This window comes from Acinetobacter sp. Swhac1 (genome assembly GCF_013390985.1).
In the GTDB taxonomy this organism is placed as follows: domain Bacteria; phylum Pseudomonadota; class Gammaproteobacteria; order Pseudomonadales; family Moraxellaceae; genus Acinetobacter; species Acinetobacter towneri.
Genome location: NZ_JACASN010000025.1, coordinates 1 through 49,057 on the forward strand (window position 1 = coordinate 1; position 49,057 = coordinate 49,057).

49 protein-coding genes and 3 pseudogenes are annotated in these 49,057 nt (G+C 39.5%); 31 read left to right on the forward strand and 21 right to left on the reverse strand.

Annotated elements, in window-relative coordinates:
- Positions 1-353 (reverse strand): annotated as a pseudogene (locus HX743_RS12010) (IS5-like element ISAba31 family transposase); the annotation flags it as partial.
- A gap of 663 nt (positions 354-1,016) precedes the next feature.
- On the opposite strand from HX743_RS12010, the gene HX743_RS12015 reads away from it, so the two are divergent.
- From HX743_RS12015 to HX743_RS12030, 4 genes and pseudogenes are all read left to right on the forward strand, one after another.
- On the forward strand, positions 1,017-1,196 hold the full coding sequence (locus tag HX743_RS12015; RefSeq protein WP_004976682.1) for a hypothetical protein: 180 nt from the start codon (positions 1,017-1,019) through the stop codon (positions 1,194-1,196).
- 182 nt (positions 1,197-1,378) lie between these two features.
- Positions 1,379-2,236, forward strand: coding sequence for a 3'(2'),5'-bisphosphate nucleotidase CysQ (locus HX743_RS12020; protein WP_131261461.1), 858 nt, complete (start codon positions 1,379-1,381; stop codon positions 2,234-2,236).
- Positions 2,237-2,293: 57 nt separating this feature from the next.
- Positions 2,294-3,028: a histidine phosphatase family protein gene (locus tag HX743_RS12025; RefSeq protein ID WP_004976677.1), complete on the forward strand. Its 735-nt coding sequence runs from the start codon at positions 2,294-2,296 to the stop codon at positions 3,026-3,028.
- Positions 3,029-3,378: 350 nt separating this feature from the next.
- A pseudogene (locus tag HX743_RS12030) lies at positions 3,379-6,082 on the forward strand (M66 family metalloprotease).
- A 198-nt stretch (positions 6,083-6,280) separates the two neighbouring features.
- On the opposite strand, the gene rpsT reads toward HX743_RS12030, so the two are convergent.
- A complete protein-coding gene (gene rpsT / locus HX743_RS12035) occupies positions 6,281-6,550 on the reverse strand; it encodes a 30S ribosomal protein S20 (protein ID WP_004976669.1) in 270 nt (89 codons plus the stop codon).
- Positions 6,551-6,765: 215 nt separating this feature from the next.
- Between rpsT and HX743_RS12040 the strand changes: the two genes are divergently transcribed.
- The 7 genes from HX743_RS12040 to HX743_RS12070 all read left to right on the forward strand — a co-directional run bounded on the left by HX743_RS12040 (position 6,766) and on the right by HX743_RS12070 (position 15,178).
- Entirely contained in the window at positions 6,766-7,431 is a 666-nt protein-coding gene (locus HX743_RS12040; RefSeq protein ID WP_004976668.1) for an NAD(P)H-binding protein, read from the forward strand.
- A gap of 12 nt (positions 7,432-7,443) precedes the next feature.
- Positions 7,444-7,956, forward strand: a complete 513-nt coding sequence (gene rraA, locus HX743_RS12045) for a ribonuclease E activity regulator RraA (protein WP_004976667.1) — start codon at positions 7,444-7,446, stop codon at positions 7,954-7,956.
- Positions 7,957-8,009: 53 nt separating this feature from the next.
- Complete coding sequence (locus tag HX743_RS12050; protein WP_004976665.1) at positions 8,010-8,789, forward strand: glutathione S-transferase N-terminal domain-containing protein; 780 nt, start codon at positions 8,010-8,012, stop codon at positions 8,787-8,789.
- 226 nt (positions 8,790-9,015) lie between these two features.
- Complete coding sequence (locus HX743_RS12055; RefSeq protein WP_004976663.1) at positions 9,016-9,375, forward strand: hypothetical protein; 360 nt, start codon at positions 9,016-9,018, stop codon at positions 9,373-9,375.
- A 150-nt stretch (positions 9,376-9,525) separates the two neighbouring features.
- Positions 9,526-12,987: a transcription-repair coupling factor gene (gene mfd / locus HX743_RS12060; protein ID WP_178319341.1), complete on the forward strand. Its 3,462-nt coding sequence runs from the start codon at positions 9,526-9,528 to the stop codon at positions 12,985-12,987.
- 208 nt (positions 12,988-13,195) lie between these two features.
- Positions 13,196-13,630 (forward strand): HIT domain-containing protein, encoded by a 435-nt coding sequence (locus HX743_RS12065; RefSeq protein WP_004976660.1) that lies wholly within the window; start codon positions 13,196-13,198, stop codon positions 13,628-13,630.
- Positions 13,631-13,696: 66 nt separating this feature from the next.
- The gene (locus HX743_RS12070; protein WP_004976658.1) at positions 13,697-15,178 is read left to right on the forward strand and encodes an adenylate/guanylate cyclase domain-containing protein; all 1,482 of its coding nucleotides are present in this window, start codon (positions 13,697-13,699) and stop codon (positions 15,176-15,178) included.
- 121 nt (positions 15,179-15,299) lie between these two features.
- On the opposite strand, the gene fdx is transcribed toward HX743_RS12070, so the two are convergent.
- The 8 genes from fdx to HX743_RS12110 all read right to left on the reverse strand — a co-directional run bounded on the left by fdx (position 15,300) and on the right by HX743_RS12110 (position 21,486).
- Positions 15,300-15,638, reverse strand: coding sequence for an ISC system 2Fe-2S type ferredoxin (fdx, locus tag HX743_RS12075; RefSeq protein ID WP_178319342.1), 339 nt, complete (start codon positions 15,636-15,638; stop codon positions 15,300-15,302).
- A 15-nt stretch (positions 15,639-15,653) separates the two neighbouring features.
- Positions 15,654-17,513, reverse strand: coding sequence for a Fe-S protein assembly chaperone HscA (hscA, locus tag HX743_RS12080; protein ID WP_178319343.1), 1,860 nt, complete (start codon positions 17,511-17,513; stop codon positions 15,654-15,656).
- A gap of 45 nt (positions 17,514-17,558) precedes the next feature.
- Positions 17,559-18,074 (reverse strand): Fe-S protein assembly co-chaperone HscB, encoded by a 516-nt coding sequence (gene hscB / locus HX743_RS12085; RefSeq protein ID WP_178319344.1) that lies wholly within the window; start codon positions 18,072-18,074, stop codon positions 17,559-17,561.
- A gap of 100 nt (positions 18,075-18,174) precedes the next feature.
- Positions 18,175-18,495, reverse strand: a complete 321-nt coding sequence (gene iscA, locus HX743_RS12090) for an iron-sulfur cluster assembly protein IscA (protein WP_004976650.1) — start codon at positions 18,493-18,495, stop codon at positions 18,175-18,177.
- A gap of 36 nt (positions 18,496-18,531) precedes the next feature.
- Positions 18,532-18,918 (reverse strand): Fe-S cluster assembly scaffold IscU, encoded by a 387-nt coding sequence (gene iscU, locus HX743_RS12095; protein ID WP_004976649.1) that lies wholly within the window; start codon positions 18,916-18,918, stop codon positions 18,532-18,534.
- Positions 18,919-19,022: 104 nt separating this feature from the next.
- On the reverse strand, positions 19,023-20,240 hold the full coding sequence (locus tag HX743_RS12100; RefSeq protein WP_004976647.1) for an IscS subfamily cysteine desulfurase: 1,218 nt from the start codon (positions 20,238-20,240) through the stop codon (positions 19,023-19,025).
- A 1-nt stretch (position 20,241) separates the two neighbouring features.
- Positions 20,242-20,715 (reverse strand): Rrf2 family transcriptional regulator, encoded by a 474-nt coding sequence (locus tag HX743_RS12105; RefSeq protein WP_004976645.1) that lies wholly within the window; start codon positions 20,713-20,715, stop codon positions 20,242-20,244.
- A gap of 123 nt (positions 20,716-20,838) precedes the next feature.
- Positions 20,839-21,486 (reverse strand): hypothetical protein, encoded by a 648-nt coding sequence (locus tag HX743_RS12110; protein WP_004976643.1) that lies wholly within the window; start codon positions 21,484-21,486, stop codon positions 20,839-20,841.
- 195 nt (positions 21,487-21,681) lie between these two features.
- On the opposite strand from HX743_RS12110, the gene HX743_RS12115 reads away from it, so the two are divergent.
- From HX743_RS12115 to HX743_RS12125, 3 genes are all read left to right on the forward strand, one after another.
- Positions 21,682-22,149: a phasin family protein gene (locus HX743_RS12115; protein ID WP_136143973.1), complete on the forward strand. Its 468-nt coding sequence runs from the start codon at positions 21,682-21,684 to the stop codon at positions 22,147-22,149.
- A gap of 224 nt (positions 22,150-22,373) precedes the next feature.
- A complete protein-coding gene (locus HX743_RS12120; protein ID WP_004976639.1) occupies positions 22,374-22,646 on the forward strand; it encodes an HU family DNA-binding protein in 273 nt (90 codons plus the stop codon).
- Between the two features lie 131 nt (positions 22,647-22,777).
- The gene (locus HX743_RS12125; RefSeq protein ID WP_178319345.1) at positions 22,778-24,649 is read left to right on the forward strand and encodes a SurA N-terminal domain-containing protein; all 1,872 of its coding nucleotides are present in this window, start codon (positions 22,778-22,780) and stop codon (positions 24,647-24,649) included.
- 81 nt (positions 24,650-24,730) lie between these two features.
- Here the strand turns inward: HX743_RS12125 and HX743_RS12130 are convergent, their stop codons facing one another.
- On the reverse strand, positions 24,731-25,603 hold the full coding sequence (locus tag HX743_RS12130) for a DUF2797 domain-containing protein (RefSeq protein ID WP_178319346.1): 873 nt from the start codon (positions 25,601-25,603) through the stop codon (positions 24,731-24,733).
- A 34-nt stretch (positions 25,604-25,637) separates the two neighbouring features.
- Between HX743_RS12130 and HX743_RS12135 the strand changes: the two genes are divergently transcribed.
- Together HX743_RS12135 and HX743_RS12140 are read left to right on the forward strand one after the other, a co-directional pair.
- A complete protein-coding gene (locus tag HX743_RS12135; RefSeq protein WP_178319347.1) occupies positions 25,638-26,132 on the forward strand; it encodes a DUF6231 family protein in 495 nt (164 codons plus the stop codon).
- A 141-nt stretch (positions 26,133-26,273) separates the two neighbouring features.
- Entirely contained in the window at positions 26,274-26,876 is a 603-nt protein-coding gene (locus HX743_RS12140) for a YidB family protein (RefSeq protein ID WP_104851928.1), read from the forward strand.
- A 62-nt stretch (positions 26,877-26,938) separates the two neighbouring features.
- On the opposite strand, the gene HX743_RS12145 is transcribed toward HX743_RS12140, so the two are convergent.
- The 5 genes from HX743_RS12145 to HX743_RS12165 all read right to left on the reverse strand — a co-directional run bounded on the left by HX743_RS12145 (position 26,939) and on the right by HX743_RS12165 (position 31,176).
- Positions 26,939-28,012, reverse strand: coding sequence for a porin (locus HX743_RS12145; RefSeq protein WP_136144525.1), 1,074 nt, complete (start codon positions 28,010-28,012; stop codon positions 26,939-26,941).
- A gap of 371 nt (positions 28,013-28,383) precedes the next feature.
- Complete coding sequence (locus HX743_RS12150; protein ID WP_096901443.1) at positions 28,384-28,797, reverse strand: HIT family protein; 414 nt, start codon at positions 28,795-28,797, stop codon at positions 28,384-28,386.
- 43 nt (positions 28,798-28,840) lie between these two features.
- Entirely contained in the window at positions 28,841-29,110 is a 270-nt protein-coding gene (locus tag HX743_RS12155) for a YARHG domain-containing protein (protein ID WP_136144526.1), read from the reverse strand.
- 85 nt (positions 29,111-29,195) lie between these two features.
- Positions 29,196-30,068, reverse strand: coding sequence for an NAD(P)-dependent oxidoreductase (locus tag HX743_RS12160; protein ID WP_096901444.1), 873 nt, complete (start codon positions 30,066-30,068; stop codon positions 29,196-29,198).
- Between the two features lie 13 nt (positions 30,069-30,081).
- Positions 30,082-31,176, reverse strand: a complete 1,095-nt coding sequence (locus HX743_RS12165) for an alpha/beta fold hydrolase (RefSeq protein WP_131261453.1) — start codon at positions 31,174-31,176, stop codon at positions 30,082-30,084.
- Positions 31,177-31,327: 151 nt separating this feature from the next.
- Between HX743_RS12165 and HX743_RS12170 the strand changes: the two genes are divergently transcribed.
- The 9 genes from HX743_RS12170 (at position 31,328) to trpB (ending at position 39,171) form a co-directional block, all read left to right on the forward strand.
- Entirely contained in the window at positions 31,328-32,515 is a 1,188-nt protein-coding gene (locus tag HX743_RS12170; protein WP_096901446.1) for an O-succinylhomoserine sulfhydrylase, read from the forward strand.
- Between the two features lie 31 nt (positions 32,516-32,546).
- On the forward strand, positions 32,547-32,876 hold the full coding sequence (locus tag HX743_RS12175; protein ID WP_167845987.1) for a YbaB/EbfC family nucleoid-associated protein: 330 nt from the start codon (positions 32,547-32,549) through the stop codon (positions 32,874-32,876).
- A 10-nt stretch (positions 32,877-32,886) separates the two neighbouring features.
- Positions 32,887-33,483 carry a recombination mediator RecR gene (gene recR, locus HX743_RS12180; RefSeq protein WP_019837914.1) on the forward strand — a complete coding sequence of 199 codons (597 nt, stop codon included), beginning with the start codon at positions 32,887-32,889 and terminating at the stop codon, positions 33,481-33,483.
- A 272-nt stretch (positions 33,484-33,755) separates the two neighbouring features.
- Positions 33,756-34,898, forward strand: a complete 1,143-nt coding sequence (locus tag HX743_RS12185) for an HRDC domain-containing protein (protein WP_178319348.1) — start codon at positions 33,756-33,758, stop codon at positions 34,896-34,898.
- Between the two features lie 169 nt (positions 34,899-35,067).
- Complete coding sequence (locus HX743_RS12190) at positions 35,068-35,376, forward strand: YcgL domain-containing protein (RefSeq protein ID WP_004976615.1); 309 nt, start codon at positions 35,068-35,070, stop codon at positions 35,374-35,376.
- Positions 35,377-35,397: 21 nt separating this feature from the next.
- Positions 35,398-35,781 carry a hypothetical protein gene (locus HX743_RS12195; RefSeq protein WP_096901448.1) on the forward strand — a complete coding sequence of 128 codons (384 nt, stop codon included), beginning with the start codon at positions 35,398-35,400 and terminating at the stop codon, positions 35,779-35,781.
- A 22-nt stretch (positions 35,782-35,803) separates the two neighbouring features.
- Positions 35,804-36,655, forward strand: coding sequence for a MoxR family ATPase (locus tag HX743_RS12200; protein WP_178319349.1), 852 nt, complete (start codon positions 35,804-35,806; stop codon positions 36,653-36,655).
- A 14-nt stretch (positions 36,656-36,669) separates the two neighbouring features.
- The gene (locus tag HX743_RS12205; protein ID WP_178319350.1) at positions 36,670-37,857 is read left to right on the forward strand and encodes a VWA domain-containing protein; all 1,188 of its coding nucleotides are present in this window, start codon (positions 36,670-36,672) and stop codon (positions 37,855-37,857) included.
- A gap of 105 nt (positions 37,858-37,962) precedes the next feature.
- Positions 37,963-39,171, forward strand: coding sequence for a tryptophan synthase subunit beta (gene trpB, locus HX743_RS12210; RefSeq protein WP_131261452.1), 1,209 nt, complete (start codon positions 37,963-37,965; stop codon positions 39,169-39,171).
- Positions 39,172-39,263: 92 nt separating this feature from the next.
- Here the strand turns inward: trpB and HX743_RS12215 are convergent, their stop codons facing one another.
- The 3 genes from HX743_RS12215 to HX743_RS12225 form a co-directional block, all read right to left on the reverse strand.
- The gene (locus HX743_RS12215; RefSeq protein ID WP_096901450.1) at positions 39,264-39,698 is read right to left on the reverse strand and encodes a CBS domain-containing protein; all 435 of its coding nucleotides are present in this window, start codon (positions 39,696-39,698) and stop codon (positions 39,264-39,266) included.
- A gap of 119 nt (positions 39,699-39,817) precedes the next feature.
- Complete coding sequence (locus HX743_RS12220; protein ID WP_004976601.1) at positions 39,818-40,192, reverse strand: DUF2750 domain-containing protein; 375 nt, start codon at positions 40,190-40,192, stop codon at positions 39,818-39,820.
- A 151-nt stretch (positions 40,193-40,343) separates the two neighbouring features.
- Entirely contained in the window at positions 40,344-40,577 is a 234-nt protein-coding gene (locus HX743_RS12225) for a hypothetical protein (protein ID WP_178319351.1), read from the reverse strand.
- A gap of 219 nt (positions 40,578-40,796) precedes the next feature.
- On the opposite strand from HX743_RS12225, the gene HX743_RS12230 reads away from it, so the two are divergent.
- Positions 40,797-41,156, forward strand: coding sequence for a hypothetical protein (locus HX743_RS12230; RefSeq protein ID WP_004976597.1), 360 nt, complete (start codon positions 40,797-40,799; stop codon positions 41,154-41,156).
- 126 nt (positions 41,157-41,282) lie between these two features.
- The gene (locus HX743_RS12235; RefSeq protein WP_004976594.1) at positions 41,283-41,600 is read left to right on the forward strand and encodes a hypothetical protein; all 318 of its coding nucleotides are present in this window, start codon (positions 41,283-41,285) and stop codon (positions 41,598-41,600) included.
- Here HX743_RS12235 and HX743_RS12240 read toward each other — a convergent pair.
- Both HX743_RS12240 and HX743_RS12245 read right to left on the reverse strand, forming a co-directional pair.
- On the reverse strand, positions 41,497-43,137 hold the full coding sequence (locus HX743_RS12240) for a pitrilysin family protein (RefSeq protein ID WP_178319352.1): 1,641 nt from the start codon (positions 43,135-43,137) through the stop codon (positions 41,497-41,499). The two genes, HX743_RS12235 and HX743_RS12240, sit on opposite strands and share 104 nt — an antisense overlap.
- A gap of 12 nt (positions 43,138-43,149) precedes the next feature.
- Positions 43,150-44,484 (reverse strand): pitrilysin family protein, encoded by a 1,335-nt coding sequence (locus tag HX743_RS12245; protein ID WP_250316240.1) that lies wholly within the window; start codon positions 44,482-44,484, stop codon positions 43,150-43,152.
- Positions 44,485-44,670: 186 nt separating this feature from the next.
- On the opposite strand from HX743_RS12245, the gene ftsY reads away from it, so the two are divergent.
- From ftsY to HX743_RS12265, 4 genes and pseudogenes are all read left to right on the forward strand, one after another.
- Positions 44,671-45,777, forward strand: coding sequence for a signal recognition particle-docking protein FtsY (ftsY, locus tag HX743_RS12250; protein ID WP_019837903.1), 1,107 nt, complete (start codon positions 44,671-44,673; stop codon positions 45,775-45,777).
- A 166-nt stretch (positions 45,778-45,943) separates the two neighbouring features.
- Positions 45,944-46,619, forward strand: a pseudogene (locus tag HX743_RS12255) (nitroreductase family protein).
- 574 nt (positions 46,620-47,193) lie between these two features.
- Positions 47,194-47,787 carry a nitroreductase family protein gene (locus HX743_RS12260; RefSeq protein ID WP_178319353.1) on the forward strand — a complete coding sequence of 198 codons (594 nt, stop codon included), beginning with the start codon at positions 47,194-47,196 and terminating at the stop codon, positions 47,785-47,787.
- Positions 47,788-47,988: 201 nt separating this feature from the next.
- Positions 47,989-48,654, forward strand: a complete 666-nt coding sequence (locus HX743_RS12265; protein WP_178319354.1) for a DUF2057 family protein — start codon at positions 47,989-47,991, stop codon at positions 48,652-48,654.
- Positions 48,655-49,057: the final 403 nt, after the last annotated feature.

Sequence of the window (49,057 nt, forward strand, 5' to 3'; positions counted from 1 at the left end):
GAGGAGTTTCCTCCTACACTTTTAGAAATAGATTGATTCGCTATGCCGGCAGAATGTTGATGAGCACGTACATGAGAGCCATCAATAAAAATCCATTCCATATCGGGGCATGAGGCTAGTAATTTGAATAATCTAAGTAACTTACCGCTACTTGACCAACGATTAAAACGTTTGAAAATAGAGTTTGAATGACCAAAACAAGAAGGAATATCTCGCCACGGACAGCCTGTTCTAATTCTATAGAGACTAGCTTCAATAAAATTGCGTAAATTTGAGTTGTGGTGAATGGATAAATTACGCAGAATAACTTTCAACTTTTGCCAGTGTTGATCTGTCAGCATGGTACGAGGCATAGCGAATAGTAAAATTGGGTTTGGTGATTTAATTTTACTACTTCGCTATTTATTTAAGCTAAAAGTGTCAACATACCCTAATTTTTTGATTTAAAATTCTAGTGATTTTGATTATGTATACAAATTTGTGTACCTTTAAATCTGGCCCGATTGATGTAGATCGGGCTTTTTTATACCTTAATTCTATGAATGGTTCAACCTGAATTAGAATCCTTTTATAAGTCGAAATTTGATCATAAATGATCAGTAAAATTAGTATTGAAAGTGTCCCTTCTTTTACGCCATGTATTGCTCAGGATGAGGAGTATATTCCGCAAGTGGATGAGGGGATTCTTATAAAAAACCTCTCCCTGAGGAGCATGCTCCGCAAGTCTCCTAAAAGGAAAGGGAATTTCCTTTGCAGTGATTCAAAAATGATTTAAGAAAGAATCTTTTTAAATAAAATGCATCAAGTTGTCATAATCTGCACTTAAGCTATTCAGCAAACTCAGTGAAATGTAATAGGTCGTGTTTAGTCTATTTCAGTATAAGTTCTGTGTATAAATGTGGCAAGGTGCGCTCAAATGTTACGCTTTAACTATCAAAAGAGGCATGAATATGACAGAACGATACCTGAGAATATTGACAATTTTTCATGATTAAATAAATTTAAAAGGAATTGTGATGTCTATTTTAGGAATTGCCATTACCACTATTTTGGGTTTATTGGGTATTGCTGCAATTATTATTGGTTTTTTTGGTGGTGAAACTTATTTGGTGATTGTGGGTATTTTATTATTGGTTAGTGGTGCACTCACTTTATCGATGTTTAAAAAAAGATTATCCAATCCATTTAAAGATTAATTAACTAAGCACTCAATAAATAAAAAACTCAAGTAAAAAGGAATTGCCTTGACACATAAAGTCTTGATTTAGCATATCTAGCCACTAAATTTTATCTACGCATCAGCCGTAAATTTTATTACAATGTTTTTATGAAAGTAATGAAAAATTAGACCTTTAGATACAGTCTAAAAAGGATAGTTATGTTTATAAAAACAAAGGCGCCAACGCATACTTTAATTTTACAGTTATTGCCAATCGTGCAGCAGGCGTGTGAAATTTTAAATCAGGAATTTCAAGATTATTGTTCAGGTGCTGCTTTTGATGTAGAAAAGAAAACTGATGATTCTCCTGTTACGCAAGCCGATTATCGAGTCAATTATTATTTAATGCAGGCTTTGGCAAAAATCTCCAATTTACCTGTGTTGTCCGAAGAAGGTGAGCAAGACCAACGTCAGCAATGGCAGCAATTTTGGTTGCTTGATCCTTTAGATGGCACGAAAGAGTTTTTACATCAACGTCCTGAATTTACCATTAATTTAAGTTTAATTTGTGGTGTGCAAACAACTTTTGCAGTACTTGCAGTACCAGGCGAGCAAACTATTTATTTTTGTCCTGAACAGGGTATGCCATTGAAATATCATATTTTAACTCAGCAATGGTATCTCTATCAGTCTGAACCCACGGTAACATCTTCAGTTCTAAAAATTGGATTAAGCCACAGTAGTCAAAAAAAATCACACTATGCAGACTATTTAAAAAGCTTGGCGCAGTTGACCAATTTTGAAGAACTAAAAGCAGGTAGTGCTTATAAATTCTGCATGATTTTGGAAGATCGTGTCGATATTTACCCACGTTTTCATCCGACTTCTGAGTGGGACACCAGTGCAGGACAATGTTTATTGGAACGAATAGGTGGTGGATTGGTCGATTTTCAGGGGCGGGCATTTTTATATAATCAGCGCGATACATTGTTAAATGGTGGTTTTATCGCCTATAAAAATACGCAGATGAAACAGATTGCCTTACAAGCACTTGGACTTATGGCGAAGTCAGATTGAGCAAAGTGCTGAACATGGTATAGTGTCAAGCAACCAAGTTAAAATTTTGGCTAGATCATGGCATTAGAACTACTCCCTGCAAGTATGCTTAAAGCAATTGATTTATTGCCTGATGCTCAGACGCCTGTGACTTTGTTTACCCGTCATTCTATTCGTGAAATTGTCGTTGGTCAGGGTTTGGCTGGCTATAATTTACAATTGACCGAACAAGGTCGCGATTTAGCCGAAGCATGGGGAGGCTACTTGGTTGGAAATACAGATCGGGTGATTCAACACTGTATTTCAAGTCCTATTCAGCGTTGTGTCGATACGGCTGCTTTAATGATTCGTGGGGCAGATGGCATTACCCTCGAACCCAATACCCATCACATTGAAATTATAGAACAAGGTTTATTGGTGGAACCAGGAAGCTTTGTACTTGATATCAAACAGGCAGGCCCATATTTTCAGAAACAGGGTGCTTTAGGCTTTATTAATAGTTTTGTGAATAATGCCTTGCCCGGCATGAAACATCCGATTCATGGTGTCGTGGATGTCCTTGAGCTGATTTATAACACCCATCCAACCAACCAATACGGACTGAGTTTGGCTGTGAGTCATGATACGATTTTAGCTGCAATTATCGCGGTGATTTCTGGACGTAATGAAGTCACGCAAGCCGATTGGCCAGACATGATGGAAGGTTTATTCGTTTGGTTTGAAGGTGATGAGTTTTTAGAATCCAAGCTAAAATGGATTTGGCGCGGTCAGATTCACACTTTAGATATCTCGCAATTTCGTCAGAAAGTTTAAGCAGAACATTGAACGCATATTCTAGTGCTATCCATTCAGTACGATAGAATACCGTCTGTCAGAAATTAAAAAAAATAATTCAAATTTTATTCTCTTTTTTTCCTTCAATTTATGCAGTTGTGAGTGCAAACTCGATCAAATATTGTCTAACAATCTGTGTGCTGTTTTAAGGATTCGCTGATTTTTATAAAGAAAAATTAATAAAACTGTGTTGAAAATATAAAGTGATATGAAACTTGAGAATTGCATAATTTTATTCATCTATTTAATATGAAAATACAAACCATTGAAAAATATGTGTTTATTTTTATATTTTTTTGTCATAAATTGACATTGGGGTGGAATAAATAATGAAAAGTGTGACTCGGTTTTCGCTTAGTCTATTAAGTGTATGTATATTATCATCCATGCTTGCCGCATGTGGTGGTGGTGGTGGCGAGGGAGATACCGCTGGGAATTCAAATCAAGAAAATCCAATACCACCGGAAAATCCTCAGCAACCACCTGTGGGTAATGTGGCTAATCCTTACCCTGAACCTAAACAAGATGTCATCAATCAATCGGCACTTGGGTTTTATGATTACAACGCTAATTCTGAATCACGTGAAGTGCGTAATGATTTAGAAGGTGATTTTCAGGCAATGATTCAATTTGCTCAAGGGCATGTGGTTGATCCGAATGGTAACGAGGCGAAAAAAATGCCACGTTTGACCGCAAAAAAAAGAAGCATTATTATTGGTTACACCAAATCAGGGCATGGACAATATCGACACTTTGCAGCTTGAAGTGTATCAAAATGAACGCTTGTTACGTCGTGTTGCTTTACTTGATCCAACCCAGATTCCTGCTTCAGACCAGAGCAATCAAGATGGTCGTGCTGAGGTGTTGTATAGTAAGCGTGCGTGGTCGGCTAAATTAAATTGGGATGAAGTACGTCCCGGTTTAAAGCTGCGTTTGGTCGATTCTAAAAACCGTACTGGTGCACTCGAAGCAGAAAAAATTGATTTTGCCGCACCGGGTGAATTGGTACTCAATAATATTCGTATCGGTCTACTAACTGCACCACCGAAATCGGGCGGGCATTATATGTTATTAGAGCCTGAAAAAGCGGGTACCGATTATTTCCAAACCATTCCTGCGGCACAAATGACCGTGGCAAAATATGATGACATTCAGCTAGATCGAGTGATGGTCGCCAACGGCACGATTTACGATACCCAAAGTGCGGGTGAAGGTGGTGACTATTCGGGGGACATGCGGGAAAATACTGCAAAATCGACCTTTAGTGTAGGAATTAACTTGGCCAACTGGGGGGTGACCAGTGCCTCGATGTTGAGTCATCAACAGCCACAACTTACACAAACTGTAATTGCCCATCATGCACGAGGTAAATATACAAATGGTGATCAAACGCATGGTTTAAGTGGCGGTAATGGTATGTTGACCCTGTATGATTCTGTGGGCAACGAGTTTAGCCATGAAATTGGGCATCATTATGGTCTTGGGCATTATCCGGGTTCACAAGGTGAAAATATGTTCTGGGCTGCACACCATGCAGACAGCGGTTGGGGCTATATTGCGTATCGTAATAAAATGCGTGGCAACTTGGCGTGGCATACTCGAAACTTGGGTGATGGCAAAAATGGTGTGCCTAACTTCCTGAAACAATATGCTTATGGTTGGGATGCGATGTCAGGTGGTGCAACCAACAGTAGCATTTCGCGTTATACCCATTACACGGGTTACAGTACCCATATTCGGATTCAACCCCACTTTGGGGCGCGACATGTTTGGGATGAAAGCTCACCAAGTGGTTATAAAATCTGGAATAAAGACACACGCCAAATGGAAGTGGTTTATCCAAAAGTACCAAGCTCCAATCAGGTTTGGTACAACAGTGCCGATGGATATTATTTAAAACCGCGCTTATTTGGTGTGCCTGTAATTACTATTATTGGCGGATATGATCCTGAAACTCAGCAAGGTGTGTTGTATCCTGCTGCACGCAGTAACTGGGGTAATGTTTATAATTTACCTGTGGCAAATCGTGCTGCTGAAAATGCCGCATGTTGGTTAGATGTTCAATATGCCAATCGTAATCAGAACGTGGCATTGGCACCTAACCGTATGACCAGCAATGCCAATAAACTGCATGTCAATTTAGCACTTGCTGAGCAGCCAAAACAGGTGAATTTATACTGTAAAAAAGCCAATCATGCCGAGAAGTTATTATCGACACTGAATATTCCGCAATATAGCGATAGTATTCAACCTGCGGTAAAAATTGGTCGTACACATGGCTATGAAGCTTTAAGAAAAGTTGAAATGCCTGATTTTCAGAAGCAGTTGGAAGCGCAAGCCAGTCAAGCTGTGGTGGCTTTAAAACCTGCTGCACAACTATTGTATGATTCTTATGCAGATTATCGTCAAGAGCTAAGTGCAACTGCACAGCAACAATTACAGCGTTATGAACAACAGCAAAATACGATTTATCGTTTAAACCGCTGGATGAATGTTTATCGTGCCGATTTAGAAAAGACTAAGCCTGAAGCGGAAACAGCATTGCACAATTTTGTGGAGCGATTGGGTTTAGGCAATGAAAATATTGTGGCTGAAGCAACACTAATGAAAAACAGAAATAACTGTTTGAAAGTTGAAACTTTGGCGAGTGGTCAGAAAAATGCTTACATTAGTGGAGCAAGTGGCTGTACAGGCGATGCAACTGAGCAGTGGATTTATGATGGTTTGGGGCGTATTCACAGCAAAGCAGAAATGGATCAGTGCTTAACTAACAACGGCAATGTGGTCTCACTTGCAAGCTGCAGTACATCTAAAGACAGTCAGGTCTGGGAAATGCACACAGCTTCGGGAACGATTCGTCAGGGGAGTCAGTGTTTTGATTTAGAGCATGGCTACCTAAAAGAAAACCGCGCGCGTTTAATTCGTTATGGTTGCACAGGTGGTGCGAATCAGCAATGGACGCAATTAAAGGCTAATAACAGTTTGCAACTGGCTTATTTAAGTCCACAAAATTTACGACTGATGCTGAAATAATTCTTCGTCTGAATTATTCATCTTCATTAATTTAAAACACCTTTTGACCAGTTCAGGAGGTGTTTTTTATTTTATGGTGGCAGGTGTATTTGAAGTGATGTAATTGGCGTGCAGAAACTAAAGATTGCTTAATTTGATAAATTATCGAAACAGCAGGCACAAAAAAAAAGCCCTTAACGGGCTTCTTTTGTTTAACACTTAGTTAGAAGCTAAAGCTTTAACTTGAGCGTTTAAACGGCTCTTATGACGAGCTGCTTTGTTCTTATGGATGATGCCTTTATCAGCCATACGGTCAATTACTGGAACAGCTTTTTTGTAAGCTTCAGTAGCAACCGCATAATCACCTGCAGCAATAGCAGCGATTGTGCGTTTTAAATAAGTACGAACCATAGAACGTAAGCTTGCGTTGTGTTTACGTGCTTTAACGTTTTGACGAGCACGTTTTCTAGCTTGAGCAGAGTTTGCCACTCGTGCACTCCTTGAAATAGATTGGTCTGGGCGGGCTGCAATTACTTCCGAAAACCAACATCAGAAGAATTATCACCAGCCCGTAAACAAGTGCCATATTTTGATGAAACTAGACAGTTAAGTCAAGTCTTGACATGCTTTGACAACATTTTAGCTGCAGAAAAATCAGAAAGAAACAGGTAGATTAGCTTTAAGCCTCAGAGATTGTTTAAAAAATGACAAATTCTATTCAAAATGCAATTGTAATTGGTGGGAATGGTTTAGTTGGGCAGCAATTGGTCAAACAGCTTAATCAGCTGCCTGAATGTAAAAATATCACCGTTGTTTTGCGTAGACCTTGCTCGGAATTAAATCGCTTAGAAAAAGTCCAGACGTTACTCCTCGAAGACTTTTTATTGCTCAATGATGAAGATGTGAGCGGTTATAGTCATGCATTCAGTTGTTTAGGCACAACCTTAAAAAAGGCAGGCTCAAAGCAGGGATTTTATGCTGTGGACTATACCATCAATGCACATTTTGCCGAATTATTGCAGGCGAAGGGTACGCATTACATATTGGTCAGTGCTTTGGGAGCAGAAGCCAAATCAGCCGTATTTTATAATCGTGTCAAAGGTGAGCTAGAACAATATATTGAAAGTTTGGATTTAGACAAAGTATCAATTTTGCGTCCATCTTTATTATTGGGTGAGCGCAACGAACAACGGCGTTTAGAAGATTTAGGACAAAAGCTGTATCTTAAAATATCACGATTTATTCCCGATCATTTTACATATAAGCCAGTAAGTGCTACGCAAGTGGCTCATACTATGGTCGAGGCAGCGCAATCGCAAATTCATAAATTTCAAATTTATGATAATTTACAAATACAAAAAACCAAGTAAAAGGGGAACAACGTGTCTACAGTACCATTCGTAACTTGTGACTTATTAGATGACCATCCAGAACATGACCTTCAAGTGGTGATTCCATCTTTGGATGGTAAATTTTTCAAAAGTTACGGTGCACGTAAAACTTTTGGTGGTCAAATTGTGACTGTAAAATGCTTTGAAGATAACTCACGTGTAAAAGAGTTATTGGCAACCGATGGCACAGGCAAAGTTTTGGTGGTAGATGGTGGGGCATCTATGCGCTGTGCCTTAATGGGTGACTTGATTGCTGAATCCGCAGTGAAAAATCACTGGAATGGCGTGATTATTTACGGCTGTGTACGTGATGTCGATGCAATTGCAGCACTTGATTTAGGCGTACATGCTTTGGCTTCAATTCCACAAAAAAGTAACCGCAAAGGCGTGGGTGAAGTGGATGTGAGTTTGCATTTCGGACAAGTCACTTTTAATTCGGGCGATTATGTCTATGCTGATAACAACGGTATTATTGTGGCAAAAGAAAAGTTGGTCGATTTATAAGCGGTTTGATGGCGCAGTCATCAAATTGCTGAGCACATCACAAGGAAAACAAAATGGTGCATCATCAAATTAAAGTCATTCAGGCAGTGGCATCTATGCTTACCGAAGGTGGACGTGGAGTGAATGGGACAGCATTTCCCAAGCAACCCGAAAAAGCCTTAAAGTTATATGAGTTTGAAGGTTCACCATTTTGCCGTCGTGTACGCGAAGTCATGACCTTGTTAAATTTGGATTATGAGGTTTATCCATGCCCCAAAGGTGGCACAAAATATCGACCTTTGGTGAAACAACTGGGTGGTAAAACTCAGTTTCCATTTTTAATTGATGAAAATACAGGTGATCAGCTCTATGAATCACAGCAGATCATTCATCATTTATTCAAACATTATGGCAAAAGTGGAAAAACGCCAAAAAAATACGCGCATTTTCCTAAAATTCCTTATGTTGCACTTGCAGGCACATTATTGAATGGTGCACGTGGTGTGTGGATTAACCAGAAAATTGTAGAGCGCGCTGCACCTGAACAACTGATTGAACTGTGGGGTTTTGAGGGAAGTCCTTATACACGTGTAGTACGTGGTGTATTGACTGAACTGGAGTTGCCATTTAAATTTCATAATGTAGCCAAAGAGCGTTGGCAAGATCAAGGCTTGGCAAAATTACGTTTAAAACCGGGTAAATATGTGCCACTGGCAGGTGGTAAGCGTGAGCAGGTATTAAAAGTTATGGGTGATAATATTCAAGTCCCATTTTTAATCGATCCAAATACCCAGACTCAGCTTTTTGAATCGGCCAAGATTGTGAAGTATTTACAGCAAACTTATGGCAAATAAGCTTTAAGTCATTTTTTGATTGTTATAAAAGCATCTTCAAGATGCTTTTTTGCATTTGGCAGGATGCAAAATATGCATCATTATAAATAGCCTAAGCAAAGTGGGGTTGAAACACTGACTTATAACATCAGGGGAGCATAAATCACCCTGATCAGTTGCATCTATTTTAGTGAAGCATTTAAACTCTGCAGCATTCACTTTGATTTCGCCAATTTATAGGTTCAAAATGTTCAGCAAACTTACAGGGTTGTTTAAAAATAAAGCCAATCTCGAAGAAATTGCCTATTTAGAAGCACAGAATATTCAATGGGATGCGGAACAAGGCTATATTGTCGATGGTATTTTGCTTAACGATGTTTTGGCAGAGCGTTTAAATTATTTATCCAACCGCCGTATGCAGCAGTTTGATGATTTGGCACAGCTGTATTCTACAGCTATGATTATCAATGAAAAAATTGATCTGGAAATTGCGCAACAGCGTTTTAACACAATGCTTGGTAATACCGAAGAAAACTTACTGGAATTTAAAGCGATTGTTAAAAAATTGAATGATTATTATCGACAGTTTTTACGTGATCAAAAGTAAAGAGGCGTGTGTATCAAACTTTAAAGCTCGCTGTTTTATAAAATTTTGCAATTAAATACGCTGTAATGGTGGATGAAAAAAATTACGTAAAACCGTCAATTCATCGTGCTAGTATAAGCCCCATGTTGTTTAGACCCTAAAGCTATATACATGTTCCAACACGAAATTTCCCAACTCAATTTAGCACAACTGAAAGCTGGCGAAAAACGCTGGATTGGTAATCTACAAGGTTCCGCCGCAGCATTATTATTTAAAGAAATTGGTCAGCAGAATCAGCATTTATTTGTGATTGTCGCGCGCAATCAACAACATTTGGCGCAGTTAGAAAGCGAATTAGAATTTTACGGGGTAAAACCGACTATTTTCCCCGATTGGGAAATTTTGCCTTATGACCGCTTGTCACCGCATCAAGATATTGTGTCGGAGCGTTTGGCGATTTTATCCAATATGCCGCAGCAAGGTGTATTGTTGGTTGCTGCAAGCACTTTGGCACAACGTGTTGCACCAACCTCATGGGTGTTAGGCGAGCATTTCGATATTCGTGTTGGGCAAAAGTTTGCTTTGGAACAACAAAAACAGCGTTTGGTACAAGCAGGCTATCATCTGGTCGATACAGTCTATGATCATGGTGAGTTTGCTGTGCGTGGCAGTATTATGGATATTTATGCTTCGGGACAGGAAGCACCCATCCGTATTGATTTATTTGATGATGAAGTTGAAACCTTAAAGTTTTTTGATCCAGAAACGCAGCGTACCACCCAAAGTTTGCAGAATTTTACGGTTTTACCCGCCAAAGAATTTCCATTAAAAGAAGGTCGTGCGATTTTCCGTGACCGCTATGCAGAAAGTTTCCCAACGGCAAACCCGAAAAAGAACCCTGTGTATCAGGATGTGTTAGAAGGCATTGCATCGCCTGGTTTAGAGTTTTATTTTCCGTTATTCTTCACTCAAGCACAGCTTGAAGGTCAAAATACATTACTTTCATACTTACCAAAGCATTGCATTGTCATTACAGATAAGGCGGTGGATGACTGTTTAACTCAATTTTGGAAAGATGTGCTGTATCGTTATGAGGACAGACGTCATAACATCGACCAGCCGATTTTGCCGCCTGAGCAATTATTCCTACAACCAAATCAATTATTAGAACAACTGAATCAATTTGGACGTGTGATTGCATCGCCCGAAGCTTTTGAGCAAAAAGCAGGTGTAGTGAACTTAAGCACACTTGTACCACCACGTTTGGCGGTTGATCCTAAACAAGAACAACCCTTTCATGCCGTTAAGCAATATATTGATGCGGCCAATCATCCTGTTTTATTGGTGGCAGAAAGTGCAGGTCGTCGTGAAACCTTAAAAGATGCGTTGCGTGCCGCTTTGGGTGAAATTCCACAAGTGGAGAGTTTTGAGGCATTTCAGCAGTCTTTACAAGCCATTGCGATTACCAATGCACCTTTAGATCGCGGCTTGGTCATTCAAGATCAATTGAGTGTAATCTCAGAAAATCAGTTGTATGAACATCGTGTGGTGCAGCGCCGTCGTAAACGTCAGCAGGAAGTTTCTGAAGAGTTTTTAATTCGCAGTTTGACCGAGTTAAGCATTGGTGCACCTGTGGTACATATTGATTATGGCGTAGGGCGTTATGCAGGTTTAATTACTTTAAATATTGATGAGCAAGAGCATGAGTTTTTACAACTTGATTATGCCGATGCTGCAAAAGTGTATGTACCTGTTACCAATTTGCATTTAATCAGCCGTTATAGCGGTGGTGATCCAGACCTTGCGCCTTTGCATAAATTAGGCACAGATGCATGGAATAAAGCCAAACGCAAAGCGTTGGAACAAATTCACGATGTGGCAGCAGAATTACTGCATATTCAGGCACGTCGTCAATCTAAACCGGGTTTTGCTTTTGAGTTGGATCATAGTCTTTATATGCAATTTGCCAGTGGCTTTGCTTATGAAGAAACCCTAGACCAAGCCAATGCAATTGAAGCGACTTTACATGACATGCAACTGGCAAAACCAATGGATCGTTTGGTCTGTGGTGATGTTGGTTTTGGTAAAACCGAAGTCGCCATGCGGGCTGCATTTGTCGCGGTACAGAATAATAAACAAGTCGCGGTATTGGTTCCGACCACATTGTTGGCACAACAGCATTATGAATCTTTTAAAGACCGTTTTGCCGACTGGCCTGTGCGTATTGAAGTCTTATCGCGTTTTGGTTCAAGCAAATCTCATCAAAAAACCATTGAAGATTTAGCTGAAGGCAAAGTCGATATTGTGATTGGGACGCACAAAATTCTGCAAGAAAATATTCAGTTCAAGCAGTTGGGTTTAATGATTGTCGATGAAGAACATCGTTTTGGGGTGCGTGACAAAGAACGTATTAAAGCGCTGCGCGCCGATGTGGATATGCTGACTTTAACCGCAACGCCAATTCCACGTACCTTAAATATGGCATTTAGCGGTATGCGCGATTTATCCATTATTGCTACACCACCTGCACGCCGTTTAGCGGTCAAAACCTTTGTGCAAGAGCATACAGGCGATACGGTGAAAGAAGCCATTTTACGTGAATTGTTACGTGGTGGTCAGGTGTATTTCCTGCATAATGAAGTGGAAACCATTGAGCGTAGTGCTGAAACCATTCGTGAATTGGTACCAGAAGCGCGGGTTGCAGTTGCGCATGGGCAAATGCGCGAGCGTGAATTAGAGCAAGTCATGCAGCAGTTTTATCATAAAGAATATAACGTGTTGGTTTGCTCAACCATTATTGAAACAGGGATTGATGTTCCAAATGCCAATACCATTTTAATTGAACGTGCAGATAAACTCGGATTGGCGCAGTTGCACCAACTACGTGGTCGTGTTGGACGTTCGCATCACCAAGCTTATGCGTATTTGCTGGTACCTTCCATTAAGGGCTTAAAAGGCGATGCTGAAAAACGCTTGGATGCGATTCAGCGTGCCTCAACTTTGGGTGCAGGTTTTATGCTGGCAACCGAAGACTTGGAAATTCGTGGTGCGGGCGAATTACTGGGTGAGCAACAAAGCGGTTCAATGCAAGCTATTGGTTATAGCCTGTATATGGAAATGCTGGAAAAAGCCACCAAAGCCATTCAAAAGGGTAAAACTCCTAACTTCGATGCGCCATTGTCTTTAACTGCAGAAATTAACCTACACATGCCTGCTTTAATACCAGATGATTATTTGGGCGATGTGCATCAGCGCTTATTGTTCTACAAACGCATTAGTAATACCGATACTCAAGAAAAGCTTGATCATATCCGTATGGAGTTGATTGACCGTTTTGGTATTCCACCACAAGCGGTGAAACAATTATTTGCTGTACATCAACTGCGTTTAAAAGCAGAGCAGTTGGGCATCACTAAAATTGATATTGGTACAAATGGCGGTCATATCGAATTTTCACCAGATACACCTGTGCAAGCCATGAGCATCATTCAAATGATGCAAAAACATCCGACCTATTTCCGTATGGATGGTGGACAGCGTTTAAAAGTGATGGTGATGTTGGAGGAAGCTGAAAAGCGGATTCAATTTATTGCCGATCTATTAAACAGCCTGCTAAAAACTTTGCACAGCTGAGTTTAAAAATGCAAATTGATCCAAATATCATATCGGTAAATTTATGAATATTTGCTAAGAAACCTCTGATTCTATAATGAATATTATTCATGATGAATTTGGTTAAAATTGCACTTTATTTACATCGAAACATGATGGGAATCATACTCAGTTCACTAGGGATGTGATAGTATTACCCATCATTACAATTTGCGTCATTTATAAAGATATGTTTAGTTTGCATCCACAACTTGCTCAAGATACTTTTTTTGTAGGCGACTTTCCTCTGTCAACATGTCGTTTAATGAATGATATGCAATTCCCTTGGTTAATTCTAATTCCACGTGTGCCAGGGGTTACAGAACTATACGAATTAAGCCAGGCAGACCAAGAACAATTTTTACGCGAATCTAGCTGGTTATCTAGCCAATTATCACGTGTATTCCGTGCCGATAAAATGAATGTGGCGGCTTTAGGTAATATGGTTCCACAATTGCATTTTCATCACGTCGTGCGTTATCAAAATGATGTGGCTTGGCCTAAACCAGTTTGGGGTACGCCAGCTGTACCATACAGCAATGAAGTTTTGGCTCACATGCGTCAAACCTTGATGCTTGCTCTGCGTGGTCAAGGCGATATGCCATTTGACTGGCGAATGGATTAATTGAAATGAATTGCCACGCAGGATGCGTGGCTTTTTAATCCTAGATTGGAGTAGGCCGCGGTGTTCATGTACAATTGGATGGAAAGAGATCCCAAACAATTCGAATTTCTGCATCGTTTAGTCGGGTATGCAAGTTTATCCCTGATTATGGTGGTCTATCACTACACCTACGCCGATACCAATTATCAAATTTACCTTCCGTTTTTTCTTACTTTTTTATTACTGATAATTCCTAAATTTTCGCGTTGGCTGCAATATAAATATAGTCATCAAGCCAAGCGTAATATCCTGTTTATTATTGATATTGTGGTAGTCGCAGTATGTTTGTCTGCGGTACATCTGAATTTGGTACTTACTTTTGCCGCTTTATTTGCGCTGCTATATACCGCCATTTATATTAAAGTTTCTTTCTTTTTGGTGGCATTGGCATCCTTATTGGCGGTCACAGTTTTTTATTTTTGTAATATTTTTATTTTTGGTTTTAACGAATATTTTGAACAAAGCAGTACCGAACTTACGATTTTAGCCTTTTTATGTATGATCTTTTACTTTGGCATGGGCAGTGCCTATCAGGCACGTCGTATCCGCTATACCACGGCAAAGAAAGACCATTACTACACACAAATGAACCGCTATATGGAATTTGCGAATCAGCTTAGTCGCTATGCACCTTTGCAGTTGTGGCAATCGATTATGAAAGGTGAGTCGGAAGCGAAAATTGAATATAAACGTAAAAAAATGACGATTTTCTTTTCTGATATTCAAGGCTTTACTGAACTTTCTGAAACACTAATTCCAGATGATTTAGCATTCCTGCTCAATGATTATTTAAGCCACATGACCGAAATTGCCAAGCAATATGAAGCGACGGTGGATAAGTTTATGGGTGATGCGATTTTAATTTTCTTTGGTGATCCAAATACGCAAGGTGTTGAACAAGATGCTAAAACTTGTGTAGAGATGGCTATTGCGATGCGTCAGCAAATGAAATTGTTACGCGAACGTTGGGTCAAAATGGGCTATCCGCCTTTACATATTCGTATGGGTATCAGTACAGGATATTGCCACGTTGGGAACTACGGTGCAGCACATCGGATGGCATATACCATTGTTGGGCGTGATGCTAACTTAGCTGCGCGTTTGCAAAGTGCGGCCGAAGTTGATGAAATTTTACTTTCAGATGACACTTATAAACTGATTAAAAATGATTATTTGTGTGCTCCGAAAGCACCGATCTTTTTAAAGGGGATTCAAGGTCCTGTAAAAACTTGGCAAGTGATGGAAAAATATGCGGCCAGCAAGTCGGATTATCAGCGTTGGTTTGACTACGAATATAAAGGTTTTCATTTGTTGCTTAATTTGGATGAAGTGCAGAATTTTGAATATCCTGAGCTAATTACCGTATTAGAAAAAATGATTAAAAGAATTCAAACGCAGCAAAAGCTGACCAACTCACAGGGCATTGTAAAACTTAATCTTGAAGATGAAGTGATTGAACATCCACCTGTTGAAGAAATTGCCAAAACTCATATTCCTGAAAAACACTAAAATTTTTCTTATAATGTAGATCTCGTTTAACTTTTAAATCCTCAAAAATTTTAAATCTAAAGTTGTGCAATAAAAAAACTGCGCCGTAGCGCAGTTTTTTAGAATTAGCATCATTTTATGATTAATGATTTTCTGAAGCATGGTTAATGGTGTATTTTGGAATTTCGACTTCCAAGTCTTCATTGACCACTTTAACCTGACAAGATAAGCGTGAATCAGGCTCTAAACCCCAAGCACGGTCTAATAAGTCAGCTTCAACATCATCCATTTCTTCTAGGCTGTTAAAGCCTTTACGAACAACAACGTGGCAAGTGGTACATGCACAAGACATATCGCAAGCATGTTCAATTTTAATGCCATTTTCAAGTAAGCTTTCGCATAAGTTGGCATTTTGTTCGACTTCAAACTCAGCACCTTCTGGGCAGAATTGCGCATGTGGAAGTACTTTAATACGTGGCATAATCTTTACCTTAAATTAGTTTGAGTTTGACCAGTCGTCGAGTTTAGTGCCTTTAAGTGCTGCATCAATATGTTGATTCATACGAATTGCAGCAAAAGCATCACTGTGTATTTTAAGCTGTTCAACAGCATGTTCAATGGCTTTAATGTCTTGTCCAGTCAATTCGGCTTCCAACTGCGCTTTGGCAGTATTTAAAGCTTCTAATTGTTCTGGGCTTAATAGTTGTGCATCTACTTTTAAGGCTTGTTGTAAAGCTTCAAGTTCACGTTGTGCTTCAACTTTGGTTTCATGCAAATGACGCAATTGCTTGTCTTCTTCTGCATATTTGAAACCATCTAGCAGCAAACGCTCGGTATCTGCTTCAGATAAACCATAAGATGGCTTGATGTCGATATTTGCAGTCACACCAGAAGTGGTTTCTTTAGCAGAAACACTGAGCAAGCCATCAGCATCGACTTGGAACGTAACTTCAATGCGTGCCTGACCCGCAGTCATTGGTGGAATACCGTGTAGCACAAAACGACCTAAGCTACGACAATGTTCTACCAAATCACGCTCACCTTGTACCACATGAATCAACATGGCAGTTTGGCCATCTTGATAAGTGGTAAATTCTTGGCGACGTGCTACAGGAATTGCAGTATTGCGTGAAATTAAGCGTTCCACCAAACCGCCCATGGTTTCTAAACCCAAAGACAGTGGGGTAACGTCTAATAGCAACGAACCATCTTTGCTGTTACCAATTAGTTGATTGGCGGTAATTGATGCACCAATTGCAACCACTTCATCTGGGTTAATTGTGCATAATGGTTCTTGATTAAATACTTCACGAACAGCTTTTTGCACGGCATAAGAACGTGTTGAACCACCAACTAAAACTACATTTTGAATGTCATCTAGGTCAAGTTTGGCATCGCGTAATACACGTTTGCATACACTAATGGTTTTATCTAAAGCAACCTGAATAATACTTTCAAAGTTTGCACGGTCTAATTGTAGCGTATGCTCTAACAGTTTTAATTCAACACTTTCTGCATTGCTGAGCGCTTCTTTGGCTTTACGTGCAGACACAATAAAGTGTGCATATTCTGCATCATCTAAACTTTCAATATTCAGCTGTTTTTTTGCCCATTTTACAATCAGGCGATCTAAGTCATCCCCACCTAAAGCAGTGTGACCGCCTGTAGCTAAAACTTCAAAAACACCCTGAGAGAAACGTAAAATAGAAACGTCAAAAGTACCACCACCCAAGTCGTAAATCACATAGTTACGGTCTTGTGCTAAGTTGGTGTCTTGATCTAAACCGTAAGCTACAGCAGCTGCTGTTGGTTCGTTCAATAAGCGCAATACGTTTAAACCTGCAAGCTCGGCAGCATCACGTGTAGCTTGACGTTGCGCTTCATCAAAATATGCAGGTACAGTAATTACGGCACCATTTACAGGGTTTTGTAAGCTGGCTTCTGCACGGTCTTTGAGTTGTTTAAGCAATTCTGCAGAAATTTCAACAGGCGTTTTACGTCCTTGAGCTGTTTCGAACGCAGGCATTTGATTGTTTTCACCCACTAACGTATATGGATGTTGAAATTTGATGTCAGCTTTAGAACGACCCATAAAACGCTTGACTGAAACAATGGTGTTTTTAGGATCTGTAGTGATAAATGGCACAGCAGCATTGCCATAATGTGTATTTTGCGCTGCATAATGGACGATAGAAGGCAGTAGCACGCGACCTTGCTCATCATGCAAGACTTTAGCTTTACCAGAAAGAACTGTGGCAACTAATGAATGAGTGGTGCCTAAGTCAATGCCAATCGCAATGCGATGTTCATGCGGTGCACTTGATTGACCTGGTTCTGCAATTTGCAAGAGCGCCATTATGTAAAATCCTTTGCCCGTTAAATATTAAAATACAAACTAAAATTAAAAATCATCGTCTAAATCAAAACTGTCATCATCAAGAAAACGATCTTCAGCTTTGTCTAGGTCAGCCATAACTTTCATGAAAAAGCGTAATTTACGCACAGTGTCACGCGCTTCTGCCCAATCTTCTTCGGCATAGTCAATTTTAAATTCACGGACTAAACCATCAACCCATTGTTGTACTTCAATTTTTAAAGACTTTAAGTCTTCAGCACAACTAGCATCATCCAATTGCTCACGAATTTCTAAGGCGTCTTGTAAAAATTCAAAGTCATGGATGGATTGATCAAGATGATAATCTTGCTTTTTCAATGAGAGTAAATATGCAGCACGACTATCTACCGCAGAAAGTTGTTTAAATGCCTGATTAATTTCACTAGATTTAATCAATGCCTGATCTTTGTCTTCGGCTTTGTCGGGGTGATATTGCTGCTGTAGCTTTAAAAATTCAGCTTTTAAAGTAGCGAAATCAATATCGAGTGCAACAGGAAGATTAAACAACTCAAAATGATTCATGGGAGATGGAATCCGCGATTAGTGTGCAAAATTGACTGCATAAATGCAATTAAAACAGTGTGTTGTACACTGTTTTAAGCAAAAAAGAGGGAAATGGCTGTTATACCGTGAACGATTCACCGCAGCCACATTCACCTTTTTTATTAGGGTTGTTAAACTCGAAACCTTCGTTTAAACCATTTTTGACATAGTCCATTTCCATGCCATCTAGGTAAACTAGGCTTTTCGGATCAACGAAAACTTTAACACCAAACTGTTCAAACATTTGGTCGTGCGTATCGACTTCATCTACAAATTCGAGTACATAAGCCAAACCAGAACAGCCTGAAGTTTTCACACCAACGCGAATACCTTGACCCTTACCGCGATTCTTTAAATAATTGCTGATATGAGTTGCAGCATTTTCAGTTAAATTGATCATGAAAACTCCGTTTGTTTTTCCACAAAACTTAGTAAATTAAGCTTTGGTCTTTTTGCTGCGATAGTCTTCTACAGCAGCTTTAATTGCATCTTCTGCCAATACAGAGCAGTGTACTTTCACTGGTGGAAGGGCAAGTTCAGTTGCAATATCAATGTTCTTGATGGCTTGTGCTTCATCTAAAGTTTTGCCTTTAAGCCACTCGGTAACCAAAGAACTTGAAGCAATGGCAGAACCACAGCCATAAGTTTTGAAACGTGCTTCTTCAATCACGCCTTCGTCATTGACTTGAATTTGCAGGCGCATTACATCGCCACATGCAGGTGCGCCCACCATACCTGTACCAACGTTTTCAGCATTTTTGTCTAAAACGCCAACATTACGAGGGTTTTCGTAATGATCAATTACTTTATCGCTATAAGCCATGTCGCTTCTCCAAACCTCGGGGTCAGCCTTAATATAAATATGGGGGTGAAATTACCTTTATCAATCTAATGGCTTCCTGTCAAAGCCATTAGATTTGGGATGAATTAGTGTTCAGTCCATTCTACTTTAGAAAGGTCAATCCCTTCTTTATACATATCCCAAAGCGGTGAAAGTTCACGTAACTTTTCAACAGCAGCTTTAGTCACAGTTAGGACATGATCAATATCTTCTTCAGTGGTGTATTTACCAAAACTGAAACGAATTGAGCTGTGTGCAAGTTCGTCTGAAAGACCTAGTGCACGTAATACATAAGATGGCTCTAAAGTCGCTGAAGTACACGCAGAACCTGAAGATACCGCAGCATCTTTAAGAGACATCATTAAAGATTCACCTTCAACAAAGTTGAAGCTGACGTTTAAATAGTTGGCTACGTTTAGTGTTGGGTGACCATTCAGGAAAACTTGTTCCATGGTGTTCAAGCCATTCCAAAGTTTGTCGCGCAATACACGTAAACGGGCTTGTTCAGAAGCCAAGTTTTTGCCTGCAAGTTCAAATGCTTCGCCCATACCTACAATTTGGTGGGTTGCAAGTGTGCCTGAACGCATGCCACGCTCATGACCGCCACCATGCATTTGTGCTTTTAAGCGTACGCGTGGACTGCGGCGTACAAATAGCGCACCAATACCTTTAGGGCCATAGATTTTGTGTGCAGAGAAGCTCATTAAGTCTACTTTTAAGGTAGATAAATCAATTTCTACCTTACCTGCAGCTTGCGCAGCATCAACGTGGAAGAAGATTTTTTTGGCACGGGTGATTTCGCCAATTGCAGCGACATCGGTAATCGTACCAATTTCGTTATTGACCATCATCAATGATACTAAAATGGTGTCTGGACGAATTGCCGCTTCAACCATTTCAGGTGTAATTAAACCTGTTTGTGGTTGTGGCTCTAAGTACGTGATTTCAAAACCTTCAGATTCAAGCTCACGGCAGGTATCTAAAATGGCTTTGTGTTCAATTTTAGAGGTAATAATGTGTTTGCCTTTAGACGAATAGAATTGTGCTACGCCTTTTAGTGCAAGGTTATCTGATTCTGTTGCACCAGAAGTCCACACGATTTCACGTGGGTCTGCTTTGATCAAGTTCGCAACTTGTTCACGTGCATATTCAACTTTTTCTTCTGCTTGCCAGCCATAAGCGTGCGAACGAGAAGCGGCATTACCGAAAGTCCCATCAAAAGTCAGGCACTCCATCATGCGTTCTGCAACTTGAGGATCTACAGGAGTGGTTGCTGCGTAGTCAAGATAAATTGGACGTTTCATGTCAAATACCTGTAACCGATAACAGAGCTGAATCAAACGGTGCTGTGTTCTGGCGAATGGCAACAGTTTGTACGTTGTCACGCGCAACTAAATCAGCAAGTGAGATTTTAGCGAGATAGTCGGCAATATGATGGGAGAGTTCCTGCCATAAGTCGTGAGTCAAGCACATTGCACCATTTTGACAGTTGCCTTTATGGTCGCAACGCGTTGCATCAACAGTTTCGTTTACGGCTTCAATGATTTCTAGCACAGTGATTTCATTTGCACTACGTGCTAAATGGTAACCACCGTTAGCACCGCGAACACTAGACACTAAGCCGTGGCGCTTAAGTTTTGCGAATAACTGCTCAAGATAAGCAACAGAAATAGTTTGACGGGCTGCAATTTCAGCAAGCGTGATCGTTTGTTCAGTTGGCTGCAAAGCTAAATCAAGTAGAGCAGTCACTGCGTAGCGACCGCGAGTTGTTAAGCGCATGATTCGATACACATGATTAGACTAGATATGGGTATTCTATGAATCCCGACTAAATTAGTCAAGTATTTTATTGTGATATTGTGCGCGAGGATTTACGCTGTTTTTCTTGATATTTTAATGCGTTTAAACGATCCATAAATTATACACTAATAACGTAATTAATAGTACTGTTATTACACCAAAGACGATGTTAATGCGCTTTTGACGACGTTCAATCCGACGAATACGGTTTTTATGCTGTTTAAGCTCAACTTGTAGGGTGTTGATCTTAGAGCGTTGTTCATCAATTTTGTCTAAAAGTGGGGCAATGCGCTTTTTAGAACCAATCACTTCTTGTTCTTGCGGTGCTTCTTTCAGCCATTGTTTCCAGTCAGCTAAAACTTTGGGTGCACTAAAATGCAAAATTAGATCACGAAACTCATCTTTAAGGGTAATGTCACCATCTATACGCATGTGTTTAATACTGCGACGATTACCTAAAATAAAGATTTTAAATAAATCTATGAGGGTGGTGCGCACATCTAAATCGACAGCTTGTTCAGGTGCTTTGCTGTCAAATAAGATGCCGTTTGGATTGAATTCCACGTAAATGTCGAAATAAGGAATATAGCTATTAATTTTAATGGTGATTTTCTGGTCGACAAACTTTTTAGCCTGCAAAGCGACCACACGATCATGTTTTAGAATAAAGCTAAAAATTGTTTCCAGCACAATCATGAGCATGGTCAGCAACAAATGTGGATTACTTTGTCTTTGTTGCGAATCACTCATAAAATCAAGTCCCTAAATCTAAAGTTGAATTCCTTGTTTTGCGCTTCGTTGAGAATACATTCTAAGAAGCGCAGCGAATAATCTTGCTTTGTAGAACAGTTTAGCAAAACGATCAAGTATTTAATTTGCTATTATGAAAGCATTTTGTAGGTTTATTACATTCACGTGCGCATAAAATAAGCAGGAGAGAGGTTCATGGAAAAAACGACGGATAGCGTAGAAAAGCATTTGGTTGAACCAGAAACCACATTGAAAAATAAAGATAAATTACGCTCAGGACGTAAATCATCACTCGATTTTCGTAAATATACCAAGCAAATTTGGCTAGCAGGTTTAGGTGCATTTTCACGCGCAGAAGAAGAAGGCAATAAATTGTTTGACTCTCTGGTCAAGGTGGGTGAGGAATTAGAATCTAAAACTACAGAAATTGCCGATCAAACAGTTGAAAAAGTGTCTGAAAAAGCCAAAGAGTCGGTCATTGATACTAAAGATAAAGTTGAGCGTTTAATTGACCATAGCGTCAATCATTCTTTAAATAGAATTGGCTTGGTGACAGCAAAAGACCTACAACATTTGGAGCAATTGGTACTGCAATTACATGCCAAAGTCGATGCGTTGATTGAAGAAAATAAACAATTAAAAGAAGATGTTGCGAAAAAGTAATTCTGTGGAAAGGGGGCTTAAAGGATGTTGCTTTATTATACATCGGGTATTTTAGGGCAAAACTGAATAGAGGCTAACAGTTCCATCGTTTTTACCATTTATTTTGCATAAAAGCGTGCAGGGAGTATTGCTTTTACCCTCAAAGCATTGCTATAAAGGCGTTACGGTAATTTAAATTAAATCTCTGGACCTTAAATAAACGATATTAAGAGGACGTAATTTTCATGAATAAATCAGAATTAATCGATGCAATTGCAGAGAAAGGGGGATTGTCTAAGACTGATGCAGGTAAGGCCTTAGACGCAACAATTGCTTCTATTACTGAAGCGCTTAAAGCGGGTGATACTGTAACCCTCGTTGGTTTTGGTACATTTAATGTGAAAGAGCGTGCTGCTCGCACAGGTCGTAACCCACAAACAGGTGCTACACTTGAAATTAAAGCAAGCAAAGTACCAAGCTTTAAAGCGGGTAAAGGTTTAAAAGATTCAGTAGCATAATCTTTTAAAATGCCAAGAAAGCGCGCCAATTGGCGCGTTTTTTATTAATAATGTCAATAAACGGCTTCAACGCATTCATTCGTTGAGGGTTTTCAGTTAAAATCTCGCACAAATAAAATATTGGAATACTTATGGAATCTTTTCGTAAAGTTATTAAGGGTTGGTTGGGCAAAGTTTTGCTCGTCTTGTTCTTGACCCCTTTAGCACTTGTAGGTATTGAAGGATATTTTAGTGGAGGTCAGTCTGAAGACACTGCACAAACAGTCAATGGTCAGCAAATTTCAAAACGAGAATTAGATAATCTGACCAATTCCTTGAAAGAACAATACTTGGCCTATACCAATGGTGATGAAACACTATTGAATCAAAATTATATTCAAAACAAAGCCAAAGATACGTTGGTTGCACGTACCTTGTTATTACAACAAGCTGAGAAATTAGGGATTTCTTTGAGCGATGCACAAATTGAACAAATGATTGCACAGCAACCGAATTTCCAACAAGATGGCAAGTTTTCTGAAAGCTTGTATGCGAACTATCTGCAATCTGTAGGCATGACCAATCAGGCGCTTGTGGCAAATTTACGCCAAGACCATGCGTTAAAAATGCTGAGTGCTAGCTTTACCGATTATGCTTTAGTTAGCCCGTCTGATATTCAGCAAATTGCCAATTTACAAACCCAGCAACGTACTTTGCATTTATCTAGCATTAAGTTAGATGACTACAAGAAAAACATCATCACAAATGCACAAGAGATTGCTGCGTATTATGAACAGCACGCCAATGCCTTTAAACAGGTTGCTAGCGTTGATGTCGATTACATTGTGGTGACTCCAGCCAATATTGCACCTGCAAATACGGCTGTCACTGACGCAGAGTTACAACAGGCTTATCAAAAGTTTGTCGAAACTCAAAAAGGTGCTGCTGTACCGACAGTGAAACATATTTTAATCACCACCGATGCGCGTGATGATGCCGCAGCTAAAAAACTTGCAGAGCAAGCCGCAGCTGAAATTAAGCAAGGTACAAGCTTTACTGCAGCTGCACAAAAGTATTCGGATGATCCTGAGTCTAAAGCCAAAGGTGGTGAGGTTGCAGGTTATGAAGCAGGCGTATTTGGCGATGCCTTTGACAAAGCCGTGGGTAGCTTAAAATCTGGTGAAGTATCACAGCCGATTAAAACTCAATATGGCTATCATGTGATTCAAACAGAAGGTGCTACAGTTCAAGTCCCTGCGTTTGAAACTCAAAAAGCACGTTTAATGGCAGAGTTGCAAAAAGCCAAAACTGAAAATGCGTATACCGATACCATCAACAGCTTAAATGAATTGGTGGTGAGTAGTGATGCTTTAGATGTTGTGGCAGAAGAAGTGAAAACGGCCAAAGTCGAATCTGTTAATGGTTTAACTTTGGCGGCGCAGCATCCTGTTTTAAGCCAGCCATCTGTCAAAGTTAAATTGTTTAATGATGATGTGAAAAATGGCGATCGCAACGCATCGAGTAACATTACTTTAGCCAATGGCGATGTGGTATGGGTGAAAGTGCGTAATTACCATGCCGCAGGTGTGCAAACTTTAGAAGAAGCAACACCCCGCGTAAAAGCTAAACTGATTGAGAAAAAAGCCTTTGATGCAGCGAAAAAAGATATTCAAGCTGCGTTGGATGCCTTTAAAACTCAACCTGCAGCGACCGTTTTGGCGAAAAACCAAATCCGTTTTGAAAATGCAGGCACATTCACCCGTGCAGATGGTTTGTTAAAGCGTGAAATTGAACGTGCTGCATTTAGTGTGCTTGCGCCTAAAGATGGTATGTGGTCAGTAACAACAGCATCTATACCAAATGAATTGGTGGTGGTAGCTGTATCAAATGTAAACGATACTACATCGAATGCTTTAACGCCTGAGCAACTGAAAGAGTTAGCGCAGTTGTATCAACAATTACGTGCTCAACAAGAGCTAGATGACTATACGCAATATTTGAAATCGAAAGCGAAAATCAAATAAGTGATGAACATCTACAAAAAAACCAGCAAATTTGCTGGTTTTTTTGTGCATTTAAAATGATTAGACAAGCAGTTTCAAGATTTATTCAGCGCGAATTTTTAGCTCATAACCTGTGTATTTACGAATGTTGATGACACCTGTATCCAAGATTAAATATTGCCCTTTAATTCCTTGCAGTTTGCCGCGAATGATTGGGGTTTTATCTAAGTTATGCGATTTAATTTTCTCAGGATACTGTTCTACAGGGTACACAAATTCACGCGGAAGTTCCTGATCTAAAAGCTCTACCGTTTCGTTGAATTCAAGGTTTTGACTAAACTCATCACGAATGGTCTGAATTTTAGGCGCAAACTCTTCAATCAGTTGTTCACGCACTTCAATTAGGTTTAGCGGCTCTGCTTCGCCTTTGAGTAGTTTGCGCCAGTCGGTTTTATCTGCGACTTGTGTACCAAACATAACTTCCAATTGCCCAGATAAACGGCGTGAGCCGACTTTCATAATTGGCAAGGCTTGAGTTGCGCCCTGATCTAGCCAACGTGTTGGCATTTGACCTAAACGGGTGATTCCCACTTTTAAAGCACTTGAATTGGCTAAATATACGATGTGCGGTTGAAAGCAGACTTCTTGAGCAAAACTATCTTCACGACAGGTACCTAAATGATAGTGGCAGGTTTCAGGTTTCATGATGCACATATCACAAGATGCTTTGGTTTTAAAACACTTAAAGCAATGTCCTTGCGAATAGGATTTTGGGGTTTTTACGCCACAAGAAACACAATAAATATTGCCAGTCCATTCCAGTTCGAGTTCTTGCCCAAGCTTAAAAGGCAGGTCAATTTCTGAACGGTCTAGAATAAATTTATATTCAACATTTGCCTTGTGTACCTGTTCATCAGTTACACTATGGTCCTTAAGACCTGCGTGCATTTTATGGCAAATGCCTTGTAGTTCCATAAGAATACTCTCTCAAAAATGAAGGAATGCAGTGATGGCTGAAATGCGTTTAATTCAAGCATTAATTGATGATTTATCTCAACAACAGCCAATTTCGACTGCATTGTGTATAGGGCAAAATATTGAAGCAAGCCCGAAGCATAACAATCAAGCGGCTGATGAGCAGCCAACTATCCAATGGCAGTATTTTAGCGCATTGGCATTTTTAAATCTGCCTTTTACCCAACGTTTTGATTTGGCAGTTATATTTTTGGATGCTTCAGATTTCGCCTCGCAGACGCCGCAACACACCTCGCAAATTTTGGTGAAGCTACGTGACTTATTTGCAAAGCGTATTGTGGTGGTTGCTACGCGTCAAGATGAGCAATTGCTTAGAGCGCTTGGTTTTACGCAATTGATTGAACATCGCTTTGAGCAGCATCATTTATGCTTATGGCAATTTAATATTTTGACTTATAAGCACGTGCCTGATTGGTTTAACTCTAAGTTTTGGGCAAATCCTGAAAATTGGGATAAATTCCGTTGGTAAGTGCTGGATTAAACTAACAAAAAACCTAATAATGTTAAATGTTTAACATAAATTTAGGATATTGCAAAATTTAACAATTTCAAGCGCGAAATTCAGTCAAAACTTCGTATGCTGTCATAAGGGCATATTGAGGAACATAAAATGACTAATTTAAGCAATATTGTTGAAATTTTAGCAAAGCAGGCATTGGGCGCGAAACAGCAATCTAATCAATCTCAAGGTGGATTGGGCGGTATTTTAGGCTCAGTTTTGGGGCAACTTGGTGCTAATAACCAACAATCTGCACAAGGGGGCTTGGGTGGTATTTTGGGTTCAGTACTTGGTCAGTTAGGTGGGCAACAACAGCGTTCTGCTACAGGTGCTTCAGGTGCACAAAGTTTATTGATTGCAGTCTTGCCTTTGGTATTGGCATGGATTCAAAAACAGGGTGGATTGCAAGGTGCTTTGGATAAACTCAAAGGACAGGGCTTAACCAGTCAGGTGGCTGATTGGGTGTCTACAGACCCAGGTGAAAATGCACATGTAGGTGCTGAACAAGTACAAAGTTTATTTGATGATGCCGATGTAGAGCAGGTTGCACAGCAAACTCAGGCGCCAAAGCAAGATATTTATAATGCGATTTCTGCAGTATTGCCGCAAATTATTGATTCATTGACACCACAAGGTGAGCAAACGAGTAAGCAAGAAGCCAATGACGATATTCAGCAAGTAATGAATTTAGTGTCTGGGTTTTTAAAGCGTTAAATTTAAGAAAAAATAAAAGGGCATAAGCCCTTTTATTTGTAGAATTCACTTTAATCTTAAGATTAGAAGTTATATTCCATACCTAAACCAAATACTGTTTTGTTATCTTCTTCAAGATCTACACCAGTAATATCAAGTTTTTGTTGTGCAAGAACACCGTAGAAACGAGTTTGTTTATTGAGGTTGTAGTCAATACCGATACCATATTGGTCAATGGTGATATCACCATCAAATGCGTCAGCTGTAGTTTCAGCAGTTTGGTATTGAGCTTTAACAACCCATGGTGTGTTGCCAACTTTATATGTTGAGCTAAGTAACCAAGCTTTTTCTTCTAAACCTTCAAGACCTACAATTTTGTCAGTTGGTTCTGCTTGTTGGTAAAGAGCACCAAGTACTAAACCGTTTACACCTACTTTGCTAAAATCGTAAGAACCAGTCACACGTACAGCATCTGAATATAGTTTTTTATCTACTCCAGCGTATTTACCTTCAACGCCAAAGTTACCTGCTAGTGCAAGAGCGATACCAACATCTTTATTATCATAAGTCAAAGAAGTAGAGATAGAATCACCAAAACCATCGCGTTTTCCTTTTTGACCAGATGTGGCATAGTCTTTAGTTGCATCTTCACCTTGTTGCGCTAGGATATTAAATTGTAAGCCACCTAGCATTTTTTTGTCTGTTTCAAACCCTATAGAGTTTTTAAGACGATCTTCACCATACATCATGTTTGTGATATCAAGGGTGTGATCATTAAAGATATCTTGGTATTTTCCAGCAGCATTTTTGAAATAAGAATCAAAAATACCAGCTTTTAAAGTACCTACATTTTCAAACTTTAAACCACCAAAAAGATTACGTTTTTTGAAAGTTTGAGCATCATTTTCATCACCATCAGCACTGATTTCCCATTCAGCCACATAAACTGCTGATACATTTTCAGTTAATTTTTCTTCGCCTTTAACCCCAATACGAGAAGCGTTAGAATTTAATTCAGTGACATCTTGATCTTTTTCAAAATCATCATTTTGAATTTGGTCAACCGATAGATTGATCTTACCATACAAAGTTGGTGCTGCTTGTGCTGCGCTTACACCCATTGCTGCAACAGTAGCTGCTAGAAGCAATTTTTTCATCAAGATTTCTCCAAAACACTTTTAAAAATGGCATTCGCCTTGCTTTCTTATTTAGTTAGCTTGTGTACAAAAAGTTACACAAGCTCACCAACTTGCTAAGCAGTATCTGTAAACTTCGTGACATTGAAGTGAAGAAAAAATTACAATTTGATGACGGGTAATAAAATGTAATAAATAGACTTCTTGCGTTAGTGACATTTTAATCACCCGAAAGCTATATTTTATGAGCTTTTAGCCAATTCAAAAATTAGATAAAACTATACTTTCGCAAGAGATCTAATAATTGTGATTTATTTTTAAGTATTTGAATTGTATTTAAATAAAAAATGGAGCAGTTGCTCCATTCATTTTGTATGACATTTTTGAAATTTTTAAAGCGCTGCTTTAATTTTTTCTGCTTGGGCTTTAATTTTTTCTTGATCGCCCATTTGTGCAGCATGTTTCCCAAGTTGATGAACCGAGGTTGGAATTAAGTGAAAATGCACGTGAGGGACAGTTTGACCTGCACTAGTACCTGACAATTGCATTAACACGATACCATCTACACCCAAAGCTTGCTCCATTGCTTTCGCAATTTTTTGCACAATTTGAATAGTATAGGCTGCTGCATCTGCGGGTAAATCCAATAAAGTCACTGCAGGCGTTTTAGGAATCACAAGAGTGTGACCATCGGCTTGCGGCATGATGTCCATAAATGCAAGCACTTGGTCATCTTCATACACTTTAATCGCAGGAAGTTCGCCACGTAGAATTCTTGCAAAAATATTTTGATCATCGTAAGCCATTATGATTCCTTAAATTCAGCCTATGCTATTTTTTTCAGAACGATTATTTACAGTTCAGTTCTTTTTGACGTGCTTTGATTGTGTCAAGACGTTGTTGTTCTTTTTCAGAGAACTTTGGCTTTGTTGTATAGCAGTTGTCATTACCAAAACGGGCTTTAGCTTCAGGATCTTTAAAACAGAAGCCTTTTGATGCGTAAATCACATCATGGTCATTTTTAAGTTTTTGACATTCTTGTTCAGATGCAAAAGTAGTTGAACTTGCCCCAATTAAAGTTGCAAGGCTTGCAAATACGGCAATGCTAAACTTGTTCATAAGAGTTTCCTCTATTTAATGATGGTGTGACTAGCCACTTAATACACATTATTGGGTTTATGGCTGTATATTCAATGGCGAGTTCTTACTCTAGGGTAATATTACTCCATAATTCATACATTTTCACAGCAGTGGAAAAATCACTGTCTTTTTCTGCGGTTAAATTCGCTGCTTGAATCAGGCTTTGGGTTAAAGCCAATACAGGTGCAGGCAAAGCTGCTTCATGGACTAAATCTAATGCAATCCCTGTGTCTTTAGCCAGTAAAGGGAGTGCAAAAGTATTTGGAAAAGCGCGATTCAGTACTCGCTGCGGCAAAATCATTTCCGTTACTGCGCTTTTACCACTTGAAGCATTTATGCATTGCAAGGCCTGATTTAAGTTTACGCCATGTGCTTTTAAGGTGGTAAAACCTTCAGCTGCAGCACACAAACTCACTGCCATTAACATATTATTCACCGCTTTTACGGCAAAGCCAGCACCAGGTTCACCCACATGCTGAATCACTTTACCAAAAGCCTGAATTGCAGGTAGGGCTTTTTCAAAAGCAGCAGCTTTACCGCCAATCATGACTGTTAATGTGGCATTTTCTGCACCAATGGTTTGTCCGCTTACAGGTGCATCTAAAAAGTCGATCTGTTGTGCTTCAAGTTGTTGTACCAATTTTTTAGCACTTTCGGGTACGCCACTGGTGCAATCGACCCAGACTGAACCTGCTTTAAGTTGAACTTGTGCAATCAGGTTTTCAACTTCGGTACTGGTGGGCAAGCAAGAAAAAATAATATCTGCTTGCACCGCTTGAGCCAATTCAACCGCTTGTGTGCCATATTCAGCAGCATGTTGCTCGGCTTTGGCAAAGTTACGATTCCAGACATAGACCGTATCAAAATGTTTAGGTAAATGGGCTGCCATGCGGTAGCCCATTGCGCCTAAGCCAATAAATGCAACAGATTGAATCATGTTTTTGCTCTCTTTATGCAATTTTGCTAGATCGTTGTTCTAACCAAGTGGTCAGTTTAGGCCAGAATTCATTGGCACTTTTTTGACTGGACATTAAACCCAAATGTCCACCTGGAATAAGAGTAAACGTGACATCGGTACTACTTGTCAATTCACATAAAGGTTGAGCAGCTTCAGCAGTGACAATTTGATCGCTATCACCCGCACCGACCAAAAGTGAACAATGAATATTTTTAAGGTCTATCTGATGTTGTTTGAGTTGAATATGACCTTGTTTGAGTGGGTTTTGCAGCCATACATTCAATACCATGTCCTGATTAATCCCACCCGGATAATCAATCATATTATTTAAAAAATTGGCTAAAGTTGCGTTTTCATGCAAGGTTTGTAAGTCGTGCAGATTCGACAGCATCTGTTTATTGCTTTCCAGCCATGCTCTAGGGTCTAAAATCTTAAAACCAATCGCATTGATTAAACCCGGTGTATGAATTAAATGCTTTGGAATTTTTCCTGAATAAAAGGCATGTTGCAATTTGGGATATTTAGAAATCAGTTGATTGGTCAGTTGAAAGAGTTTACCAACCCGCCCCGAAGCATAGCTATCTACAGGGCTACCCAAAACCATCAAGTTTTTAATATGAGTTGTTTGTTGGTCGGCGGTATAAAGCATGGCAAAAATACCCGCCATACTCCAACCATGTAGTGAAATTTGTTCGACTTTGGCGTGTTGTAAAATGAGTTGAATACAATTAGGGATTGCATCCTGAATAAAAGCCATAAAATTTAAATGACAATGTTGATAGGTCAATTGTCCCCAATCAACCAAATACACATCAAAACCGCTATGCTGAAAATGTTTCACTAAAGAGCGATAAGGATATAAGTCATAAATCGACATGGTAATTGCTAAAGGCGCAACAAAAACCAGCGGCTCTTTATATTGCTTATCTGGCGAAGCGTAATAGCGAATCTGCGCATACTTATAACGTGCCACGATGTCGTATGGCGTGGTCTGAGATAAGATCAAATCACGGCTTTTAAATAAGCGAGTGCTGAGGTTTTTAAGCTTTTTTCGGTGCGGATTAAATTTTCTTTGTAGCTGATTCATGAGGTGTTCCATCACACGTGGCGCCGATTTGAATGAAGTCTAAGCGATATTTATACATTTTACCTTGACCTTAAATGCGCTTGGCACTCAAAATGTTGGCAATTATTTAACAAACAGGTCTTAGGACTAAGTTTAGGGCTGAGCAGTAAAGATGAGTCAACACGACGACATTGAATATCAATTAGATACTTTGGCAATTCGTACCGGACACAACCGTACAATTGAAGGCGAACACAGTGAGCCAATTTTCCTGACTTCATCATTTGTTTGTGAAAATGCTGCCGATGCAGCTGCAAAATTCTCAGGTGAAATTGAAGGCAATACCTATTCACGTTATACCAATCCAACTGTACAGGCTTTTGAAAAACGCTTGGCAGTATTAGATGGTGCAGAACGTGCGGTTGCGACAAGTTCGGGTATGGCGGCCGTTCATGCGATCACTTTGGCTTATCTTAAAGCGGGTGATCATGTAGTCTGTTCACGTGCTGTATTTGGCTCGATCATTTCACTATTTGAAAAATACGTGATGAAGTTTGGTGTCGATGTCACTTTTGTTGATTTAGAAGATTTAGACAGTTGGAAGCAAGCGATTCGTCCAAATACGCGTTTGTTATTTATTGAAACACCATCAAACCCATTGGCTCAGGTGGGTGACTTGCAAGCGATTGCCGATATTGCACATGCAAATAATGCTTTATTTGCAGTTGATAACACCTTCTGTACCCCAGTTTTACAACAACCAATTAAATTTGGTGCTGACCTAATTATCTACTCATCGACCAAATATATTGATGGGCAGGGACGTGCTTTAGGCGGCGCTGTGGTGGGCAAAGATAAACTGGTTGAAGAAATCAACGGTGTGATTCGTACTTTGGGTAACTCATTAAGTCCATTTAACGCATGGATTTTCTTAAAAGGTTTAGAAACTTTAAGCCTGCGGATGAAAGCACATTGCGCTAGCGCACAAAAACTTGCCGAGTGGCTAGATGCACATCCAAAAGTTGAAAAAGTGTATTATGCAGGTCTGCCGCATCATGCGGGGCATGAGTTGGCGAAAAAACAACAGTCTGGCTTTGGTGGTGTTGTATCTTTTGTGGTGAAAGGCGAGCGTGAAGGCGCGTGGACTGTGATTGACAACACACGCTTCCTATCTATCACCAGTAATTTGGGCGATGTAAAATCAACCATTACCCATCCTGCAACAACATCGCATGGCAGAATGACCCCAGAAGCCAAACAAGCAGCAGGTATCAGCGAAGGTTTAATTCGTGTTTCTGTTGGCTTGGAAGATATTGATGATATTATTCGCGACATCGAGCGCGGTTTAGACCTCATTTAAAACTAAATAGATCATTTGTTCGGAGATTTTTATGAACATTAATATGTTGATGCAGCAAGCGCAGCGCATGCAAAAAGAAGTGGAAAACAACATTAAAAAAGCCAAAGAAGAACTTGCGCAAACTGAAGTGCATGCAGAAGCGGGTGGTGGTTTAGTGAAAGTGACTATGACTTGCCGTAATGTGGTCAAACGCATTGAAATCAATCCTGAATTATTGCAAGACGATGCAGACATGATTGAAGATTTGATTGCCGCTGCAATGAATGATGCTGCCCGTCAAGTTGAAGCAATTGCTGAAGAAAAAATGAAGTCTGCAAACTCAGGCATGGGCTTGCCACCAGGCTTGGCAGGTTTATTCTAAGGAACGGCGTATGTTTAGTGATCGTTTTGATCAACTGGTACAAGCGCTACGCATTTTGCCAAGTGTTGGGCCAAAATCGGCTCAACGCATGGCATTGCACCTGATTATGAAAAATAGAGAAGGTGCAGTCGGTTTGGCTCATGCTTTGAACGAAGCCACTAGCTATATTCATGAATGTTCGATTTGTCACTCATTAACGGAAGATGAAGTCTGCAATATTTGCGCCTCACATGATCGTGATGCACACTTGCTTTGCGTGGTGGAATCTCCAGCCGATGTCATGGCGATTGAGCAAAGCGGCAGCTTCCGTGGTAAATACCATGTTTTAGGTGGGCATTTATCGCCATTAGATGGCATTGGGCCTGACGAAATTGGTATTCCGTATTTGGTTCAGCGTTTAAGTGATGGCAACATTACTGAAGTCATTTTGGCGACCAATGCAACCGTAGAAGGTCAAGCGACAGCACACTATTTGGTAGAAGCAACCAAACATTTGCCTGTGCAGATGACCCGTATTGCGCAAGGTGTGCCGCAAGGTGGTGAACTTGAATATGTCGATAGTCATACTTTAAGTCAGGCGGTGCATAATCGGATGCGAATGAAATAAGCATTTAGGTGCTTATTTCATGTGGATGTTTATTTCGCATGTGTGGCTATTTTATATGAATAATCAATTGATAAATCATCCATGAAAAGGACTACTTGCCTTTAAAGCCAATAAAAAATCAAATTAAGATAAAAAACGATAAAAAATTTAAATTTTCACTGTATCGATTTAGAAATAAGATAAAAATTGAAAATACTGGGCATATTTTTATAGCTAAATGCTATTTAATGTTTAAAATGAACCCCTAGAGAATCCTGTTTTACCTGCTCGCTATGTTCCAATTTATTCATCAACAAAAAGACTTTGAAAATGTCTTGGCATTAATGAGCCAAAACAGCATTTATGGTTTAGACACCGAATTTATTAAGGTTGATACTTTATGGCCAAAATTGGGTGTATTCCAAATTAATGTTAATGATCAGGTCTATTTGTTAGATGGCACTTCTTTAAATTTAAGTGCATTTTGGGAAAAACTGTTTCAGGCGCAGCAAAATATTTTTCATGCCTGCGGTGAAGATATTGATTTAATTTATCATTATGCACAGCAAAAAAACTTAGATAACGTGTTTGATACCCAAGTTGGCATGTCATTTTTAGGGCATGGTTTACAAGTCAGTTATCAAAACGCTTTAAAAACCATGCTCAATGTCGATATTGATAAAGGGCAAACTCGCTCAGACTGGCTTGCACGTCCGTTGTCCGATGAGCAGTTAAATTATGCTGCCAATGATGTGTTGTATCTAATGCAATTGGCAGATAAGGTACAAACCGACTTAAAACAAAATTATTTACTGGATTTTGCACAAGAAGATTGCCGCAATTTAACTCAGGAAATTGGTGAAGAAACACCTTTAGAGTTGTTGTATCAGGATGTGGGCAACTATCGTCATTCACGCCGTCAACTCATGCAATTGCAACAATTGGCCGTTTGGCGTGAGCAAATGGTAAAAGCCTTAAACCAACCACGTAGTTTTATTTTGCGTAATTCTACTATGCTGGACTTGGTCGAGAAAAATCCTAAAAATCAGTTCCAGCTCAGTACTATTAAAGATTTACGTGCGCATATTGTGCGTGAACATGGCAAAACTATTTTAGATTTAATTAAATATTTGCCTGATCAATCACAATGGCCATTACGTATGGCGCGACCAATTCGTCATTCTTCAAAAGAAGTGGGCGAAAATGTAGAACAGGTGATTCAACGTGCCGTACAGGAAACTCAAATTCCAAAAGAAGTTTTGCTGCGTAAAAAATGGCTCAATGCGCTTTATCAGCATGTGGTATTTCATAACGATGAGCAAGATTTGCCTAACTATTTGTTAGGTTGGCGTTATGAATTACTCACCAAGCCTTTAATTGAAGTTTTACATACCGACGAGCGTTATTTGTCTGGTCAGATGAAAGTTGCTGAATAAATCAAACCGATCCACATTTTAAATAAAGCCGTTTTTCACCTGAAAATGGATGAATTTTCACGCCATTCTTTGTTTGAGTGTAAACATAGACCAATGCGTTAATAATGGTTAATGTATCTCGGTTTTTTTTGTTGTATCCTTTGCCTGAGTTTTTAGAGTTTTGTTGTTTATGCACTGTTCAATTTATAAATCGAGCAAAAAAGATGAGATGTATTTATACATCGCCCGTCCTGAGCAAACTGAAGATCAAGCAGAAGCGTTTAACCCGCTAGAGGTTTTACCTGAGCCAATGCGAGTTGCATTTGGTCGTGCGACATTTGTAATGGATTTGCAACTGTCTGAAAGCCGTAAGTTGGCACGTGTGAATGTTTTGCATGTCATGGATTCTATTCAAACACGTGGCTTCTTTATTCAAGTGCCACCAGAAGGCTTAATTAACCCAAATGCCGTTGAACCAGAAGGTTTACGTGGTGCTTAAGCTTTATTCAGGAGTTGAGAAATGAATAGTGTGATGACTGGATTGGATTCAATTCCTGAAACTGCAATTGCTGTTTCTGTTTATTTGTTGGGGAGTGCCATTATTTTATGGTGCTGGTACGAAATTGCCAAACGCTTGCCCAATCCGTTAGGTGGTATCACTTGGATTGTGCTGTTTGCAATTTTACTTACCCCAACAGTATCAGAAGGCAGCAATGCAGCACTTGCCCCAGCCATCTTTGGACTTCTTTTTGGTGTTTTAACCAAAGAAACCCCATTGGTTTGGTCTAATTTATCTGCCATTTTATTTGTGATCGGTCTTGGCTTATTGATCGGTTATTTCTGGTCAAGATACTGTCTTAAACAAACGACTTATAAAGCCAAGAAAAATACCTCACCACTGTAACTAAAACAATTAAGGTAAAATCATGTCTGTTGATGCGCAACAATTTTCGGGTACAGATCAGTACATTGCGACTGATAGTTTAAAACTTGCGGTGAAAGCCGCACGTGCTTTGCAAAAACCGCTTTTGGTGAAAGGTGAGCCAGGTACAGGTAAAACCTTATTGGCAGAGCAAGTTGCTAAAAGTTTGGGTTTAAAGTTGATTACATGGCACATTAAATCGACCACCAAAGCGCAGCAAGGTTTATATGAATATGATGCAGTGTCGCGTTTGCGTGACAGCCAACTGGGCGATGACCGTGTGTATGACGTTAAAAACTATATTAAACCCGGGAAATTGTGGGAAGCATTTACCAGCGAAGAACGCTGTGTGTTGTTGATTGATGAAATTGACAAGGCAGATATTGAATTCCCAAATGACCTGCTACATGAACTCGATAAAATGTCGTTTTATGTTTATGAAACAGGCGAAACCATTACGGCAACACAACGTCCAATCGTGATCATCACATCAAATAATGAAAAAGAGCTGCCAGACGCTTTTTTACGTCGTTGTTTCTTCCATTATATTGATTTCCCAGATGAAGCGACCATGCGCGATATTATCGATGTGCATTTCCCGAATATTTCAAGCACATTGGTTTCAGAAGCTTTACAAGTTTTCTTTAAATTGCGCCAAGTTCCGGGCTTAAAAAAACCACCATCTACGTCTGAATTAATTGATTGGTTAAGCCTATTGATGGCAGATGACATGCCGGAAGATATTTTGCGTAATAGCAATAAAACCAAAGCCATTCCGCCTTTATACGGTGCATTAATCAAAAATGAACAAGATGTGCAATTGCTTGAGCGTTTAGCCTTTATGTCGCGCCGTTAAGGGAGGACAACGCCATGTTCGTACGCTTGTTTTATACCTTGCGACGTTACGGTGTACCTGTCACCACACGTGAATTGATTGACTTAAATCAGGCGGTGGCATCGGGTCTGGTTTTTGCAGATCAAGATGAATTCTATCAACTTGTTAAAACCGTCATGGTCAAAGATGAGCGTTTTTTTGACAAGTTTGACCGTGCCATGAAAGATTATTTTGATGGCATTTCCACTTTTGATTTAGATGATTTACTGCAGCAAGTTCATCAATTGCCTAAAGACTGGTTCGACTTAGAACTATTAGAAAAACATCTCACGCCAGAACAACGCGAAGAGCTGAAAAAAGCAGGTTCTTTAGAAGAATTGATGAAAATGCTGGAAGAGCGTTTACGCGAGCAGCATAAAAAGCATCAGGGTGGCAACCGTATGATTGGTACGGGCGGTACATCACCGTTTGGTGCTTTTGGTGATCATCCTGAAGGTGTACGCATTGGTGGGCCTGGACGTAAGCGTTCAGCTGTTAAAGTCTGGGAGCAGCGTCAGTATCGAAATTTAGACGATGAACAGATTTTAGGTACACGACAAATGCAATTGGCACTGCGTCGTTTGCGTAAATTTGCCCGTCAAGGTGCAGCTGAAGAATTGGATATTGATGGCACTATCCGAGAAACTGCCAAACAGGGCATTTTAGATGTGCAATTGGTGCCAGAACGTCGTAATCGCGTCAAAGTGTTGATGTTGTTTGATGTGGGTGGCTCGATGGATGCACACATCGCCCAATGTGAAAAACTGTTTAGTGCGGCCAAAACTGAGTTTAAAACCCTCGAATATTTTTATTTCCACAACTGTTTATACGACTATGTTTGGAAAGACAATTTACGCCGTAGCAGTACCCGTATGAATACGTGGGATTTATTTAATACCTATGGACGCGACTATCGGGTAATTGTGGTCGGTGATGCGAGTATGGCACCTTATGAGCTGAATTCGATTGGTGGTTCGGTAGAATATATGAATGATGAGGCAGGGCAAGTTTGGTTACAACGTCTGCGTCAGCATTTTGAAAAAACCGCATGGCTGAATCCTGAACAGGAAGGCTATTGGCATTACACACATACCATTGGTTTAATTCGACAAATTTTTGAAAATCATATGTACCCAATGACTTTAAAAGGCATTGAAGATATGACGAAATATTTGGCGCGTTAATCGTCATTTTCGTCAATATCACTCAACTTTTGAGTGATTGTTAGGCGAAGACTAAGTAAGTGCAGACACGATAGGCAACGTGAATTTCAATCTGAGGGGATCGATATGGATCATCAAATCAATGGCATCGCATTACCGAATGAAGACGGTTTTTTTGGGCAATATGGCGGGCAGTTTATTCCACCACATTTAAAAGAAGCCATGGATGAAATTAACGTTGCTTATGAGGAAATTCGTAAAACGGCAGAATTTCAGAATGAATTAAAAGATTTGTTTGCTCACTATGTTGGCCGTCCAAGTCCTTTATTCCATGCCAAGCGTTTATCTGAACAGTTAGGTGGTGCGCAAATTTATTTAAAGCGTGAAGATTTAAACCATACTGGTGCACATAAAATTAACCACTGTTTAGGCGAGGCATTACTAGCCAAATATATGGGTAAAACCAAAGTCATTGCAGAAACTGGTGCGGGACAGCACGGGGTAGCCTTGGCGACGGCATGTGCGCTAGTGGGAATTCCGTGTGAAATTCACATGGGACAGGTGGATATTGAAAAAGAACACCCGAATGTGGTGAAAATGAAAATTCTAGGTGCCAACCTGATTTCAGTGACCCGCGGTACAGCCACTTTAAAAGATGCAGTGGACAGCGCTTTTGAAGAATATTTAAAAGACCCAAAAAACTTTATTTATGCGATTGGTTCTGTGGTTGGGCCACACCCATTTCCAAAAATGGTGCGTGATTTCCAATCTATTATAGGTGATGAAATTAAAATGCAAAGCCAAGAGCGTTTTGGTGTAAACCCAGATTATATCGTGGCATGTGTGGGCGGTGGTTCAAACGCAGTGGGTGCATTTACCGCATTCTTAAATGATGCAGAAGTGAAACTTGTGGGTGTTGAGCCTGCAGGGCATGGTTTAGATACAGATCAACACTCTGCAACCTTAACTTTGGGTAAACCGGGTCAATTACACGGTATGGCGTGTTATGTACTTGAAGATGAACATGGTGAGCCATTGCCAGTGCACTCTATTGCCTCTGGTTTGGATTATCCGGGTGTGGGGCCGCAGCATAGCTTCTTAAAAGACATTGGTCGCGTGGAGTATTCAACGGCAACTGACCAAGAATGTTTAGATGCCTTTATGACGTTGTCACGTGTAGAGGGTATTGTACCTGCTTTGGAAAGCTCACATGCGGTGGCGTGGGCATTACGTGAAGCACCAAAAATGGCAAAAAACGTGAAAATTGTGGTTAATCTTTCAGGTCGTGGTGATAAAGATTCAGACTATGTAGCAGAAAAATTAGGTTTGAATTAATTCTACTGAATATGAAAAACCGCCTAAATGTGTAAGTTTAGGCGGTTTTTTTATCTTTACTTTATATTTGGCAGGTTTTATAAAACAGTGTCTTAGCTTGCAATATATTGTTGTAACTGCTCGATCAGTTTGCGCTGATCATCCATAGTCGCTTTCACCAAGTCACCAATCGACACTAAACCTACCAACTGCTCATCTTCAAGTACAGGTAAGTGACGTAAATGATGGTCAGTAATTAAGTTTAAGCATTCTTTCACACTGGTGTTTTTGGTCACGGTCAGTACTTTAGCAGTCATAATTTCACTAACCGTTGTGCTTTTAGAAGTTCGTTCCATCAAAATAACTTTACGGGTGTAATCACGCTCAGACAGAATACCAACCACATGATTGTTTTGATCGGTAACCACCAACGCACCAATGCCTTTTTCAGCCATTAAACTAATTGCTTCTAAAACCGTTGCTTCTGGGCGAATTGTGTAAATTTCGTGATGTGCTTTATCTTGTAAAACGTGAGTTACCTTGGTCATATTCTGTGTCCTGATTTGTTGTTTATTGTTTGACTTTTAAAGTAACGTGAATTGTAAAAATTGCAAATACTTTAGAGTCACGATTGTTGATTTTTACGTCAATTCTATTCAGTTTTTATTTAAGCAATATTTAACGCAGGTTCATTAAAAAAGAAATGCTTCATTTGTGAAGTGGTCAGTTTAATTTTTTGACTTGACGAACCAAACAAGGTTGGCGTGACATTTAAACGGGTGAGCGTTGGTAATAAAAAAGTCTCAAAATCCTGCGCGGAAATTTTACGAGGACTATATTGTGGCCAGTGTTTAGCAGCATATTTATGCGCTTGTACCGCATTTAACCAAAAAGGGAAAATATAATCATCGTGATCTGAACTCATTGCCCAACCTTGATGGAATAAACCCCAAAGTACACCGCAGTACATCATTGATTTTAATAGTGTAACTTTAAGCAGAAAATCCTTTGGTAAAGGGTGGAGTTGGTTAATCTGATTCATAATCAAGCAAGGTTGTAAAATTTGGCTATATTGTAAAAAGAATTGATGAATATACCGTTTAAGCTTTGCTTAAAATCGTAAACAAATATGTATTTATGGTTGGAGCATCTAAAAAAAGGGTCAAAAAAAACGCCACCTAAGTGACGTTTTATTATGCTTGCATGGTGGCCATGTTTTGCCAGTATTGCGCTTTCAATGAATCACGTTCTACGCGGAAACCTTGATAATACAGTTCTGCTAAGAACATTGCCGCTTTACCATGTCCTGCACGTGCAGCTTCTTCGAGTTGTTTTACCGCGTCTTGGAAGTTCATTTGTGAATGAATCGTGTTTACTGCATTTGCATAAACATGCTCTAACTCATGGTGAGAGATCGTTTGAATCATATTAAACTCCTTATTGTAATTATGATTACTTATTTAAGCCTACCTTTTAGGCTTCATATCAATTTAACGCTTTATTGTTAAACTAATATTACAATTTGATTGAATTGTCAAACAATTATCGGGGTTAATGAGCATATTTCAAGTTTACATGATTAAACATTGAACAAGTTTAATTTTGATTAAACTAAAGCTCTAAGCATGATAAAAAAGGAGAACAACATGACAAGATCCGTAGACGGATGTGCTTTTGATGTACCTCCATTGACTTCTCAAATTATTGAGTTAGCACATCATCACCGTAAAAAACTAGATGAGGTAATTTTCCGTCGAGATGTTCATTTAGGTGAATACTGCTTGGCGCAACGTAAACGTGTGGCTGACTTTGCTAAAACTTTAGAGCGAAGCGATCGTATAGAGTTTTATCGTAATTATGATGGTGAATTACTCCGTATTGCCGATGAAGATGAACTGCATCCTGCCGAAGCAGAGGGCGGTGTCAGTGTATTTGCTATTTTCTTGGTGCTTGCAGTCATTGCATTGGTTTTATACTTTGCGGTAATTCGTGGCACGATTGGCTAAAGCTAAATCCTTTGTAGAATTTGTAGAAAAAGGCTCAATTTTTACTGTGACGATACAGTAAAATTGAGCTGTTTAACTTGTACATCTCACAAGGGCATCCTACACTAAGGCGATTAGAGGTAGGTCATGCACAACGCAATTCAAAAAACGATTCAATTTATTTCTCAACTGAAACTCGAGCAAATTTATAATATTGTTGTGCTGAGTATCATTTTTATTATTTTAACTTTAGCAAGTGTTGCGCTTTATCGCCCAGTTGGGGTGCAACAATTTCAAAATGTTGAGCGTTTGTCACAACAATCTATGTATGCCAATACCCAAGACATGGCAGTTCATTTACTCAATCAACGTCCGATTCGTTATGTGCATTATTTAAAGTTGATGCAGGCACATCAAATGGAGCAAGATCGGGCTCAACAACTTCCTGCCTTGGTGCAAGAGTAATTTTTTCTGTTGGCATGTTATTCATATTGTGCGGTGTCGGTGTTAAAGATGTTGGTGCGAGTAAATTGTCCTGCAGCATTTTTACCAATGCGGCTTTATCTAAATGTTCGCTCACAATTACTAAAGTTAAACGATCAGGATGCAAATGTTTGCGAATTGCACGTTGCACATCTTCAGCGGTAACTTTTTCCACTCGTTCTGCATAATCACTTAAATAATTTGCAGGAAGTCGATAAAAACCGATGTGCCCAAGCTGGGCATTAATACTGGCATTGCTGCTGTATTGATTCGGAAATGCACGAATTAAACCTGCTTTGGTTTCTTTTAATTGTTCTAAATTCATAGGTTGTTGTACAAACTGAATTAAGCTCTGGTGAGCGACTTGAATACTATCGAGTAACTGATCTTGGCGCGTAGAATAGCCTAAGCTAAATAAACCCGCTGCTTGGGTAAACCGAAACGAACTGCTAACACCGTAAGTGTAGCCACGTTTTACTCGTAATTCTTTCATCAAAATAGAATTGAAACTGCTGCCACCTAGCATTTTATTGGCAATTTCCAAAGCCAAATAATCAGGATCATCGCGTGTGGTCGCAAGTTGCGCAATACTCACATGCGCTTGTTGTGAGCGATAAGGAATATGCTGGATGTTGAACCGTGTTGCAGGTGTAGGCCGTGGCAAAGCTGTTGCTGCAGTACCTTGGACAATATGTGTGCTTATAGTGTTGGCAAGTTTTTCTGCTTCTTTTAAGGTTAATTTGCCTGTAATGGCAATATTCATATTTTGCGCGACCAGAAACTGATCTCTAAATTGTTGTAAGTGCGTTGGTTGAATCCGTTTGATACTGCCATTGGTGCCTGTAATGGGTTCTGCATAGGCATGTTGTCCGTAAATTGCGCGATATAAGCGAATATTCATTAAACGGCTTGGATTTTCTTGCAGTTGTTTTTGTCCGATTTGTGTATTGCTTTGCATCCGCTGGATATTGGAGCGCTCAAAAGTCGAGTTTTTTAGTATTTCCAACATCATTTTGACGGCAGTTTGCATTTTCTGCGGATCAGAGAGTGTTCTTAGCCGTAGCACAAACATATCGCGGTACGCCGTGGCACTAAAACGTGCGCCTGTGGTTTCAAAGGCTGCGGCAATTTCTTCAGCCTTATAACTTTTAGTACCTTCATCCATCAGTTGCGCTGCCATATTGGCAACGCCAAATAAACCTTTTTCAATTTCTGCATCGCGGGCAGAACCTGCATTAAAAGTCAGTTGAATATCAACCATTGGCAAAGCAGGATTTTCGACAAATAAAGTGCGTACGTTTCGATGATTTTTTAATTCATGCACCTGTGGAGCGCGAACATCGACCAATTCATTTACAGCATTTAAACTGTGCAGCAAGTTCAGAGATTGCAAAGGCGTGCTTACGTCTGTTTCAGCAAAATCATGCGCTGCTGTGGTGGCAGTTTCCATCGCAAAGCTAGCAGAACATAGACCAAAACTCGTGCTTAAAATAAGCGTGTAAAATAAATGCTTTTTCATTAAAATCACAGTTTAAGGTGTAGTGCTTTGAGGCAATAAATACAAGGTGCTAAGTCTCTCTTTGTTAAAGTGATTTTGCGCAACACGTTGAAGATCTTGGGCAGTAATCGCTTGGAAGTGCTGTGGTAAAACATCAATTAAACGGTGACTGAATCCATTGACTTCTAAGTTGCCAATGGTTCGGGCTTGTCCAGCCAAATCATCCTGATTATAGATCCAATTGGCAACAAATTGAGTCACCACGCGCTCAATTTCACTTGCATTGACCAAATCCTGTTTCAGCGTATCCACTTCGTTTTGAATTGCGGCTTGTGCTTCACTTAACGCTACACCTGCAGCAGGCAATGCCGAAATACCAAACAAACTGTCCCCACGTTGGTACGGATCATAACTGACACTGACGGAGCTAAGTATCTTATTATTTCTGACCAAGCGCTGTTCTAAACGTGAAGTAATTCCACTGTCTAATAGTTGTTTGATGATGGTGAGCGCAAAGGCATCTTGAGGATTTTTGGCTGTTGCTAGTGAGCTGACATTCCAAGCCATATATAAATTAGGAACTTGTATAGCCGCAGACAATTCCATGTGCCGATAACCTAGTTGTTCAAACTCCAACACATCATTACGCGGTGGCATAGGTGCTTTCGGAATATCTCCAAAATACTTTTGGACTTGCCACAATGCGGCTTGATGATCTACATCGCCCACAATCACTAAAATAGCATTATTGGGGCGATACCATTTTTTGTACCACGCCTGTACTTCTTGCAGCTGAATGCTTTGCAAGTTTTTCATGTGACCAATAATGGGTTGGCGATAATGGCTGGTTGGGTAGGCAATCCATTTAAAGCGTTCAAAAGCCAAAGCTCGCGGATTATCATCGGTACGTTGCCGCCGTTCTTCCATCACCACCTTAATTTCAGGCTCAAAATCTTGTTGGCGAAGCAACAAATTACTCATTCTGTCGGCTTCCAACTCTAAAGCCAGTGGGAAATAAGTTTTGGGATAGAGCTGATAATAATTGGTGTAATTGATAAAGGTCGCTGCATTGACATTGCCACCATAAATACGACTTAAACGGGTAAATTCATCATTCGGTACTTTGGCTGTACCTTTAAACATCATGTGTTCAAGTACGTGTGAAATACCCAGTGTATTTCCCGACTCATCGCTACTGCCTACTTTGTACCAAATTTGTGTCATCACCATAGGAGAACGATGGTCTTCACGAATAATGACTTTTAAACCATTGTTGAGTGTGGTTTCAAAAGTGTTATTCGCAGTTAAAACTTCTGCATGGCAAATTGAAGCTGTTAAACCTAAAACCAACGCACAAACAGACTTCATCGAAAATTGGAACATAAGCAAGTGGAGATCAATCGTTATCGGCTTATCTTTCAAAAATTAAAGCGGAAAGGCAAGGATTGCTTTAGGTATTTTTTGTATGCAGCTATGTGGTTGGAATACGAGGTAAAAGCAATTGGTTTATGTTAGAATCCGATTTTTTAACGCAATGCTTTTCAAGGATTCGGCATGCAACAGCAATCTAATGGGCAAAATAAATTTTTGATTGATGCTGATATCGGAGATGATGATGTCACATTACCGAATTTACCAGCGGTAAATGTTCCGATTGTTGAAACAACACCTCTACAACAAGCAGCAACGTCTGAACCTGCTGCAGAAACATCATCAGACACGGAAGCACCTGCGAAAGGTGGTTTCTTTAGTCGCATGAAAGAAGGGTTAACCAAAACCCGAAAAAACTTTGCCGATGGCATGGTGAATATTCTGATTGGCGGTAAAGAAATTGATGATGAATTATTAGAAGAAGTCGAAGAACAATTGTTGGTTGCAGATATTGGTGTAGATGCAACCAAAACCATTATTGCCAATTTGACCGAGCGTACTGCGCGTGGTGACTTAATTTATTCGCATTCTTTATACAAGGCTTTGCAAGAAGAATTGGTGGCTTTGCTCGCACCACGGGTAAAACCTTTACATATTGATGCCAATAAAACCCCTTATGTGATTTTAGTCGTGGGTGTGAATGGTGTAGGTAAAACTACAACCATTGGTAAGTTAGCAAAACGCTTACAGGGTGAAGGTAAAAAAGTCATGTTAGCCGCAGGGGATACTTTCCGTGCCGCAGCGACAGAACAATTGCAAATCTGGGGTGAGCGTAACGATGTTGCCGTTGTTGCACAAGGTCACGGTGCAGACAGTGCTTCTGTTATTTTCGATGCGTTTGAAAGTGCACGTGCCAAAGGTATTGATGTGTTAATTGCAGATACTGCAGGACGTTTGCATAACAAAAGCAACCTGATGCAAGAATTGACTAAAGTTAAGCGTGTAATGCAAAAAATTGATGCAACCGCACCGCATGAAGTAATGTTGGTGGTAGATGCAGGCACAGGTCAAAATGCCATTAATCAAGTTGAAATGTTTGATGAGGCTGTTGGCTTAACAGGTATCACCATCACCAAACTGGACGGTACTGCAAAAGGTGGCGTGTTATTTAACATTGCAAGCCGTACCCATGTGCCAATTCGCTTTATCGGTGTGGGCGAAAAAATTGATGATTTACGTCCATTCTCTGCAAAGTCATTTGTTGCGGCACTGTTTGAAACTGAGAAATAAGTTTTAAAGCTTAAAAATATAAAATGCTTTAAGTTTCATACAAACTCCGCAAAATGCGGAGTTTGTTGTTTTTAGCGGGTTTGAGTGTTGTATAAAGCAGCAGCTAAAAATACGAATGTGAATAAAAGCACATCCGTCTAGATAGAATAAGAAAAATATTAGATTGATTTTTTTGAGCAGTCAAAATGAGTATGTGCTTACAGCAGATATCACGAAAGACTTTAAGCTTAAGAAAAAGCTGAACCATGACGGTAATGAACTGACTTTCATCGATCAATTTAAAAAGCGCCGTAGTATTTATGCTTTAGGTAAACGCATCCATTTTAGCCAAACGTATAGGGCCGAGTTGATTCAGGAAGCTGTGCTTAGCTGCCCATCGGCACATCATTCACAAAGTAGGCTTGTTTTCTGAATCACATAAAAAGTTTTGGAATTTAGTGCAGGACTTGCAACGCCAATTTGTACCCAAGCAGATTTTAGCAGGTACTAAAATGAAAATTGAACAATGTGCAGCAGCTTTTGGCTCGGTATTGTTCTATGAAGATCAACAAGTTATTCGTCAATTGCAAAAGAAAATTCTATTTCATGCTGCAGAATTTCCAATTTGGTCGGAGCAAACTTCAGGCATGGCGCAATTTGTGGTGTGGACAGCACTGGCAGATTCAGGTGTGGGTGCATCTTTACAACATTTTAATCAAAGCATAGACCACGCTGTGGCAGAGCATTTTGATATTCCAGATACATGGTTGTTACGTTCACAACTCGTTTTTGGATCAATTGAAGAAGAAGTAACCGAACGGAGTCATGCACACTATCAAAATCAATTTAAAGTCTATGCTTAAATAACAGCATTTGATGAAGATTGGTCAAATCAGCTTATTATTATGTGCTACAAAGAGCGAACCGCAGCATATTTATATTGCAATAGACTGTATCTATAGAATAAAAGGTAATAGGGTCTGTTGACAATTCGTCTATGTTTGCGACTACGCATATTTTTTAGCTGATATAAGGCATGAGGCAGGAAATTTAGTCATTCTAAATGACTGACTCATAACGCAATAGCAGCAAAAAATATGCTCGTCCTTCGCTGCGCCTTGCGCTGCAAACAAAGCAGTGCTTGTTTTTGCTCAGGCTGTGGCTAAAACTTTCTCAGATTGCGTTATGAAACTTGGCAATAGTCTCGCTATTCCCTGCGTTTCATGCCTGATCTGCTCAGTTTTAGCCTACAGCGCAAGCCATTTATGAAATGTCAACAGACCCTAAATGCAGTCACATACATTTGTCACTTTATATAACTATAATCGTTCTATACATAAAACACACTGTCGTATTTTTTGTAATGTTTATGCTGAATAAAAAGCTTAATATCGCTGTATCAATTAATTTATACAAAATTCTGCAGAGGAATTAAAAATGTCATTTTTAAATCAATTAGAAAAACGCCGTTCAATCTATGCACTTGGTAAAAATGTTTCTGTAGATCAGGCAACTATTGAAAGTACAATCAAACAAGCAGTTCGTTTAAGCCCATCTGCATTTAACTCGCAAACTTCACGTGTTGTGACTTTATACGGTGCATCGCATACACAATTTTGGAACATCGTTTTAGAAACTTTACATAAAATGGTTCCTGCAGAAGCATTTGCAAACACTGAAGCAAAAATTAATAGCTTTATTGCAGGTTTTGGTACAGCTTTATTTTTTGAAGATCAAGATGTTGTAAAAGGTCTACAAGAGCAATTCCCGCTATATGCAGACAACTTCCCAGTATGGTCAGAACATTCGACAGGGATTGCACAATTCGCAGCGTGGACAGCTTTATCTGAAATCAATGTGGGTGCATCATTACAGCACTACAATCCAATCGTAGATGAAGAAGTTGCGCAAACTTATGACATTCCTGCAAACTGGAAACTACGTGCACAATTAGTGTTTGGTTCAATTGAAGCACCTGCTGGTGAAAAAACATTTATGGATGATGCAGCACGTTTCAAAAGCTTTGACTAAGCTCTAGCAACACATACTGCACAGACTAAAAAGTAGGGTGATGATTCATCCTACTTTTTTTGTTTTTTTTGGGGAGTTTCAATGAGATCACCTAAACTTCCTTATTCATGTGAAAATGCTTAAACCCATGAATTGTCATAAAACTGTCATTTATACATTGCATAGTGCAATCAAACTTTAATAAATGATACAGAGTGAAATATGGCATTTAAATTAGGCCTAGCAAGTATTGCATTGATGGCTTGCAGTTCAGCATTTTCAGCAGTAATTATTGCAGTACCTGAAGAAATTAAGTTGCTCGCTGTAAATGATCAAGAAGTTCGTTCAGGTTTATTCAGTTCAGCACAGCAAGTGAAAGTCAATGCGGGTGAAAATGTCATGAACTTGCGCTATCAACAATATTTTGAACATCATAATGGCGCACACGATATTTTAAAATCAGGTGTTATTACACTCAAAACCCCAATTCTTCAAGATGGTGAAAACTATCGACTTGCTTTGGTAAACCCACCTAAAGATTTCGATGCTGCAAAAGAGTTTAAAGATCAGCCTAGTGTTGGCTTATATAATCAAAAGAATCAATTGTTGGTGCAACAAACAGGTGCCAAAGCAAGTTCAACTGGTTGGTTAGGTGGTAGTTGGCTTAATAAAACTTTAGATACCACTCAAAACAGTGCTGCAATCAATCAACCAGCAGCAGTTTATACCGCGGCAGCAGTTTTGCCATCTGAGGAAACCACCTCAGCAACATTGCCTACAGCAAAACAAACACAGGGCAAAGAGCAACAATTGATTCAATTGTGGCAACAAGCTAGTAAAGTAGAGCGACAAAAATTTATGTCATGGCTTGCAGAACAAGCTAATTAATGTAGATTTGCAACCAGCCTAACTGAGCTGGTTGTTTTTTATTATCGCTTTAAAAGGATTTATTTAAAAAACCAATTTAGTAACGTGCGAAAAAAAAGACAAATTATAAGAAAAGTGTGATAAAAATATCAAATACGCTTAAAACTTAGGCGAATGGTATTTTTTTTGAAAAAAACCTAAAAAACATATTGCGTCTATTCAAAAACTGTATAGAATACGCAACACGCCAACGCAGTGTTGATTGAGTTGGTGCTGTTATTGACGAAATGACAGAAAATCATTAAGAGATTATGAAGAACAACTTGTGTGGATTTTTACTGATTGATCGATCGAAAATATTTCATTGATTGATTGGTTTAAATTACTCGAAGTTTATTTGAGCGAAATTTAAGTCAGAAAATTG

Excerpts from the sequence above, each read along its gene's own strand:
- recR (WP_019837914.1), top strand. The coding sequence starts at position 32,887 with ATGTTTAGTGATCGTTTTGATCAACTGGTACAAGCGCTACGCATTTTG.
- HX743_RS12050 (WP_004976665.1), top strand. The coding sequence starts at position 8,010 with ATGGTGCATCATCAAATTAAAGTCATTCAGGCAGTGGCATCTATGCTT.
- HX743_RS12150 (WP_096901443.1), bottom strand. The coding sequence starts at position 28,797 with ATGGCTTACGATGATCAAAATATTTTTGCAAGAATTCTACGTGGCGAA.
- HX743_RS12245 (WP_250316240.1), bottom strand. The coding sequence starts at position 44,484 with ATGAAGTCTGTTTGTGCGTTGGTTTTAGGTTTAACAGCTTCAATTTGC.
- ftsY (WP_019837903.1), top strand. The coding sequence starts at position 44,671 with ATGCAACAGCAATCTAATGGGCAAAATAAATTTTTGATTGATGCTGAT.
- trpB (WP_131261452.1), top strand. The coding sequence starts at position 37,963 with ATGGATCATCAAATCAATGGCATCGCATTACCGAATGAAGACGGTTTT.
- HX743_RS12020 (WP_131261461.1), top strand. The coding sequence starts at position 1,379 with ATGTTTATAAAAACAAAGGCGCCAACGCATACTTTAATTTTACAGTTA.
- hscB (WP_178319344.1), bottom strand. The coding sequence starts at position 18,074 with ATGAATCATTTTGAGTTGTTTAATCTTCCTGTTGCACTCGATATTGAT.
- HX743_RS12175 (WP_167845987.1), top strand. The coding sequence starts at position 32,547 with ATGAACATTAATATGTTGATGCAGCAAGCGCAGCGCATGCAAAAAGAA.
- mfd (WP_178319341.1), top strand. The coding sequence starts at position 9,526 with ATGTTCCAACACGAAATTTCCCAACTCAATTTAGCACAACTGAAAGCT.
- HX743_RS12200 (WP_178319349.1), top strand. The coding sequence starts at position 35,804 with ATGTCTGTTGATGCGCAACAATTTTCGGGTACAGATCAGTACATTGCG.
- hscA (WP_178319343.1), bottom strand. The coding sequence starts at position 17,513 with ATGGCGCTCTTGCAAATTGCAGAACCAGGTCAATCAAGTGCACCGCAT.
- HX743_RS12100 (WP_004976647.1), bottom strand. The coding sequence starts at position 20,240 with ATGAAACGTCCAATTTATCTTGACTACGCAGCAACCACTCCTGTAGAT.
- HX743_RS12215 (WP_096901450.1), bottom strand. The coding sequence starts at position 39,698 with ATGACCAAGGTAACTCACGTTTTACAAGATAAAGCACATCACGAAATT.
- HX743_RS12110 (WP_004976643.1), bottom strand. The coding sequence starts at position 21,486 with ATGAGTGATTCGCAACAAAGACAAAGTAATCCACATTTGTTGCTGACC.
- HX743_RS12235 (WP_004976594.1), top strand. The coding sequence starts at position 41,283 with ATGCACAACGCAATTCAAAAAACGATTCAATTTATTTCTCAACTGAAA.
- HX743_RS12040 (WP_004976668.1), top strand. The coding sequence starts at position 6,766 with ATGACAAATTCTATTCAAAATGCAATTGTAATTGGTGGGAATGGTTTA.
- HX743_RS12105 (WP_004976645.1), bottom strand. The coding sequence starts at position 20,715 with ATGCGCTTAACAACTCGCGGTCGCTACGCAGTGACTGCTCTACTTGAT.
- HX743_RS12065 (WP_004976660.1), top strand. The coding sequence starts at position 13,196 with ATGTTTAGTTTGCATCCACAACTTGCTCAAGATACTTTTTTTGTAGGC.
- fdx (WP_178319342.1), bottom strand. The coding sequence starts at position 15,638 with ATGCCACGTATTAAAGTACTTCCACATGCGCAATTCTGCCCAGAAGGT.
- iscU (WP_004976649.1), bottom strand. The coding sequence starts at position 18,918 with ATGGCTTATAGCGATAAAGTAATTGATCATTACGAAAACCCTCGTAAT.
- HX743_RS12135 (WP_178319347.1), top strand. The coding sequence starts at position 25,638 with ATGGCTGAAATGCGTTTAATTCAAGCATTAATTGATGATTTATCTCAA.
- HX743_RS12055 (WP_004976663.1), top strand. The coding sequence starts at position 9,016 with ATGTTCAGCAAACTTACAGGGTTGTTTAAAAATAAAGCCAATCTCGAA.
- HX743_RS12120 (WP_004976639.1), top strand. The coding sequence starts at position 22,374 with ATGAATAAATCAGAATTAATCGATGCAATTGCAGAGAAAGGGGGATTG.
- HX743_RS12185 (WP_178319348.1), top strand. The coding sequence starts at position 33,756 with ATGTTCCAATTTATTCATCAACAAAAAGACTTTGAAAATGTCTTGGCA.
- HX743_RS12265 (WP_178319354.1), top strand. The coding sequence starts at position 47,989 with ATGGCATTTAAATTAGGCCTAGCAAGTATTGCATTGATGGCTTGCAGT.
- HX743_RS12015 (WP_004976682.1), top strand. The coding sequence starts at position 1,017 with ATGTCTATTTTAGGAATTGCCATTACCACTATTTTGGGTTTATTGGGT.
- HX743_RS12160 (WP_096901444.1), bottom strand. The coding sequence starts at position 30,068 with ATGATTCAATCTGTTGCATTTATTGGCTTAGGCGCAATGGGCTACCGC.
- HX743_RS12125 (WP_178319345.1), top strand. The coding sequence starts at position 22,778 with ATGGAATCTTTTCGTAAAGTTATTAAGGGTTGGTTGGGCAAAGTTTTG.
- HX743_RS12205 (WP_178319350.1), top strand. The coding sequence starts at position 36,670 with ATGTTCGTACGCTTGTTTTATACCTTGCGACGTTACGGTGTACCTGTC.
- HX743_RS12260 (WP_178319353.1), top strand. The coding sequence starts at position 47,194 with ATGTCATTTTTAAATCAATTAGAAAAACGCCGTTCAATCTATGCACTT.
- HX743_RS12025 (WP_004976677.1), top strand. The coding sequence starts at position 2,294 with ATGGCATTAGAACTACTCCCTGCAAGTATGCTTAAAGCAATTGATTTA.
- HX743_RS12220 (WP_004976601.1), bottom strand. The coding sequence starts at position 40,192 with ATGAATCAGATTAACCAACTCCACCCTTTACCAAAGGATTTTCTGCTT.
- HX743_RS12070 (WP_004976658.1), top strand. The coding sequence starts at position 13,697 with ATGTACAATTGGATGGAAAGAGATCCCAAACAATTCGAATTTCTGCAT.
- HX743_RS12130 (WP_178319346.1), bottom strand. The coding sequence starts at position 25,603 with ATGGAACTACAAGGCATTTGCCATAAAATGCACGCAGGTCTTAAGGAC.
- HX743_RS12230 (WP_004976597.1), top strand. The coding sequence starts at position 40,797 with ATGACAAGATCCGTAGACGGATGTGCTTTTGATGTACCTCCATTGACT.
- HX743_RS12195 (WP_096901448.1), top strand. The coding sequence starts at position 35,398 with ATGAATAGTGTGATGACTGGATTGGATTCAATTCCTGAAACTGCAATT.
- HX743_RS12145 (WP_136144525.1), bottom strand. The coding sequence starts at position 28,012 with ATGAAAAAATTGCTTCTAGCAGCTACTGTTGCAGCAATGGGTGTAAGC.
- HX743_RS12155 (WP_136144526.1), bottom strand. The coding sequence starts at position 29,110 with ATGAACAAGTTTAGCATTGCCGTATTTGCAAGCCTTGCAACTTTAATT.
- HX743_RS12165 (WP_131261453.1), bottom strand. The coding sequence starts at position 31,176 with ATGAATCAGCTACAAAGAAAATTTAATCCGCACCGAAAAAAGCTTAAA.
- HX743_RS12190 (WP_004976615.1), top strand. The coding sequence starts at position 35,068 with ATGCACTGTTCAATTTATAAATCGAGCAAAAAAGATGAGATGTATTTA.
- iscA (WP_004976650.1), bottom strand. The coding sequence starts at position 18,495 with ATGATCAATTTAACTGAAAATGCTGCAACTCATATCAGCAATTATTTA.
- HX743_RS12140 (WP_104851928.1), top strand. The coding sequence starts at position 26,274 with ATGACTAATTTAAGCAATATTGTTGAAATTTTAGCAAAGCAGGCATTG.
- HX743_RS12225 (WP_178319351.1), bottom strand. The coding sequence starts at position 40,577 with ATGATTCAAACGATCTCTCACCATGAGTTAGAGCATGTTTATGCAAAT.
- HX743_RS12240 (WP_178319352.1), bottom strand. The coding sequence starts at position 43,137 with ATGAAAAAGCATTTATTTTACACGCTTATTTTAAGCACGAGTTTTGGT.
- HX743_RS12115 (WP_136143973.1), top strand. The coding sequence starts at position 21,682 with ATGGAAAAAACGACGGATAGCGTAGAAAAGCATTTGGTTGAACCAGAA.
- HX743_RS12170 (WP_096901446.1), top strand. The coding sequence starts at position 31,328 with ATGAGTCAACACGACGACATTGAATATCAATTAGATACTTTGGCAATT.